This is a genomic window from Mesorhizobium sp. M0244 (assembly GCF_040321795.1).
GTDB lineage: Bacteria > Pseudomonadota > Alphaproteobacteria > Rhizobiales > Rhizobiaceae > Mesorhizobium.
Map to the genome: position 1 here is coordinate 1 of NZ_JAMYSE010000048.1, position 51,979 is coordinate 51,979.

Below are 51,979 nucleotides of genomic sequence, written 5' to 3' on the forward strand. Positions count from 1 at the left end.
TCCGCCGGCAGGTAGAGATCGCCGCCCTCGCGGTATTTCGCCGCCATCGCCGCCATGCCCTCTTTCTGCGCCTCGGCACGGATGTCGTGGGAGATACGCATCGAGCAGAATTTCGGCCCACACATCGAGCAGAAATGTGCCAGCTTGTGCGCCTCCTTGGGCAAGGTCTGGTCGTGGAAGGACCGCGCGGTTTCGGGATCGAGCGACAGATTGAACTGGTCCTCCCAGCGGAACTCGAAGCGCGCTCGGGAAAGGGCATCATCCCTGACTTTCGCCGCCGGATGGCCCTTTGCCAGATCGGCGGCATGGGCGGCGATCTTGTAGGTGATCACGCCAATCTTGACATCGTTGCGATCGGGAAGGCCGAGATGCTCCTTGGGCGTGACATAGCAGAGCATGGCGGTGCCGAACCAGCCGATCATGGCAGCACCGATGCCTGAGGTGATGTGGTCGTAGCCCGGCGCGATGTCGGTCGTCAGCGGTCCAAGCGTATAGAACGGCGCCTCGCCGCAAACGGCGAGCTGCTTGTCCATGTTCTGCTTGATCTTGTGCATCGGCACGTGGCCAGGCCCCTCGATCATCACCTGGCAATCCTTCTCCCAGGCGATCTTCGTCAGCTCGCCAAGCGTTTCCAGCTCGGCGAACTGCGGCGCATCGTTGGCATCGGCGATCGAGCCGGGACGAAGGCCGTCGCCGAGCGAAAAGGAGACGTCATAGGCGCGGCAGATGTCGCAGATCTCCGCGAAGTGCTCGTAGAGGAAGCTTTCCCGGTGATGGTGCAGGCACCATTTTGCCATGATCGAGCCGCCGCGCGAGACGATACCCGTGACCCGGTCAACGGTCAGCGGGATGTAATGCAGCCGCACGCCGGCATGGATGGTGAAATAGTCGACGCCCTGTTCGGCCTGTTCGATCAGCGTGTCGCGGTACACCTCCCAGGTCAGGTCCTCGGCGATGCCGCCGACCTTTTCGAGCGCCTGGTAAAGCGGCACCGTGCCGATCGGCACCGGCGAGTTGCGCACGATCCAGTCGCGGATGTTGTGGATGTTGCGGCCGGTCGACAGGTCCATCACCGTATCGGCGCCCCAGCGGATCGCCCAGACCATCTTTTCGACCTCTTCGGCCATCGAGGAGGTGACAGCGGAGTTGCCGATATTGGCATTGATCTTGACCAGGAAATTGCGGCCGATGATCATCGGCTCACTTTCGGGATGATTGATGTTGGCGGGAATGATTGCCCGCCCGCGCGCCACTTCGTCACGCACGAATTCCGGCGTCACGAAATCGGGAAGCGCCGCGCCGAAGGCTTCGCCGTCGCGCTCAAGCTTGCCGTGCAGGATCTCGCGGCCGAGGTTCTCACGGATGGCGACGAACTCCATTTCTGGCGTGATGATGCCGGCGCGCGCATAGGCAAGCTGTGTCACCGCCTTGCCGGCCTTGGCTCTCAGCGGCCGGTTACGGACTGGAAACTCCGGCGTTAGGCGTTCGCCCGTGAGAAATCCATTGTCTTCGGGCCGGACATGGCGGCCGTCATAGGCCTCGACATCGCCGCGCGCCAAGATCCATTCCTGGCGAAGTCGGGCGAGACCTCTTTCGATGCTGGTTTCGACAGTCGGGTCGGTATAGGGGCCGGACGGATCGTAGACGATGACGGGCGGCTCGCCGGCCGTCGGATGGACGGCAATTTCGCGCATCGGCACTTTGATGTGCGGATAGAGGACGCCGGACTTGTGGATCTTGCGTGAGGCGGGCAGCGGTCCCGTCGACACGGCGGGGGTGAGGGCATTCATCTTGAGGCTCCTTTGCTCATGCATTGGAGACCCAGTTCTGTGCCGGAAGGATGAAAAGACGCTTCTAGCGATCTGCCGAAACAGGACCTCGGGCGTAAACTCCCGCAAAGCGCTTGCACCGTCCCTACGCCAGTATGAACTGGATCAGGTTCAACGGGTCACTGCGCCGCGAAAGCCAGCAGTATCTCAGCCCCTTGCCGGGACTCCCCTGGTGAATACCTCAAATTGAGCGGGCCGGAACTATCTTGTCAAGTGCGTTCGAGCTGCGGCGGTGATCGGCGGGCAATCAAAGCGGGCGGAAAGTCGCGACCGATGACTCTGACGAGGCCGCGGCGGTCGCGCATAAGGTCGGACCGATTGCGGGTCCACGAACAGATCAGCCACGTTCGACCGTTTCGCCCAGCCTGTAGGCCAGCAGCAATCCTTGGAGTACGTTTCCCAAAATGACGCAAAAAAAGGCCCGCTCCGTTTCTGGAGCGAGCCTTTTGGCTTGCGCGGTACTCAGAACCTTGCCGCTACGCGAAAGTTAGCAGCCAATGGTAAAGACCGACTGAATGTCAGGGACCACATCGGTTTGATTCAAATCGGACCACGCACGGTTCCTTTTCAATTCAGGCGTGCGAAATATATAGGCGTGCACAAGTTCGATTGCGCGTTTGAGCAGGTTCCGCCCCCTGTCTTATTCGGCATAGGAGACCGAGGCGGCTAATGACCTCGGTCGACGCGGGCTTCGTGCACATCCCAACAATGCTGCTCCCACGGCCGCGTCGACCACCCCACAACTAATGTTAGCCAGCCGCGGCAAGATACCCAACCGGGATCCGTCAGCAGTGCTGCAAGCCTTCGCGATTGCCTGTGAAACCCGGCTGTTTTGCAACGGAAGGCGGGGCTGACCCCGCCTTTCATATTCCGGGCAGATTATGCCGATGGCTGCTCCGCGCCATAAGGAACCTCGAGCGATTAACTCAGGCTCCGGCCTTCTTGCGGGACTACTTTGCCGCCGCCGGCTTTTCCGGCTCGTTCGGTTTGCGGCCGAGACCCATTGTCTTGGCCAAGGCCGAGCGGGTGGCGGCGTAGTTCGGCGCGACCATGGCATAATCCGAAGGCAGACCCCATTTGGCGCGATAGTCGTCCGGCGTCAGCCCGTAGTGGGTCGACAGATGGCGCTTCAGCGATTTGAATTTCTTCCCGTCGTCAAGACAGATGAGGTAGTTCGGTGTCACCGACTTCCTGATCGACACAGCAGGCTTGAGAGCGTCCGGCATTTCTGCGGAAACGTTGCCGATCGTGCCTTTCAGGGCTGCGTGCACTTGGCCGATCAGGGCAGGGAGCTCGCCTACCGGCACCCGGATTGTTGGAGACATATGCTGAGACGACATCAGCGGTGAACTCGATGAGGGCGTCAATGTTGTTGCCGGCTTCTTCTGTCAGAGGCGGTTTCGCCTAAGCAGTGGTGCCACTTGCTGTGCGCTGTAGTGTGCTGAACTGATCGGGTCTCAATTACGATTGACGTGATTTCTCCAAATGCAGGGGTGACGCAGGGCCACCCTAGCACTGCGCGGGCTAGACGCCCCTTTTGTTGCCCCAGAGCAGAACATGAAGTTGCGGCAGGACGCGCGCGTCAAACCATCTATCACAGGTCACTGTTTCTATTAGCCATTCCATGCGTTTCATTATGCCGTCCATATCAACTTCTTCGCCATAAGGGCGTGGCGGCGTGTGATTGCCAGGCTGCAGATAAACGGGCAGTTGCGGATAGCGCGCGGCGGCATCCTTGGCATAGCCGTAGTCTGTTTCGTCGAACACGACGAGCTTGAGCACGATTTGCGGCTTATCCCGCGCCGCCTCGACGCACGCCTCGAACGCAGTCCAATCGGTCGTCATTTCGCTCGATGGCGGCTTTGGGCTTAGAACCAGGACATCAAGCTCGGCGAACCAGTCTCTGGCCACGGAGCCTTGGGTTTCCAATGCAAAGCGGTAGCCTTCACGATGCCCGCGTTCGATCAGCGCGCCGAGCGGCTGGATAGCCGGATTGCCTCCTGAGAGCGACACCATCACTGGTCGGCCACCCGAAAGCAAATTGACCTCTTGCCAGATCGCGTCTGTGGACATGGTCTTCCATTCATGGCGGAAGCGATTGTCCACCGCATGCAGGCTGTCGCACCAGGAACAGCGATAATCGCACCCGCCCGTTCTTACGAACACCGTGGGCAAGCCGATCAGCATGCCTTCGCCCTGGATGGTCGGCCCAAAAATCTCGCTCACGCGAATTCCGGGATCCAACACGCACGTCATGGCCGGTATTCCGCCCAAGTTTTCGGCGTCTCGCTCACCCGCAGGGCGGAGGTTTGTGGCAGCCGCACCTTGCACCAGTCGTAGAGGTGTTTGGCGAGATATTCCGCCGTGACCTGGTCATGCCCCAGCACGTCGTTCAGGTGACGATGGTCGAGCGTCTCGTCGATGTAATGCTTCAGTGCGGCGAGGTCATGATAGTCGCGCACAAAGCCATGTTCGTTCAATTCGCCACCTGAAAGCTCCACCACGACGATATAGTTGTGGCCATGCAGACGCGCGCACTGATGATCTGGCGGCAAGGAGGTGAGCTGATGCGAGGCCGAGAAGTGGAATTCTTTGGTAATGCGGAACATCACGCGCTCCTTGTCTGGATGGCGTGGAGCCAGAAGTCTGCGTCCTCATAATCTGTCGGGTCGGCAATGCCGGCCAGATCGAATGCTTCGCGCCGTTCGACGCATGTCCCGCAGCGACCGCAATGACGTGCGCCGCCCTTGTAGCAGGACCAAGTCGCCTCGAACGGCGTACCGTACTTTGCCCCCTCGCTGACGATGTCAGCCTTCGACATATTCACATAGGGAGCGTAAAGGCGGATATCGGCATAGCCTGCGAGCGCATGGTTCTGCATCGTCTGAAAGGCATCGACAAATGCGGGCCGGCAATCGGGATAGATGAAATGATCTCCGCCATGGACGGCAGTGGCCACCACATCGGCCTTCTGCGCGGCGGCAACCCCGAAGGCGATAGCCAGCATGATGGCGTTCCTATTCGGCACCACCGTGATCCTCATGGAGTCTTCGGCATAATGCCCGTCGGGCACGTCCACATTATCAGTCAGCGCCGAGCCGCTCAGCTTGCGGCCGACATCGCGGATTTCGACGATCTGGTGCGGAACACCCAGCCGTTTGGCGCAGATAGAGGCAAAACCGAGTTCCTTTTTGTGCCTTTGGCCGTAATCGAACGAAAGCAGGCCAATAAGTTTCTGCTCGGTCGCCACCTTGTGAGCGAGCGAAACAGAGTCCAATCCGCCGGAGCAGATGATGAGGGCATTCATGGTTTGAGTCCTTGTTTTGACCGGGTAAGGCTGCGACCGGAGATTTCTCTGCGCTCCCAGTACTCCAAGGGGGCGGTTTTGTGAATGCGTAAGGTGCAATTTAACGCAACGATTCTGCGGCTCGTGGCGCCCAAAGGGAATACTGCGCAAGTTGTCCTTTATGCGCGATTGGGTGACCAACAGGCAGAAGCAGCTAGTGTTGACTGTGTCGCCGTCGACCGTCGATAGCGCGGCGCCCTCTGGCCGCGGACCTTGAAGCTGCGATGAGAGGCGAAAGAAACGCCCGGGTCAGGTAGCCATCGGCGCTGGCCAAGGGCCGCTTGCAGGCGCTGACGGTCACCTCGATCACACCTGGGCTTGCTTTCAGTTCTGCTTCGCTGTCCCGGCCGCCGTGATCCGACGCGTAGAGTTTATCCGGAGGTCAATTGGGGATTTGTGGCGGAATAACTCGGCGTGGATTGTCAGTATGGGTGCGATCCGAACTACAATGTTGTTCGGCCGGAATCCTCCATGCGCAGCCCGTCATCTGACGGCTCGACAAAGGGCAGCTTTCAATCCTAACGCAGTCGGCCCTACCGCCCACGCCGGCTTTGGCGCAGCACCCATGGTAGGCGCCGCTTCCATCGTCCCCTCGTCGCAAAGGCACATGTTCCTGCCCGCCGCTTCCTTCTAGCGGTCCATCTGACTGCAGCCGATGGGTGCGATGCCTCCGGATCCCACGCTTCCTCGACCACCGCGAGGTGTCGAGACGGTCTTTCGTCGGCGCCGTGCGGCGTATGCGGCGCGCATAATCAGGGCCATGTTTTCGGCACCATCGGCGGATGCTCTCGTAGGAACGACGATCCCGCGATCGCAGCATTTCCTCGACATCGCGCAGGCCAGATTGAAGCGGAACTAGGGCCAGACAGAACGGGTCACGATTTCGCTCGGATAGCGAACATGGACCACGTTAGGTCGGCGGTTTCGCAAGGGAGCGTTGCGGTTTTCGGTATCTTCGAATTTCGCCGCAGACGGGCACCGCAGGAGTTGGTGGGCATCCAAACCGTCAGAGGGCGCCCACTCACTTACCTTCGCAAACTGCCTCTTTCGCGGCTCAAGATCGACCGATCTTTTGTCCAGGATATGCTGACTGATGCCGACTGCGCAGCGATTGTAAGATCATTGATTAAGCTGGCGCATGAGCTTCGAATTGAGGTAACAGCTGAAGGCGTAGAAACTTCCGAACAGCTCGACTATCTGCGTCGCGTCGGCTGCGATGAAGCTCAAGGCTATTTAATCGGGAAGCCTGTCCGGATAGACGACATTCCTAGCATTGCCGCGGAGCCGTCTAGTCCGGACCTAAATACTTGAATTGCAGGCCCGTTGCCCTTCGAACGCTTCACCATGGACGAGGGTCTGTCGAAGGCCGTTCTGGAAGTCTTCGTCACGGTCTACAGGCAAGGCTTGATCTATCGCGATACACGACTGGTCAACTGGGATCCGATGATGCTGACCGCGATTTCGGATATCGAAGTGTTCTCGGCGCGTCCTGCTACTGGTCGCGCGAGCGCTTGTACGCGGCATGCCCAACCGGCCCATCGCCGCCCTGTGGTCGCCGCCGAACGTGAGCGTCTCAGCGAGCCGGAGGGACAAAATGCCAACCACAAGATTGCGTCGGCCCGGATCTGCGAAGCAGCCTAAGGAAGATTTCAAACCCAGGCTCGGCACGCGGCGATAGTCGCGTGCCGTTGCGGTCTCAGGCTCCGCCAGCAGAAAACAAGCGATTTCCTACGTTTGTGGACAGTTCGGCAGAGCAGCTTCAATCCTGGCGCTGTCGACCTACCGCTCAGGCCGGCTCTGGCGCAGCATCCATGGCAGGCGCCGCTTCCATCGTTCACCTCGCGGCAAAGGAACATCTTTCTGCCATCGCTTCCTGCTGCGTGTTCGTCGATTTCCATGCGGTGCGTGCGATGCATCCGGAACCGGTGCTTCCTCAACGGTTGGCGGCTCAGAAAGCGATACGTCAGGCATGCTCAAGCGCCGGGCGTCGGATATTACTTCAGCGGTGGTGAACACGGGCAGAGAACGAACATCTTCGCTTGGAACAATCGGCTGCCGCACCGCGTCATCGGCCGCATCTTTCGTGGTCGCTTTCGCGACATCGTTCGCGACGGCGGCCAGGTCAATGCCGGCCCAGATCGACTCTGGCCGCTTCACCAGGCCACGCTTCTGTTTTATCTCGACGACAAAAGGTCGCTGCTGCTTCATCGCGCTCTCGACTGATTTGGGGGATTTGCGAACGTCGTCTAATCCTATCGTACGCCTTCGTCCACCCGTCCCCACGCATTTATCTAGTCCGCCCCTTTGTCCGCTTCCGGCACGCTCTAGAGAAGCCAGGTCCTGCCGGATAGAATTGCTCGTCGCCTTCTGAAGGGCGGACACAGGATATTGCGTAACTGCTCGTGCGAGATTGATGGTGTTGGCGCAGCCCCAAGCTCGACTGCCGATCATTGGCGTTCGCCTCACCGCTCTGTGCGGTGAGGTAAGTCGCTCGTTGCAACCCGCAGCGGAGCGAAACCCGAGTATATACAAGGGGGGCGGCGAAAAGCCTCTCGCACCGAAACGTGGCTGGCCCGCAACTCCTCGACGAGATGGTCCTGCCGGAAAGGCGCGACCGGCTCCGCCCGACCAGAAACGATCCATGCCGCGAGTGCTGAGCGATGCGGACGGGGAGTGTGTCCACTGCAGTCCTGTTTCATAGACAACTCGCGGCGGCTTGGCAGTCGAGGCTCTTCACGGCGGGGCTGATCGATCGCGCTCGCAGTCAACAATTGCTGAGCCCCAGATTTGTGCCGGCCAGGCTTCAATGACGGGGATGGCGAAAAGCTGAGTGCTCGGGCTTGCGGGCCGAGCTTGTCGGCCGCTCGATGGAAAGTGTCATTTGAGGTGGGGTCTCGGCCGCGTGCAGCTGAAAGACACGCTCGTCCAGTTCCTTGTCCACTTCCGTCAGACGATGATTGATGCGAAGGTAGTCCGTCCAGGTCGGCGTGCGAAACGTTTCTATCCAATGCATAGGCTTCTGCAGGTTCCGCTGGAGCGTCCAGTTCCGAGCACCGACGCGGCTGTGTACATGGCGCCGCTGCCGCATAAGGTCGAGGAAGGCCTCGAGATTTCTCTCGGCTATCAGATATTCGACCTTGACCACGATCGGGCCGCTCCTCGGCTTCAGATTGAGAGAGACAGCTGGGGCATCGAATTCCTCCAGAGGATCGGGCTCGGAGTCGCGGCGCTCGCGAAGAGGAAAGAGAACGCCGGCTGCAGCGACGAACAGCAGGGAGGCAGCGGAACCCTCCAGCGCCCAGGTCAGCGAATGGTTTTCGGCCACCGTGCCCCACACCCAGCTGCCGAGCGCGATGCCGCCGTCTATCAAAGCATAGTAGATCGAGATGGTGCGCCCCACGACCCAGCGCGGGCTCGCCAGCTGCACGCTCACACCAACCCCGGACCAGGCGGTGACCCAGCCCGCGCCGCCCAAGGCGAGTGCAATTGCCGCCACCCCAATCGAAGATGTCAGTGCCAGGGAGAGAGAACACGCCGCACAGGCCACGCATGAGAGCCTCATCAGCCTTTCTTGCGACAAGCTCCGTCTGAACAGGCTGTTGGAGAGGCCGGCGAAGACGGCACCGGTCCCGAAGCCGGCCATGAGGGCGCCATAGGCAAGCGGGCCTCCTCCCAGCTGGTCGCGGACAACCACCGGCAGCAGCGCGAGTATGGCGATGCTCGCCAGGCCAAAGAGGGTTCCGCGCGCAATCGCCGCTTTGATTTCCGATGACATCGCCGTGAAGCGCAGCCCGTCATAGATCGCCGTCCTCATCGACTCGCGTGGAAGAGGGGACGAGCGAACCTTCCACTTGCAGCGCCAAATAGTGGCCAAGGGTACGAAATAGGTGAGCGTGGTCACGGCGAATGCCGCCATAAGGCCAAATGAGGCAACCACAATGCCACCGAGCGCCGGGCCCACAGTCCGGACGGTGTTGAAGCCAACAGAAAGCAGGGTGACGGCAGCGGGAACATCGCGTCGATCCACGATATCGCCAACCGACGCTTGCCAGGCCGGATCATTGAGAGCACCGCCGCTTGCGATCAAGAAGCTGAAGCCGAGGATCATCCACGGACTGACAAAGCCCAGCGCCACGGACCCGGTCAGCATCGCGGACGCAATCACCATAAGGCACCGACCGGCGAACATGACCCGGCGCCGGCTGAAATTGTCGGCGAGAGCCCCGGCAAAGACGGACAGGACGAAAGCGGGCAGGTTCGATGAAGCCTGCACCAACGCAACCATCAGATCGGAAGGCGAGATCGTTGCCATCAGCCAGCTGATGGCAACAGTCTGCATCAACCAGCCGAGGCTTGAAACCTGCGTCGCGAGCCAGATCGAACGAAAGGTGGGCTGCAAAAGTGGCCCAAAGGTCGTTGGTGCAGCCAAATCTTCGTTTGATCCAGCCACCCTACTCATTTTGCGAACCTTTGCTTTCCGTTATTGTCGTTTCCCATGTAATCTAGGCTGAACCGTGGCGGCTGGAAGAATAGAGAGGAACTGTTTGCCTCCGACGAGTGCAGCACAGTTTCCTCGGCATCAGGGTCGCGGCACGCGGGCGTGGGCCGGCTCACTCGCCTTCGAAGATTTCTTGTTAAGGTCGGATTCACTTGTCGCTTAACGCACCAGGCTTCATCAACGCGCACTTTGCCGAGCGATGCCTTTTCGCGAAACGCGACCCTGTTCTTTGTTGAAGACTCATTCATCAGCGGCGTTCGATGCGCTGCGTGTGGCTTAGGGAGAGTGAGGACGCTTGCAGATCTTCGACAGGATCGATTCACTGATAGGCGCAGACGATTGCCGGGCCGCGATCGAAGAGGCGCGCGCCTTGCTACTTCGATTCGAACAAAGGTCTGATGCGCTCACGCATGCGATAGACGACTTTCTGCTCGACCTGATAACGCTGGCTTTCATTGTTGAATGTTACGGACGCGGCTTTGAACTTTTGGCGCGAACGCTGGCCCGTAGAAGACTGGCAAAGGTCAGGCTTTTGTCGGAAGGGGTCGATTCCGCCAGAGAGAAATGACGCCCAAAGCTTGTTGCTAACCGGCTATCGCGCCGCGTTCCGCCACAGTGACGAAGGCAATTGACGACGTTCGACCACCAAAAAATAGGCGGAAAACCGGGGCCCTTTATGAGGCAGACTGGGTGTGGATTGTTCCGCCAATCTGAAAACTGCGGGTCCATTTCGTGGCGTCCGGCCGTCCGCTGGCCTTCATCGCGGCAATCGCCGCCCGCCGCCTCAGATGCCGCCCATGCAGAGGTACTTCATTTCAAGATAGTCTTCGAGGCCGTGGCGGGAACCTTCCCGCCCGATGCCGGACTGTTTGATGCCACCGAAAGGCGCGGCTTCTGAGGACATGCGTCCTGTGTTGATCCCCACCATGCCATATTCCAGCGCCTCGGCCACACGCCAGACACGCTTCAGGTTCGAAGCATAGAAGTAGGCGGCGAGGCCGTATATCGTATCGTTGGCCTCACGCACGGCCTGATCAGCATCCTCAAAGCGGATAATCGGCGCCAAGGGTCCGAAGGTCTCTTCTTGCGCCAGGATCATTTCCCTTGAGACGTTGCTGAGGATCGTCGGCTGGAAAAAGTTGCCATTGCTGCCGATCCGGCCGCCGCCACATCGGATCGCGCCACCTTTGGCCAAGGCATCGGCAATGTGAAGTTCGATCTTGGCCAGTGCATGCCCGTCGATCAGCGGACCGATGGCGACACCTGGATCGAAGCCGTCGCCGACCTGAAGCTCACGGACACGCTCCACGAATTTGGCGACGAATTCGTCATGAACGCCCGACTGGACGTAAAGCCGGTTGGCGGAAACGCAGGTCTGGCCGGCATTGCGAAACTTGGCCTGGATCGCACCGTCGACGGCAGCATCGATGTCGGCATCATCAAAGACGATGAAAGGCGCATTGCCACCCAACTCTAGACCGACTTTCTTGATCTGGTCCGAGCACTGGCGCATGAGCAATCGGCCGACTTCGGTGGAGCCCGTGAAACTGATCTTGCGGACCTTGGGGTTGGAGCAGAGTTCGCGGCCGACCGTATCGCCTTCGGAGGCGTAGATGAGGTTGACGACGCCTTCGGGAAAGCCGGCAAGATGGGCCAGAGCAAACATTGCACCTGCCACCAGGGGCGTCTGTTCAGCAGGTTTGAGCACAATGGTGCAGCCGGCGGCGAGAGCCGGCGAAATCTTGCGCGCAACCATTGAAGCCGGAAAGTTCCAGGGCGTAATCGTACCAACAACGCCGATCGGCTGTTTGATAACCAGCATGCGGCGGTCTGCAGAGGGCGCCGAGATCGTCTCGCCATAGATGCGATTAGCCTCTTCGGCGTACCATTGCAGATACGCGGCCGCATGCGCCACCTCAGACTTCGCTTCGGCTAGTGGCTTGCCCATCTCCGCAGTGAGAATCGCAGCGAGATCGTCGGTGTGGTCGACGATCAGTTGATGCCAGCGCCAGAGAATGTCGCTGCGTTCGCGTGTCAGTGCAGCCCATTCAGGTTGCGCCACGTAGGCTTTGTCGATCGCCGCGCGCGTCTCCTCAACACCCATGTCGGGCAATTCCGCCAGCACCTCGCCGGTCGAAGGGTTTGATACCTCGAAGGTCCGCTCACTTGCTGGGGTGCCAAGAGCCGGCACCTGGTCAATGGCTCCGAACAGCTCGCGCGATTTCAGGTGGCGAAGCAGTGGCTCGTACAGGGGCAACGCGTATCCTCCTCGATGCGTGTTTAAACACGACGTATTTTGGATTTAGCCGCGCGCCTCAGCTATCGCATAGGGCCTCGGTGAAGGGCCACTAGGCCCACTCGGTTCCACTCTGGGCATCGACCCATATCGTTTGAGCTCGCGCAGACGAAGTCACCTGCCGCGCTGTCAAATACTCCAACTGATCGTTGCGGCCAACCGCTCAAGGTTGGATCGTGTGAGCTGAAGCTGCACAGGGCTAATAGCAGCGCGGCGCTATCCCTGATCTACGATCTTGATTTGACGATAAGAGCGCTCCTTGCGCACCATCTCGTACGATTCGATGTAGGCCATCCCAAGAAGGTATCCCAGCAAGTGCAGTTTGTGAGAGGCTGCCACCAGATGCAGTTCTTTGAGATTGGCACTGATGAAGGCAAGTGCCTCGCCACGGTTGGTAACCAGTCCCTTCTTTTTCATAGCACGAACCCTGCTGCCACAATTGACCCCACCTTGATTGAACGCGCTCTCATCAATTCAGATGCTTCTGGACGCATGCTTCGACCGGCACATCCATGCCGATGTCGAGGATTGGCGCGCTATGCGTAAGCCAGCCAACAGAAATGAGGTCGACTCCCGTTGCCGCGATGGCCGGTGCCGTTGCCGGGGTTATGCGCCCCGAGGCCTCGGTGGTCGCGCGGCCGTCGACCATTGCGACCGCCCGGGTGAGTTGCCTGACGGACATATTGTCCAGCAGGATCGCGTCGACCCCGGCGCTTAGCGCGATTTCCAATTGGTCCAGGGTGTCGACCTCAACTTCGACCTTGACCATATGCCCAACGGCGGCGCGCGCGCGCTCAATGGCCGTGCGGATGTCGCCGGCAATGGCGATGTGATTGTCCTTGATGAGCACCGCATCATCGAGCCCGAAGCGATGGTTGGCGCCGCCGCCGGCGCGCACGGCGTATTTTTCCAGCGCGCGCAGGCCGGGCGTTGTCTTTCGCGTGCACACGATCCTTGCTTTCTGTCCACGCACCGCCTCGACGATCTCGGCCGTTGCCGTAGCAATGCCGCTGAGATGGCAGAGAAAATTGAGCGCTGTACGCTCGGCCGCAAGCATCCCACGCGCCGGTCCACTCACCGTTGCAATGGTCTCACCCGCCGCGACCCTGCTGCCGTCCAGGCGTCCAAAACGTATGTCGATCGACGGATCAACAAGCATGAAAGCGTAGGCTACCAGATCAAGCCCAGCGAGAACGCCAGACTGCCGTGCTCTGAACGCAAAGGTGGCCCTGCAGTCAAAAGGCACAATCGCGTCGCTGGTAAGATCGCCGGCTTTGCCGAGATCCTCAAGAAGAGCGCTACGCACGATCGGTTCGATTACGATACCGGGAAGAGGTGGAGGTGACGTCATCAGGCACTCCTTTCCGCGGGCCGCAGACTAAGTTCGGCCGCAACCGTCATTGCTGAGGCGAGGGTCAAGCGCGAAGACCGGGCCTGCGCGCTGCGTGCGGGGAAGTCCGACCTGTAGTGCGAACCGCGGCTTTCCTCGCGCCGAAGCGCTGCAATAGCGATCATCAGCGCGATCAAGGCGGGATCGGAAGCGGCAGTGTTGCGAACCGCGATCGGCAGCAGCGTTTCCACGGTGTCGGATAGAGCTTGCCCGTCCCGTATAACACCGAGCCCATTCGAGACCACGTGGCGAACGGAGGAGGGGTCGGGCCGCGGGGGTGCCGTCGCGACAAGCCTTGGCCACTGCCAGCCTGCAGGAGCGGCAGCTACGCTTTGGGCGACCCATAACGAGGTCGTCACGGCCTCGGTCAGCGAGTTGCTGGCAAGCCGGTTGGCGCCGTGCAGACCGGTGCAGGCAACCTCACCGCAAGCCCACAAGCCCGGCACCGTGCTGCGGCCCGCGGCATCCACGGCCACGCCGCCCATTTGATAATGTGCCGCCGGGCGAACCGGGATCGGCTCGAGGGCAGGATCGATCCCGACGCCCAGGCAATGCCGGGCAACAGCCGGGAAGCGCTTGGCGAATCTGGGGCCAAGGGACTGCCGGGCGTCAAGGTAGACACGATGTCCTGTGGCAAGCTGCTGCCATACGACCCGGGCGACCACATCGCGGGATGCGAGTTCGCCGCCAGGCGTGTTGGACAGAAAGCGGTGCCCACGCTCATTGATCAGGACTGCGCCTTCGCCGCGGACCGCTTCGCTCACCAACGGCATGGGCCGCTGCGAAACGTCGAGCGCGGTCGGGTGGAACTGGATGAATTCCAGATCGGCGAGTTCGGCACCAGCGCAGGCGGCGAGCGCCAGGCCGTGCCCGAATGAGCCGGGCGGGTTAGTCGTGTCTCTGAACAGCGCGCCGATACCGCCGGTTGCAAGAACGACGCGGCGGGTCGGAAAGACAATCGCCTGTGCACTTTTTGCCGCCAGCACGCCGCTGACCGCACCATTTTCCACAATGAGCCGGCGGGCTTCCATGCCTTCCAGAATTGTGATCGAAGGCGTTCGCCTCACAGCGATGATGAGCGCGCGTACAAGCTCGCGGCCCGTAGAGTCTCCCCCGGCATGGACGATCCGGCGACGGGAATGCGCTGCCTCGAGCCCGAGCCGCAGTGTCCCGTCCCACGAGCAGTCGAAGGCGACGCCCAGGTCCATCAAATTCTCAATGGCTCGGTCCGCCGCATTCAAAATACGTCTGACCACACTTTCATCGCAGAGGCCATCACCTGCAGCAAGCGTGTCTGCAAGATGGAGGTCTGGACTGTCGTCAGCGCCGAGGCTTGCCGCCAGCCCGCCTTGCGCGAGTGTGCTGGAGGTTTCGGTCCCGAGCCGCGTCGGGGACAGAAGGTAAACGGGATGCGGCGCCAGATGAAGCGCGGTCATCAGCCCGGCAACGCCAGCGCCGATGATCACGGGCGCTCCCCTGATGTCGCCGACCTCTGGCGTCATACGGCAAGCATCCGCTCGACCGCACGCCGAGCACCATCAACCACTCGAGCATCGATGGTCACGATGTGGCGGGTTTCTTGCAGCGCCGTGCGAATGTTGGCGAGCGTGATACGCTTCATATGCGGACAGAGATTGCAGGGGCGCACGAACTCGACGTCGGGGTGCTCGATGGCCACGTTGTCGCTCATTGAGCATTCGGTCATCAACACGACGCGCGCAGGCTTGTGCCGTCCGACGAAATCCGACATCGCCGCAGTCGAGCCGGCGAAATCGGCAACCGCGACAACTTCCGGCGGGCATTCAGGATGGGCAAGCACGGTAACGCCAGGGTAGGCATCCCGCAGCTCGCCAATGTCGGCTGGCGTGAAGCGCTCATGCACTTCGCAATGGCCGTTCCAGGCGATGATCTCGACCGAAGTCTGTGCCGCGATATTCCTTGCCAGGTACTCGTCGGGCAGCATGATCACCCGCCCCACGCCGAGCGACTCAATGACCGCCAACGCATTGCCCGAAGTGCAGCAGATGTCCGACTCGGCCTTTACGGCGGCGGACGTGTTGACGTAGGTCACGACCGGCACGCCAGGATAGCGTTGCCGCATCAGCCGCACATCGTTCGCCGTGATCGAGTCAGCCAGCGAGCAGCCCGCGCCGAGATCCGGAATGAGCACCGTCTTGTCCGGATTGAGGAGCTTTGCCGTCTCAGCCATAAAATGCACGCCGGCCAGCACGATGATGTCCGCATCGACCGTCATTGCCTTGCGAGCCAGCGCCAGGCTGTCTCCGACGATATCGGCCACGCAGTGGAAGATCTCGGGTGTTTGATAGTTGTGGGCTAGAATGACGGCCTTGCGATCACGCTTGAGCGCCAGAATGGCCTCGACGTCATCGCTGAAAGCTGCCCATTCCACTGGGGGGATGATGCGCTGGACACGCTGATACAGGGACGCGGCCGAAGGTAGCGTGCCACTCACCGGCGCCTCCCGATTATAATCTGTTCGACTATAAGGGGAATATATCTACGTTGACTATAAGCGTGTCAACCCCGGGCCAGCGGCAATTTTGTCCCCGCGACGGCTGTTTCGTCCAGCACGGCATGGCGGAACTGATAGAGCTTGGCCGGCCGGCCGCCCGTATCCAGGGACGTCTCGCCAGTCTCTTCGACCAGCTCTTGCTGCTCGATCAATCGGCGAAAGTTGGGCTTGTTGATCAGCCGGCCTGCCAGGGCTTCCACGGTCCGTTGCAGCTGCAGCAGCGTGAACACAGGAGACATCAGCTCGAAGACAACTGGCCGGTATTTGATCTTCGAGCGCAAGCGCGCAAGGCCGGTCGCCAGGATGCGGCGATGGTCGGCAACCATCGTTGTCCCGGCTGTTGAGTCGGATGCGATCGACCGTTCGTCGCGAGTGGCCTCTGCCACCAGACCCGCCTCGTAAAGCAGCTCATAGCGCTGGAGCGCCAACTCTTCATTCCAGGGCCGGTCCTCGAACGCGAAAGCAATGGCAGCCCGCCGCCGCCGCTCACTGCGCGTCGCATTTTGCTCGGCATCGGCCGCCCAGGCAAGCAGACGCGGCTTCAGAACATCCGCAATCAGTTTCGGCACTCCGAGGCGGTGGTCCTCCCACGGAAAATAATCGTACCAGCTCCGCCAGGCGCAGGTGGATGCGCCGGTGGCATGTTCCTTCCGAGTCAAAGCGAGATAGCTGATGGAAATGACGCGCTGCTGACGCCCGTCATCTGCGCGGTCCCGATCAGCGAACGTATAGAGCTGCTCAATATAGCCAAGGGGATGACCGGTCTGCTGCTCGACCCACGTCCTTAAACCTGACTGCAGCGATCGATGCTCCAGCGCGAACGGCCCCGAGGGCAGGCAATCCCCCTGCCCGATGGTGAGGACCGCTGGCTCACCGTCATTGACGGACACGACAACGGCAATCAGCTCCGCTTCGACTTGCTTGGCCTTGGCGGCGGCCCTACCGTTGCGTGTTGCTTTTGGGCGATCGTCCATGGTTGCCTGGGTTGGGCAGAGTTCCCTGAGAAGCTTCTCAATCGATTTAACCAGCGTGTCGCAGCCCCATTAGCCTGTCAACACCACACTCTCCGTAAAGGCCTAGACCTTCGGTCTACACAAGAGTGTCGCAAACGCGAAGCCGCTCAGCAGTGACGCAAGGGAACTGGACTGGGCGCGAGACAAGAGCCCCGCTTTCGCACTCCTGCTCATTCGAAGCGGCGTCGCAGCTTGCGGAATAAATAGTCAGCAAATTATTGTGCACTGCAATTTCTTCTTCGCATCTGCACAAATTTGTGGCAGATGGCTTCGGGTTGACGTTACGTGAGGGAAGTCGGTGAGCGCAACGCGAGCAATCAGGGCCTTGACCCCACCGGACATTGCGGCACGCAAGGGTGGGACGCCGCTGGTCTGTCTGACTGCCTATACAACGCCCATTGCACAACTGGTCGATGCTCACTGCGATGTCGTGCTTGTCGGTGACAGCGTCGGCATGGTGCTTCACGGCCTGCCTTCGACGCTCGGCGTCACGCTCGAAATTATGATCCTGCACGGCCAGGCGGTGCGGCGGGGCCTCGAACGGGCGCTGATGGTCGTCGACATGCCCTTCGGCTCCTATGAGGAAAGTCCTGAACAGGCTTTTGGCAATGCTGCTCGCGTGATGGCGCAAACTGGCTGCGCGGCGGTCAAGCTTGAAGGCGGCGAAAGCATGGCCGCGACGATACGCTTCCTTGCTGCGCGTGGCGTGCCGGTGATGGCTCATGTGGGGCTGACGCCGCAGGCGGTGAATGCACTCGGCGGCTATCGCGTCCAGGGGCGGGGCGACGATGGTGACCGCATCCAGCGTGATGCGGTCGCGGTGGCCGAAGCTGGCGCCTTCGCGGTCGTGCTGGAGAAGACACCTGAAGCCCTGGCGCGGCGGATCACGCAGGAGATCGCGATCCCGACCATCGGCATTGGCGCCTCGCCGGCCTGCGACGGCCAGATCCTGGTCGTTGACGATATGCTGGGCCTGTTCGGCGCCTTTCGTCCAAAATTCGTCAAGCGATACGCCGAGCTGGGCGAGGCGGCTTCCGCGGCAGTCTCGGCCTACTCCCAGGACGTTCGTGAGCGCCGCTTTCCAGCGGCAGAACACGTGTTCGGGGACGAGCCGAAGACCTGAAAAGAGGAGATCCAACGTGGGCATTCCCATTATTCGGACAGTTGCTGAACTGCGCAGCATAGTAGCCGTGTGGCGCCGGGATGGTTTGAAGGTGGCGGTCGTGCCGACCATGGGCGCTCTCCACGAGGGTCATCTCAGCCTTGTGCGGGCCGCGCTCGCAAAGGCCGATCGGGTGATCGTCACGCTCTTTGTCAATCCGAAGCAGTTCAACAGTCCTGCGGATCTCATTGCCTATCCGCGCACCGAATATGACGATGCCGTCAAACTGGCGCCGCTCGGCGCCCACATCCTTTACGCGCCCGACGCGGCGGATGTGTATCCGCGAGGCTTTGCCACGACGGTTTCGGTGAGCGCGCTGAGCGAAGGCCTTTGCGGCGCATTCCGGCCCGGTCATTTCGACGGGGTGGCGACCGTCGTCACCAAGCTTTTTCTCCAGACCGGTGCCGATATGGCCTTCTTTGGCGAAAAGGATTTCCAGCAACTGCATGTGGTGCGCCGGCTTGTTCGCGATCTCGACATCCCGATCGACATCATCGCGAGCCCGACGGTACGCGAAGAGAATGGACTGGCGATGTCGTCGCGCAACGCGCGGCTGTCTGCCGCCGAACGAAAAGCAGCACCCCGCCTGGCCGGTATCCTGTTCGAGACAGCGCGACGGCTGGACCGCGACCGCTGCATCGATCGTGTGCTCGATGAAGCACGCCAGGCCATTCTCTCTGCAGGCTTTTCGCAGGTCGAGTATCTTGAGCTGCGTGCGGACGAGGACCTCGCCATGGTGGCCGCCCCGGACCGACCGGCGCGACTGCTCGTCGCCGCCTGGCTTGGCCAGACGCGGCTGATCGACAATGTCGAAGTGTGGTCACCACGAGGCAGGGTCAAAGGTTTCGTGGAGGCCGCGGCCGCCGCGTAAGCATCCTTTTTTGCTCGAGGCACAATAGGAGCGCCTGCAAGCTGGTCACGAACAGATGCCCTAGCAGCCACCTCGGAACGATCTTACGCACCACGCGGGGTCTGACTAGCTGCGCCCTTGAAGTAGGCGCCCACCACCAGAGCGTCTCGCTGCAAAACAGGCCGCACCGTTGATTGGTTGGTGTAATCCCGAAAGCCGACTACATGCGGCAATCAGTGACCGCCGCGGGGCTTCCCTGATCCGAATTGCCCGTGAGTTTTTTTGGGATCGCGGCCAAGTCGATCAGGGTGTCCCAGCGGCGAACCGTGAAAAGTCAAAGGCATTCACATAATCGCGAAATGCCACTTGCGCCTTGGAATGGTTCTTCAGGTGCGGGAAAATTAGCATCATTTCATAGGGTGGGATTTCCCAGCCCGGGAATAATTCTACGAGGCGGCCGACGGCCACAGACGGCTGGCACACATAAGCGGGCAGGAGTGCAACCCCGTCTCCGGCGATGCAGGATTGCAATAGGAATCCCATTGAATCCGAGGTCGCGGCAGGCGGTGGCCGTAGAACGAGCGGTGTGTCGTCCGACGAGAATACCCATTCGGGCTGCGCATCATGCACCAGACAGCGCCGCCGGAGCAGATCGGTCGGTTCCCGAAGAGGAATGGCACTTGCCAGAAATGCTGGCGCGGCCACAAGCACCCGTTTTATGGAGGAGATACGCCGAATGATTATGTCCTGACCTGTGGTTGTGCCAACGCGAAAGGCGAAATCAACCCGCTCGCGGATGATGTTGAGATGCCGGTTTGTGGCGATCAACTCGATGGCGATGCCGGGAAACTGGGTAGTAAATCCGTGTAGAAAGCTCGGCATGAAATACGTGGCGGTCACCTCCGGGCAGGTGATCTTCAGCTTCCCGACAGGCTGTTCCCTCAGATTGGTCATCGCCATATTCGCGGCCAAAACCTCTGCACGAACGCGGCGGCAGTATTCGAGATAGACTTGACCGCTGCCGGTGAGGCTTACGTGCCGGGTGGAACGATTGAGGAGCCGCAGTCCCAAACGTGCCTCCAGCTGGGCGATACGCTGGCTGACCGTAGACTTAGGCATCCCAATCCGCTCCCCGGCGCGCGTAAAGCTGCCCGTTTCAGCGACTTCGGCCAGAAGTATCATGTCGTCCACGCTATCCAAGCGACGCATCCCCGTTGGTGTTCTTGCCGATTGTACAATGACACGGACAGTATGTCCGTACGATCGGAATTGTTGGAACGCTCTCGGCTGGGTAGCGTGGAAGTGGTAGCGAAAAGGGAATGTGGACATGTCGATCCGTCAGACGACCATCGGGACCGACAGAGTAGGCATGGCCGTGGCGGCGATGATCTTGACTGATCTGGCGCTTTCGATCGCAGATGCGATCATCAAGATCACGATCTCGGACATGCCACTGTCGCAATTCATCTTCTTGCGGTCCTGCGTCACCGTCCCCTTGTTGATCTTTATGATGAAATGGAGGTTGCCTCGGGTATCGCTGAGCCCAGCTCGACCTGGCTGGGCCACGGTTCGAAGCAGCCTGCTTCTGTCCAGTCTGCTGATCTACTACGCTTCGCTTTCGCGCCTCGATTTCTCGATAGCGGCCGCGGTCTACTATACGATCCCGCTGTTCATTACCCTATTTTCGGCCCTCTGGGTCCGCGAGCCTGTCGGCCTGCAAGGTTGGCTCGGAGTTGCGCTCGGGTTTGTAGGGGTACTGCTCATGCTGAAGCCGCAGGCCGGCGACATCAGTACCCACACCCTCATGCCCCTGGCTGCTGCCATTCTCTATGCCCTGGCGATGGTGCTGACGCGGACCAGGACCCGTGCTGAAAACCCGTTCGTTCTGGCGCTCACATTCAATCTGATCGCGATCATTGTGGCAGGTGGGGCAAGCCTGGCGGCAATAATTGCGGGCAGCGATGGCGGGCAGAGTCTGATGATAGGCGAGTGGGTACCGATGGGCTGGAGCCAATGGGGGCTGATGGTGCTGCTAAGTATCACAATGTTGATCGGCAGCGTCGGCACTGCTGTCGCGTACCAGTGGGCACCGTCGGCCATAATCTCAACCTGCGACTTTTCCTATCTGGCATTTGCGGTGTTGTGGGGCGTCCTGCTGTTCTCGGAACGTCTGGACGGCGCTTCCATGCTCGGCATAGGTCTCATCGCACTCGCCGGCATCATCGTCATTCGACATTAGCCGGACTGGAGCACCCAGTTCAGCGATCTTCGGTTGGAACGGTCGCTGCTGGCACCGCTGCACCTGCACCGACGACGGTGCAACGAACGCGGCCGGGGTGCGCCCAAGCCAGACTCACAGTTGATTGCAGGCATCCCGCGAAAATCGCCTGAAGCAGGGTTTGAAGCACCGCGATTTCTTGACGCTAATCGCAAGCGCGTGTTCGGCATACGAGGCGGCAGATTGTCTAGCGCGTTCTTAAGCAGGCTCGGCCGCGCCCCACCTTCCCGGCAAATGTGCGGCTGGTTCGAAACGATCGTCGAGGAACAATTTCCATGAGTCTGGAACAGCATTCTGCCAAATGAAAAGATCTCATCGGCCACACACCGAATGCCCAAGAAATAGCCTTGCGCTGCATGACTTGAATGCGCTTATGGTGCCAGTCCTCCAATGGCCTTCCGGGCCGAGGCGTTACTAACACAAGACAGATTGAGGGAGGCTCAGCCTCATGAGCAGGGTGGCGCGCGAAGATGCGACTTCGACTTCGTCGCCGACGTTTGCGCCGCTCGAGAACCCAACCTTCCGGTCGATCTGGCTAGTCACGCAGGTCTCAAGCCTTGGATGGCTGATGCAAACCGTTGCCGTCAGTTGGCTGATGGCGACGATCTCGAACTCGGACGTGATGGTCGCCTTGGTGCAGGCGTCGACGACGTTTCCGATATTCATCCTGTCGATCTTCGCTGGCGCCCTTGCGGACAATTTCAGCCGCCGCAGCCTGATGTTTGCCGGCTGGTCGGTAATAGCTTTGTCCTCAGCGATGCTGGCCATTCTTGCAGGTCTTGGAATTCTCGACCCGTGGACGGTTCTTGCATTCAGCTGCCTGGCCGGCGTCGGCGCCGCTTTTACCGATCCGGCATGGCATGCTTCGGTCGGTGACATTTTGCGAAAGCGCGAGGTCCCAGCGGCGGTGACGCTCATCTCAGTTGGATACAACGCAGTTAGAAGCGTCGGCCCAGCATTTGGCGGCATCGTCGTCGCTACATTTGGGCCTCTGACCGCCTTTGTTGTGGCGACTCTGACCTACTTGGCGCTGCTGTGGACCATCGGACGCAGGAAGTGGGATGTTCGCGCCTCACCGCTCCCGCGCGAGCCGTTGACCACGGCCATCCATGACGGTGCGCGCTTCACGGCCCTTTCCACAGAGATCAAAGCGGCGATTGCGCGTGGCACGCTCTTCGGCCTGACCAGCATTTCCATACTCGCGCTGCTGCCTCTTGTTGCTCGCGACCAGCTAGGCGGTGGGCCGATCGCTTACGGCGTCCTGATGGCGGGCTTTGGAACAGGCGCCTTAGGCGTCGGCATCTGTAACAATATGTTGAGACGATCGCTGTCCCAGGAACGGCTGACCACTCTTGCATCGATTGCCTGTGCGGCGTGTTGCCTCTCTCTCGCCTTCACTTCTTCAGTGACCGTCGCGGCCATCGCGTTGGCACTCGGGGGCGCAGGTTGGGTAGTCACCTGGACAGGGCTTGACGTCAGCGTTCAGTTGTCAAGCCCCAGGTGGGTCGTTGGCCGCACGCTCTCGATCTACTATGCCTTGTCGTCAGGCGGCATGACAGCCGGCAGCTGGCTGTGGGGCACGGTAGCGGAGAATTATTCGCTGGCCACAGCGTTGGAAATATCCGCGGCTGCCTTGGTGGTGGTCGCTGCTTCCGGCCTTCTGCTGCCGATCCGGCAATGGCAAGACGCCGATCATGATCCCTTTGGCTTCGAAACCCCGAAGCTCGCACTCGAATTGAAACCGAGAAGCGGGCCAATTGTCGTCAAGATCGAGTACGCAATAGCGGAGACAAATGTCGAGGCGTTCTTGGGCTGGATGCAGGAACGACGACGGGTACAAAGCCGTGCCGGCGCCCGGCATTGGCATCTGCAGCGCGATCTTCAAGATCCATCGCTTTGGACCGAGACTTTCCGCACGCCGACGTGGATGGACTATTTGCGCCTAAACCACCGGCTCACGACTGCCGACCAGGCGTTGGACCGGCAACTGCTTGAATTGAACATGGGCGGTGCTCCGCCTCATGCCAAGCTTTCGATTGAGAGACCGACGGGGGCGGCCCGCAGGCGAGATCAAGCCACGGGCTTCTTCTCGCGGTTATGATCACAGGCTCGTCAATGGTCGAAAAAGGAAGCGCCGCATGACTGGCCTGGTGAAATTTGCGAGGCCGGTCATCATCCAAATTAGCCGCCATGGCAAAGAGCGTATTGTGGTCGATGTCACTGACGCAGCCTCCATCTTGATGCGAGACTTTGGAACTCAGACGATTAAGCGCAGGGCAGCTATGGACGTTTGCCTGAAGGTACTGCGGGGTGAAGCTCATTCCACCGCCGCCCGAGGCGCGTTTGTGACGGCCGCGCGCGAAGCAAACATTTTGCGAGGCGATTGATGGATGCCGGGAGCCCGCGCCAGACTGTTCCAGGCGCCGAGGAGTATCTTCCGACCGACATTCGCTATTCCTTATGGTGCAGGATGACAGCTGACCGCTCTCTTCCTACTAGGCAAACATCAACGCCCAGAGAGCCGTTCGCCGTCACTCCTTGCAAGCGCACTGGTCATTGCCCCTAGACGCCGATCACGAGTGCGCCGCCGGTAAGCCCGGCGCCGGCCGCGGCAAGCAGAAGCCTTTCGCCCGCCAAAAACGGCTTGGCCTGATGGGAGAGGGACAGCGACAGAGCAATTGTCGCGGCAGAGGAATTGCCGAACTCCGCAATGCTTCTCACCACCTTCTCAGGGCCAATATCGAGCTTGTCGGCGACGGCGTCGAGAATGCGGGCGTTGGCCTGGTGTGGAACAAACCGATCCACGGACTGAGCTGAAACGTTCGCTACTTCAAGTGCCTCGACCGAACAGCGCGTCATCATCTCGACTGCCTTGGCGAACACGGCGCGTCCATCGGCGATTGTCATGCGGGTTTCGGCTATGTCGAAATCTCCGGCAAACGGCCGGCTGCTGCCGCCCGCAGGGATCTGGATGAGGCCGTAACCGGATCCGTCGGAATCCAGCGAGGCGCCGAGGACGCCGTGACGGGGGTCGGGTGACGGGGCCAGGACCAGGGCGCCCGCGGCGTCGGCGAACAGCACCGCGCTGGCGCGTTCGGCCGGGTTGATGCGGCGGCTCAGGATATTGGCGGCAATGACCAGCGCCGGCTTGCCGTGCGTGCGCACGAAGGCGTCGGCGAAGGTAAGCGCATAGACGAAACCGGCGCAGGCGCCGGCAAGATCGACGGCTCCGGAATGAGCAAGGCCGAGACGGTGCGCGACCAGCGGCGCGCTTGGCGGCAGCAGATGATCGGGCGTCGATGTTGCCAGCAGCAGCAGGCCGACCGCGGTACGGTCGATGCCGGCCATCTCCAACGCCATATCTCCCGCCTGCCCGGCCAGCCCCGACAAGGTGTCGGAAGGCTCCGCCCAGCGGCGTGACCGGATGCCGGTCCGCCTCTCGATCCAGCCGGCTTCCAGGTCAAGCGAGGCCTCGATCTCGGCATTCGGCACGGTCCGCGCCGGCGCGTGGTGGCCGAACCCAACGATTTTCGCGCCTCGGATCATCCGGCTTGCCCAACAAGGTCGGCGGCCTCGTCGATCGCATCATGCAGGCGACCAAGCTCGCTGGCGCTTACGCAATAGGGCGGCAGGAGATAAATCACATTGCCGAGCGGGCGTACCAGGAGATCGCGCTCAAGGAAGAAAGCGCGCAGCTTCGGGCCGACCTCAGCCAGATAGCCGGAGTTGGCCACCGCCAGTTCGAAGGCGGCAATCGTGCCAGTCACCCGGACATCGGCGAAGCGAGAATCTTCGGCAAAGCGGCGAGCCCCTTCGTCTTGCAGTCGCGTCAGTGTTGTGACGCGATCGATGACCGGCTCATCGCGCCAGATAGCGATGTTGGCCAGCGCCGCCGCGCAGGCGATCGGATTGGCGGTGTAGGAGCTCGAATGAAAGAAGGTGCGACTGCGGTCCGGCGAATAATACGCCCGAAAGATGGCGTCAGTGGCGAGCGTGGCGGCAAGCGGGATCGCGCCACCGGTCAGCCCTTTGGAGGTGCACAATATGTCGGGCGCAATAGCTGCCTGCTCACAGGCAAACAGGGTACCGGTCCGGCCCCAGCCGGTCATCACCTCATCTGCGATGAACAGCGTCCCGGAGGCCTCGGCGATACGTTTCAATTCGGCCAGGATTTTTGGCGAATACATCCGCATGCCGCCTGCGCCCAGGACCAGCGGTTCGACGATCAGCGCCGCCGCCTTGCGATCACGGCTGAACGCTTCGAAGGCGTCGAGCGTTTCCTGTTCGCATCCCTCGGCAGGGAAAGGGATGGTGTCGACGTCGAAGAGCAGCGGTTCGTAGGCTGCGTTGAAGACGCCGCGGGCGCCGACGCTCATCGCCCCGATCGTGTCGCCGTGATAGCTCGATTCCATCACAACGATACGCGAGCGCGGCGCGCCGATGTTGCGGAAATAGCCAAGCGCCATTTTGAGCGCCACTTCGACACTGGTCGAGCCGCTGTCGGAATAAAAGACCCAGTCCAGACCATTCGGCGCCAGGCCGATGAGCGCGCTAGCCAGTTCCTCGGCCGGCGCGTGGGTGAGACCGGCGAATATGATCTGGTCGAGCGTTTCGGCAGTTGAGCGGATCGCCTCGACGATCGCGGGATGGCGATGGCCGTGGGTCACCACCCACCATGAGGATATTGCGTCGAGAATGCGCCGTCCGTCATCCGTCTGCAGGTAAGCCCCTTCGGTCCGGACGACCTTCGGCAGGGCCGCTTCGACGGCGTGCTGGGTGAAGGGGTGCCAGACGGCTGAGCGGCTCATATGCTGGCCTGCTGAAAAGGCGCCATGTCGAAATGCGCTGCCATGGCCGACAGGAGAGTGTCGGGCGCCAGCGGATCGAGGAAAGGCAAGCGGCCAAGCACACGCACCTTGCCGATCGCGGCGATCGTGCATTCGGTGTCGGGCATGGGGTCACCAATGAACGCTATGCCCAAAAGCGGGATATCGCGGCGGCGCAGCGCCTCGATCGATAGAAGCGTGTGGTTGATCGTGCCGAGCGCGGTGCGCGCACAAAGCACGACCGGCGCGCGCCAGCGGGCGAACATATCAATAAACAGGATTTTGCGGGTGAGCGGCACCATAAGGCCCCCGGCTGCCTCGACGATCAGCGGGCGCGCCGTTATGGGCAGAACGAGGCGGTCGGGATCGATCAAAACGCCATCGAGTTCGGCGGCACGATGGGGCGACAGCGGTCGGACCAGCCGCCAGGCTTCCGGGGCGATCCGATCTGGGGGCAGCTCCGCGAGCCTGGCTACCGTCTGGGTGTCGGTTTCGCCGTCTAGCCCCGACTGCACCGGTTTCCAGTAGGCGCCATTGAGCAGCCTGACCAGACCAGCCGCGAGAACCGTCTTGCCGATGCCGGTGTCGGTGCCGGTGATGACGAAGGTTTGGCTCATGCCGCCATTCGCTCCCATTCCTCTGCCAGTGCCTTGACCATCGCAGCGACGTCGGCCTGCTCGACATTGAGCGTCAGCGAAATCCTGAGCCGAGCCGTGCCCTCGGGCACCGTTGGCGGGCGGATGCCGCGCACATCGAAACCGCGCGCCTGCAGCGCGCTGGCGAGCGCCATGGCGCGGGCGTTGTCGCCGACGATGACCGGCAGGATCTGCGAGCCGCTCGGCGCCACCCCGCAGCAGGCTTTGAGTTCCCGGCCGGCGAAGGCGACGAGTGCTGCAAGCCGCTCGCGGCGCTCGGGTTCGTCATGCAGGACGGCGAGCGCCTCGGTTGCAGCCACCGCCATTAGCGGCGAAGGGGCGGTGGCATAGATGAAAGGCCGGCAACGATTGATGAGGTAGTCGCCGATGACCTTGGGTCCGGTCACCAGCGCGCCGGAGGCGCCAAGCGCCTTGCCGCAAGTGTGCAACACGACGACATTGTCGCGGCCTTCGAGATCGTGCGCTAGGCCGCGTCCATCAGGTCCATAGACGCCGGTGGCATGCGCCTCGTCGATCAGCAGAAAAGCGTGGTGACGGTCGGCAAGTGCCGCCAGATCGGCAAGGGGCGCGCGGTCGCCGTCCATGGAATAGAGGCTCTCGACCACGATCCAGGGGCGACCCGTGCCGCCCAAACGCCGCCACGCCAAAATGGCGTCTTCGAAGGCGTCGACGTCGTTGTGGGATGCCTCCACGGATGAAGCGCGGCCGGCCCGCGCGCCCTCATGGGCACTGGCATGGATGAGTGCGTCTAGGACGACGAGGTCGCCCTTTTGCGGAAGTGTGGTCAGGACGGCGAAATTGGCGAGGTAGCCCCCGCTGAAGAAAAGCGCACGTTCGGCGCCGAAGAAGCGCGCCGCTTCGGCTTCTAGCGTCTCGTGCTCGGGTCCATTGCCGCGCAACAGGCGAGACCCCGTAGCGCCGATCGGCGTGCCGGCTGCAAGTGCTGCTGCGACAGCTTTGGCCAGGCGCGGCGAGGCTGCCAGTCCCAGATAATCATTGGAGGCGAAATCGAGACCGGCACGCGGCGACAACGTGCGCAAACGGTTCTTGCGCGCGAGCCCGCTCAGCGTCGTCTCATAGCGGTCGAGCAAGCCCCCTGCGCTCACCGGGCGGAAAGCTCCATTGGTTCAATACCGAGCTTGCGAAAGAGCGCAGTGTCCTTATCCTCACTCGGGTTGTCCGCCGTCAGCAGCGTATCGCCGACAAAGACGGAATTGGCGCCGGCAAAGAAGCACAGTGCCTGCATTTCCTCGCTCATTGCCGTGCGGCCGGCCGACAAGCGAACATGGGATTGCGGCATCAGGATACGGGCAAGCGCAATGGTGCGCACGAATTCGATCGGCTCTGTTGGCCGCTCATGACCAAGCGGTGTGCCTTCAATCGGGATCAGCATGTTGATCGGGACGCTGTCGGGCGGCTCGGGGAGATTGGCGAGCGTCACCAGCATGTCCACGCGGTCGACCGGTTCCTCGCCCATGCCGACAATGCCGCCGCAGCAGACTTTGATGCCGCTATTGCGAACATTGTCCAATGTTTCGAGCCGGTCGGCGAACGAGCGCGTCGTGATGACTTCGCCGTAATAGCGCTCGGACGTATCGATGTTGTGATTGTAGTAGTCGAGCCCCGCTGTCTTTAGCTGCTGCGCCTGCTCAACATCGAGCATCCCTAATGTCATGCAGGTTTCCATGCCGAGCGCCTTGACGCCTTCGACCATGGCGACCACGACCTCCATGTCGCGCGCCTTGGGGCTGCGCCACGCCGCGCCCATGCAATAGCGCGTCGCACCCGCATCGCGCGCCTTGCGGGCTTCCTCGATGACGCGTTCGACCGCCATCAGCTTGGAGGCCTTCAGTCCGGAATTGTGGTGCGCGGACTGGCTGCAATAACCACAATCCTCGGGGCAGCCGCCGGTCTTGATGCTCAGCAGCCGGCTGAGCTGAACGCGGTTGGGATCAAAGTTCGCACGATGGACGCAATGTGCGCGAAACAGCAGTTCGTTGAAGGGAGACTCGTAGAGGGCGCGGGCTTCGGCTTGGCTCCACAGGCGGCGGCTTCTGGCAGCTCCCCTATCTGCGGCCGATCCTTGCATGGGCGAAACAAGCGTCATGATTTCCCCTATCCGTGAGCAGGCCCGCGCTGTTTACAGGACGCGACGGGTTTTTCCAGCCGAAATCTGAAATTCACTGCGGGTCAAAATGTCATTTCCCTCGCAGCCAGCATAATGGGCCCAAGAACCGACCGAGGCGTGCTGTCGGCAGGACGCGGGCGCATTTGCTCGACCTGGCCTTGAGGACCGCGCCGGTTCGGCTCCTCGCCGGTGTCCAGAACAATCCTAATCAAGCTGGTAACATGTCATTCAGCCGGATTGTCTATAGCAACAATATGACCCCGCGCGGTAAACGTATTCTGGGCAAATCTACAGTCGTGACGATAATTGCAGTCGTCGCGACTTTCGGCCTGTCGTTCACGGCAAGACTTGGCTTGCAGATGCCGATCGACTGGCTGAGTTGGGTGGAATGCACCTTCATCCCGATTCTGATCGGATTGCCCGTCAGCGCCTTCATTTTCACCCAGGCGGAAACGATCCAGGAAACATGTGACAAGTTGGAGAAATCATACACAGCCCTGAGGGACGCACATGATAGGCTGACCTTCGTGACCAGTCACGACCCGATGACGGGCCTTCTCAGTCGCGGTGAATTTATCGCAAGGATGGACAGAAAGCGTGACGAAGGTGAATGCGACACACTGCTCCTGATCGATCCGGATCACTTTTCCATGATAAACGACCAACACGGCCATTCCAAAGGTGACGAGGCTTTGGTTCGAATTGCAAAGGCGCTCGTTTATCTGACACGCCCGGGAGACTCGATCGGTCGTCTTGGCGGAGAAGAGTTTGGGGTGTTGTTACGCAGCGCGCGTAAAGAGCAGGCAGGTACCATTGCGGAAAACATGCGCCGTCTTATCGAGGCGGGCCCGATGGCGAAAGGCCAACAGGACGGCGTGAAAGTGACTGTCAGCATCGGCGGCGCGGAAATCTCTCCCGATGCAGATGCTCAAGACGTCCTTCGCACCGCCGGACGATGCCTTTTTGAAGCGAAACAGCGTGGACGAAATCGTGTTTCGTTCGACTATGAATCGGGCAAATTGCGGGCCGTGACGCCATAACCCAGCTTAGGCCCAGCCTGACGCGGGCAGAATATTGCCCGAGATGGCCTGCCTTCCGCCCTGCCCATCCGCGCGAACAGCCCGAGCCACATTAGAACCGCGTTGCACAGCCTTGGGGACTGTTTTCCGGTAGACGGCATTATTGGAGTCCATCTCCCAAGTGACACAAGAAAGCCCGCCCCATTGTCTGGAGCAGGCCTTTGTGTGCGCGGTACTCAGAACCTTGCCGCTACGCGAAAGATAGTAGCCAATGGTAAACACCGACTGAAGATTAGTGCCGTTTTGATGGCCTTTGAGCTTCCGGCCCCTGCCAGCCGACAATTGCTCGCGAGTTGACAGCTTGCTCATGCAGGCCGAACTCGCGCAATCCCTCCCCCCGCGATAGCGCACAAGTCTTTCGCTGCGCACGCGACCGCGGCAAGTCAACGGTGATGAGCCGCGCCGCGCCCGCCCTTCTCCCAGCACCCTGTCGGCGAGATAGATCGCTTAACTCGAGTTCATCGGTAACCATGACCATCGATCGGCAGCCACTCCCTGCTTTAAATCCAGCTCCGCCACGCAGGAAGCCGGATTGATCGTAGGTTCGGTTCACAGCCGCTCATTGGCCGACGCACCCGGCGCACGGCTGGTGCAGCAATTGCGCAGGGTGCGATATTTATCTTAAGCTGAAAAATCGGTCGTGACGTCATCCGAAAATGCCGGGTCTTGCAATTTTTTCTTTGCTGCGTCTAAGTTCCAAGGAACCGGCCTGGCAGAACGGCCGGGCCCCACTGCAATTGTTACGAAGGAATACGTAGATATGGCCACCGGAACCGTGAAGTGGTTCAACAGCACCAAGGGATTTGGATTCATCCAGCCCGACAACGGAGGTCAGGACGTTTTCGTCCACATTTCCGCTGTCGAACGAGCGGGCCTCTCGACCCTCGCTGATGGGCAGAAGATCAACTACGAGATTGAACAGGACCGCCGGACTGGCAAGTCCTCCGCGGGCAATCTCAGCAAAGCTGGTTGATTTCAGCTGACTCCCTTAAGAGCCGGACGGACGCGGCAGGCCGGGATGGCCGGCCGACCGTTCGATACGAGCGATAGCACATGGCTGACCTCACCCTTTGGCAACAGATGGCTGCCAAGGGATGCGAGTTGGCTTAGCAACCCAGGCTTTTGGACATGCGTTGGCCCGAATATCTGGCCTTGCTCTCTGTCTTGAGTCCGAAACGCACAGACTTACGTCGACGGCGAAGCTCGATCGGCGATCAGGCTGAGACCTTCTTGCGGCTCCGCTTCGTCGGCCAGGCACTTCCGGCTCTTTTGGTTTGCGGCCGAGCCCCATCGTCTTGCCAACACCGAGCGCGTGGCGGCGTAGTTCGGCGCGACCATGGGATAATCCGCCGGCAGACCCCATCTGGCGCGATATTCATCCGGCGTCAGCCCGTGCTGGGTCGACAGACGGCGCTTCAGGGCCTGATCGAGCGGCCGCTGCTCTCCGCTCGATGAGGAGGGGATAATCGTAAACAATTTCCAAGCCCCACCGCCGGGTACCACAGCCGTATCCGATTTGGCCAGTTCATGCACCGGCCAAGGCGCGAGATCCTCGGTCTCATCGAGAAGCCGACTCTCCTCCTGACCGTTGTCGAGTCGAAGCAGATGAACGGCGGGTGTTCCCCAGGGCGGCAGGACTCGTTGCTTGCTGCCAGCTGCACAAATCCTGGTCACCCCTGCGATGGCTGAAGCTCTGCCTCCCCCAGTCACTTTGCAAGCCATCGAGGGCTACGATCAATTTGGACCTCAGTCGCTGCGTAGAATTTTCGCTTCTAACGCCGCTGCAACGAAAGCCCGTCTCGCTACCGGCGTCCGGGCTTCTCCACGCAGAACCTGAAGACATGCATCCATAGCCATATTTCGCTTCTTCGTCTGATGAGGGAAACTCCGCAGCAGGATCGAGGCTGCGTCGTTCACATCGAATATGACGCGCTCACGGTCATGCCGGCCAACTTGCACCACCACGGGCCGGGCGAACCTGCTCGACATGCAATTACACTCTCAGTTCCGACCATGACATGATTTTCGCGTATCATGACGTTCGGAGAATTTATACATTTCTGACTAGGGCCAGAACAGAACTGGCAGTTGCCCAATCTCAAGACAAGCAGGCCGCTATCTGTTCCGGCCTTGATGCGCAAGAAAGCACAGCGGAATTCTGTCGCGTCCGGGGTGAAGCGGCGGCCTTCTACGACGCCGGCGCCAAGGTTGCCGTGGTGACCCCCAATGACAAGCTGCGCGCTTTGTTCTCCCAGCCTCGGGATTTCCTGAAGCCCGAGCCTTCCTTTCTGGGTGCCAGCTTCTAACGCCGATAGCGTCCGTCAATTCAAAATTTCGCGAGTGCCGATCCTTTTCCGACCGGATCCGGGCGAAGGAAGGGCTGGCATTACGGGCCGGCGCGAAAGGTTCGGCGGGCGTTCGGGGCTTTCGAACTTGGTTGTCAAAATTTGCGGTTGAAATTTACTTTCGCCGAATTGTTCGGTAGGGGATCAACACGCAGCGACTACTCTAGAGGGGGGGTGAAAGAGGGATGCAGCGTCTGTCTCCCGCAAGGCTCGGGGACGTTCTGGCCGGCGACCTGCGGGCTTTTGGCGGGCCCTCGACGATTGAACCACTTGCCGGCCGCATTAGAGCGGAGCAGGTCAGTATCGTGCTCCGCAACACGCCTCTTGGCATGGTTGCGAACATACTCAATGCGGCCACTCTCGTTATGGCGGTTTGGGGCTCGCCCGACCAAACGAAAGCCATCCTTTGGGCTAGTGTCCTCATCGGCGCCGCTGGTTTCGTAGGCCTAAGAGCGAGATCATCGTTTCAGTCAGTCAAACCTAGATCAGTGTCTCGCCGGACAACGCGAAACCTAGTGCGGAACGCCCTGCTGTTCGGCACTTGGTGGGGCGCACTTCCCATTCTGTTCTTCGGCGGGGCAACAAGTGCAGCCCAGGTCGTCATCACCTGCCTGAGCGCAGGGATGATCGCAGGCGGTGCCGCCTCGTTTTACACGATTCCCATTGCGGCCATCGCGTATACGCTGCCGATCTTCGTCGGTTCGGCGGTTGCGATTGTGTGGATGGAAGGCGCCGTCAATCTGCCCGTCGCAATCCTGATATTAAGCTACGCCACCACGCTGTTTCGGGCAGTGCTTGCTCACGCGTCTGAATTTACCCAACGCTTCATTCTGCAAGCGGAAAGCGAAAATGCCATTCGCAGGGATGTTCTAACCAGTTTGCCAAACCGGTTCAGCTTCAACGAGCGGCTGGAGAGCGCGTTGGCGGACGCAAAGCAGTTTGACCAACACTTTGCCTTGCTTTTATTCGACATTAACAATTTTGACGAGGTGAATGCTTACTTTGGTCGAGCAATGGCGGATGCCCTTTTGGTCGAAGTGGCTGCGAGAATTCGGAAATTAACGCGGGAGACCGATGACATTGCCAGGTTTGAGGGCGGCGAATTTGCAATAATCGCTGCACGCGATATCAGGCCAGATCAAATCAGGTTCTTGGCCAAACAGATCATAGATGTCATGCGCGCGCCGTTCTTGATCGGAGGGCGCGAAATATATTGCAGGGCTTCTATCGGCATCGCTCTGGCGCCCACTGACGGTTTGGATGCCAACCAGCTCCTGCGGTGCGTCGATACCGCGCTACACAGGGCCAAGACGCGCGGGGCGAGCTCCATCCAGTTTTTCAGCGCAAATGATGATGAGGCTGCTGCAAGGCGCCATGCCCTTGAACGCGATCTGGCATCCGCGCTCGCCAACGACCAGCTCTGGCTCGCATTTCAACCCTTTCTCGACCTCGGGAGTGATCGCATCCGAGGTTTTGAAGCGCTGCTGCGGTGGCAGCATCCGACCCTCGGCGCGATCCCTCCATCGGAGTTCATTCCTATCGCTGAAGAAACCGGATTGATTCACAGCATCGGACACTGGGTCATCAAAACGGCTTGTTTGGCAGCTGCGCGCTGGCCGCGCGACGTGCGGGTCTCCGTCAACTTGTCGGTAGTGCAGCTCAAGGACAAGGCCTTGCTGGATGGAATTGTAGCGACCTTGGCTGAAGCCGGTTTGGAGCCGCGAAGACTGGAGGTCGAGATCACGGAATCGGTGCTGATTTCCGATTTTGAAGACGCTATTTCATTGTTGCAATCGTTGAATTTTTTATCCGTCACAGTTGCCCTTGACGACTTCGGCACTGGCTTTTCATCGCTGACGTATCTTCGTAAATTGCCTCTTTCGCGGCTCAAGATCGACCGATCTTTTGTCCAGGATATGCTCACCGATGCGGACTGCGCCGCGATTGTGAGATCACTGATTGAATTGGCGCACGAGCTTCGAATTGGGGTCACGGCCGAAGGCGTCGAAACCCCCGAACAGCTCGACTATCTTCGCCGCGTCGGTTGTGACGAAGCTCAAGGCTATTTAATCGGGAAACCTGTCCGGATAGACGACATTCTTTGCATTGCTGCGAAGCCGTTTGGTCAGCAGCTAAATACATGAACGGCACGACCCGTACTTTGCCGGCGATGGTCTGGTTTTTTCTCGTACGCCAACGGTGATGAGGTGAGGTAACGGACGCCACCCGGCAACAATTTTTCCTGAGGCAATGCGGTCTGCTTTCATCTTGATAGCAGACGATGCCACTCGGCGAACTCATCGGAATTTCCAAGAGTTTTCTTGGCCAGGGCAGGCGTCGGTTCCGGGGCAGCATCATGGGATCTAACCTTCAGGAAGTCCCACGGCAAAGAACTGTTTTCGATATTCTCGATTATAGATCCAGTGGCGAATGATGCAGCAAGATCGACAGCTTTGCGGCGGCGTGCGATCCGGATTGCCGACGAAAGAGCTTGGGCGGTTGTCCTGTAGCGGACCGGGCTCTTGCCGGAAATTGGGCGGATGGGGAGCAGGACGTCGAGAATCTGTCTGATCGGATTCATGGAAGCTCCCTTCTGACTGTCGGCGGCAACCATATAACCAGCCGCGGCAACGAATGACAATTGGACGACGTGGTTTCATCCTTCGTGCGCGACCACAGGAGAGCCCACGTGACGAAACTGACAAAACATCTCGGCACCGTGATCGTGACGTCGGATGGCACAGGCCTGTCGGCTCCCGGGCGTATCAGGACTTTTCCAATGACGCTGACGGCGACGGTGGACCCCGACGGCAAGCAACGAGGACGGGTCCGTTGAATTGGACCCTAGCGAATTTGCCGACTGGAACGGTGAAGCGGTTCAACAGCACCAAGGGGTTTGGATATCCAGCCCGACAATGGCGGTCAGGATGTTTTCGTCCACATTTCCGCTGTCGAACGCGCGGCGCCTCTCGAACCCTCGCTGACGGCCAGAAGATCAATTTTAAGATCGGGCAGGACCGCCCACCGGCAAGTCCTCTGCTGGCAATCTCTGCCGGCTGACTTTCTGCTCCGTCCTGGCAGGCCAAACCGCAAAGCCGGAAGCACATTGCTGCAAGGCGTTGCGAATTCCTTGTGAATAGCTTTTTTGAAGGGAAGGCAGGGTTTTGCCCCCACCTTTCATACTCCGGGCAGATGCAGATTATGCCGATGGCAGCTGCGCGCCCCAGATCGAACCTCGATTTCTGAGATCAAGCTGTGACCTCCTTGCTGGTCCGCTTCGCCGGCGTCGGCGTTTCGGCTCTTTACGTTTGCGGCCGAGCCCCATGGTCTTGGCCAACGCCGAGCGCGCAGCGGCGTAATTCGGCGCAACCATAGGGTAATCCGCTGGCAGACGCCATTTGACGCGATTTTCTTTCGCTATAGGGCTGCCCCTCCCGCCGTCGTGCACAAGTTGGGCGGCCCGCCGGTGGCGGTCACGTGACCGGGTCAGAATTGGCAACGCGCTCCTCGAACTCTCCGGCGCGCGTCTCAAAGCACAGTTACCGAGCGGGGCGTGACTTGATCGGGATACAGGCACCTGGAAAGGCGACTTCTGCAGCGCCTTCACCTCCCGAGCCTCGGCGACAACGACATCGGCGGTCAGCCAGATCAGGCTCGATGTTGCCTCTCGTATTCCCTTAGGATGGTGTGCCCGGATGGAATTCTTTGTGCGGACGCCACTATCGTGGCGGCGCCGTCGGTACAGGAGACGGCTTTTTCGCCCAGACCTTGATGAAGCCGGCGTAAGTCAGCCGCAAGTACTGCCGTCATGAATCCGCGAGGTTTCGTGGCGAGTGACTTGGCTCTGTGCAGAGCCCATTTCCCGCTCTTTCGGCTAATTCCCTTGTTCCAGCCGGACCTGCCGATCAACCCGCTGCGGGGTCGGACTACGCAAAGCGTGCCGTCGCTCACGGCTTCGCCATCGCGATGATCGCGGTCCCGGCTGGACCCGACGGGCGCCTGTCGAGCGGGGAATGGTCTCCGCGACCAAGGAGCCAAACAAATGTCGCACGAACTCAGCCTCGCTCAGAGCCACGCCTGGAACCTCGCTCGCACCCTGATGACGCCGGTCATCCTGTTCAAGGTCAATGACAACGAGTACGGCGTTCTCCCTGCCGAAGACCTCGACGGCGACGAGGTCGAGGCGATCTGCGAATACTGTCCATACACAGGCGGCCGGCCGGTTCATTGAACTGGCCTCTATGCCACGGCGTCCCGCTTGCGAGCGGCAGGCCGCAAGGGAGGCTGCGCCGCGGCGAAAGCCGCGCCCTTGCGCCCTTTGCTCTTCGCGGCGGTTGCGGAGTGTTCCGCGAATTGTGTGGAAGAAGTTGACTTGAAGAAAAACCGGCCGGAAGGGCTCTCGGGAGAGAAAAATGGAAAAGACGGATATAGAAGCGCTGCGCGGCCGGGTCGGCTGTGCCGCGGTGCTGGAGACCGGCGGCTTCACGGTCGACTTCAAGGAAAGCACTCGCAAAGCGGTTAAATACCGTCGTGGAAACGATATCATCATCGTCATCCATGATGGCAAGGGATGGTTCGACCCGTTGTCGGATCGAAAGGGCGATGTTTATTCGCTGGTACAGCATCTGGATGGCGGCGATTTCCTGGAAGCCCTCTTGCAGGTAGCCTCGCTTGCGGGGTTCGTGCCGAGCGAGCCGGAATGGAAACGACAGTCTCGGGAGACCGAACCCGACCAGTCAGTTCCGAAGCGATGGGCGGCCCGACGCAAGCCGTGGCGCGGGTCGGCGACCTGGCGCTATCTGCGCGATGAGCGGCACATTCCCGAACAGGTCATTGCGACTGCGATCGCTCAGAACGTTCTGAGGGAAGGCCCGCGCGGCAGCATGTGGGCCGCCCACAGCGACGCGGCCGGTCTCGTCACCGGCTGGGAGGAGCGCGGACCGCAATGGCGTGGCTTTGCGGCCGGAGGCGGCAAGGTGTTGTTCCGGTTGGGGACGGTAAAGGCCACCCGGATCTGCGTTAGCGAAGCGGCGATTGACGCCATGAGCCTGGCCGCGATCGAACGGATCCGGCGCGATACGCTGTATGCCAGCACCGGCGGCGGCTGGTCCCCGGCGACGGACACAGCGCTTCGCATGTTGGCGGGGAGCCCGAACAGGCGGCTTGTAGCGGCCACCGACGCCAACCCGCAGGGCGAGGCATTCGTGTCGAGGCTGCGTGAGCTTGCCTGCGACGTGGCCTGTGACTTCGAGCGGCTGAAGCCGCTCGCCGAAGACTGGAACGCGATGCTGCAGGACGCGGCATCCGCCTGACGGCGCCGATCACTCAACCGCAGCGCAGAAGCGAAGATCGCCGGCCTGGGCTTTGCCATGGCCATGTCAACTCGAAACGGTGCGGCCACGAAGCCATGACAGCCGGTTCGCACCGCCAAGTTATGGAGGGCAGGGAGAAAAGAAAACCAAACCCGGCTGCCGCATGCCCGCCGGTCGCGTGCAAGGGTGAAGCTTCGCCCGGCTGCGCCGGCCCTTGACCCGCCCGGGCGGAGAGGCGGCCGCAGGGGAGGGGTCATGAAGGGCTGAAGATGATGGGCATCCACGAGGATGCTGCGCGCTCAGGCCCGACGAAGGCTGAAGGAGCCCAAGGATGAACCCCTTTTTTCCCAATCGTAAAGTCTACCAGGGCATCGCCGACCGCCGGCAGATGTTTCGCATGTTCGATCGCCATGCGCAGCGCCCGGAACGAGATCACGTCGATGCCGGATCTCTTTATAGCGGGGAGTGGTTCGAAGTCGGCCCCGTCGAGCACGACTACATGCTGGAGATCCTGCCACCGCTCTGGATGCGAGGCGAGATGTTCGGGCTGCGCGAGTTCCTTACCGACAGCATAACCAGCGTTTTCTACACGCTGCGCATCGACGGCAAAACGCGTTATTTCCATGCCTATTGCGATCTGAATGTGCCGCGATCGCCTGCCGAAATGCGCGATGCCATCGTCGAGCGCGAGTCCTGGCCGGTGAAGGCGATGACGCGCGAAGAGCGGCTGGAGCATATCTGGAGCGCCACGCACGACGAGTACCGTGGCTATGCCGGGGACCGCTGGCTGCCGGAGCATTGCGGCAAGCGCACGGTGCTCTGTTATGGCGGCCGGCAGGGCGCCATGCCGAAGCTGCTCGACGAGCTCACCGATGATGAGATCGCGGCGAAGCTGCCGGTGCATCTGCGCCACCTTCCCCTGGCCGTTGCCGCGTGAGGGGATGCGATGTTCACTTTTCCCATTCTTGCCGTTCGCAAGGTCATCGAGCGCGGAAAAACCGATGCCGCCAACAACGGCGGTTTTCGCAATCCTTATTATGGCCTCAAGCCCGGTCAGGGCGAGATCCCCGGCCTGTGGCTGGTTGGAGACCAAGGTGTCTACCTATTGTCGAACGGAAAACTCGCAGACGGCGAGCGCCCGCTCGTCCTCTATTCCGAAGAATGCCACCCGATCGGCAACCCCGACTGGTTTCACTACAAGCAGCGCCATTTCGGTGGCGACGACGGCATCGAATTCATCGACGCCGAGCAATTGATCCCGCTGTTCGATCGCAACCTTCGCTGCACGCATCTGCGCTTGCAACTCACCGAGACCGAAGTCTCGCTGTCGCTGATCGCCCGCTAACCCCAGCAAATCTGCCAGCCCTTTCACGCGGACGCCAACGCTGTCCGCGCGATCGTGCTCGCCCTCAAATCCAAGGAGATTTTCCATGGCTCATGACGACCCCTTTACCATCGACCTGTTCGGCAGCACGGCCATTTCGTCCGGACTTGGCCTCGGCGTCACGGCCTTCGCGGCTGACTTCGGGCCGGGCGATGAAGATGATCCCGATTCTGCCGCGCCTTCGCCGGTCACGCCGGCGGTTGCAGCCATGCAACCGACGTCGAAGCCTCGACGGGTTCATGGACTGAACTTTCATCTTGCCGGCGATCGTGGGCTGACCCGTGGCTGGAAGGATCGGGCCCGCGACAACATCGCTTCGATCAGGCTCGCCGCCGAGATCGAGTCTGACCAGCGCCCTGCCACGCGCGAGGAGCAGGAGCGGCTGATCCGGTTCACCGGCTTTGGCGCGTCCGACCTTGCCAATGGTGTCTTCCGCCGTCCCGGCGACCTCGGATTCCGTAAGGGCTGGGACGACATCGGCTCGGATCTGGAAGATGCCGTCGGCGAGATCGACTACGCCTCGCTCGCGCGCTGCACCCAATATGCCCACTTCACGCCTGAGTTCATCATTCGGGCGATCTGGTCAGGTCTCCAGCGTCTCGGATGGCGCGGCGGTCGGGTTCTTGAACCAGGCGTCGGAACCGGCCTGTTTCCGGCGCTGATGCCGCAGTCCCTGCGCGGCGTCTCCCACGTCACCGGGATCGAACTCGATCCCGTCACCGCGCGCATCGCCCGGCTGTTGCAGCCGCAAGCGCGGATCATAGCCGGCGATTTCGCCCGCACCGACCTGCCGGCGAGCTTCGATCTCGCCATCGGCAATCCGCCGTTTTCGGACCGAACTGTGCGCTCAGATCGGGCGTATCGGTCGATGGCATTGCGGCTGCATGACTATTTTATCGCGCGCTCCGTCGACCTGTTGAAGCCGGCGGCATTCGCCGCCTTTGTGACCAGCTGCGGCACGCTTGATAAGGCCGACACGACCGCGCGCCAGCATATTGCGAAGACCGCCGACTTGATCGCCGCCATCCGCCTGCCCCAGGGCAGTTTCCGCGCCGACGCCGGGACGGATGTCGTGGTCGACATCCTGTTCTTCCGCAAGCGCAAGATCGGCGAGCCAGAGGGCGACCTGTCATGGCTCGACACCGAAGAAGTTTGGGCCGCGACCGCAGATGAGGGCGCGATCCGCGTGAACCGCTGGTTCGCGCGCCACCCGGATTTCGTGCTCGGCACGCATGCCTCGATCTCGGGGCCTTACGGCGAGGCCTATTCCTGTCTGCCCCATCCCGGCGTCGATCTAGAGCGAGCACTCACCGCAGCGATCTCCCTCCTTCCGGAAGCCATTTACAACGGCGAGCCGGACGAGATTGATCATGACGCCGAGGACAGCGACGATGCCGTCGATGCCCTGCCGCAAGGCGACGGCGTGCGCGAGGGCAGTTTCTTTGTCGCGAAAAATGCCGCCCTGGCGCAGATGATCGACGGTGCTGCCGTCACCATCACTGTGCGCAACGGCCGGGCGAGCGAAGGCGTGCCCGAAAAGCACGCGCGTATCATCCGCAAATTGATCCCCATCCGTGATGCCGTGCGTGAAGTCCTGAAGGCGCAGGAGTTCGACCGGCCATGGAAGCCGGCCCAAATCAAGCTGCGCATCGCCTGGTCGAATTTTGTGCGCGCATTCGGCCCCATCAACACGACCGTCGTTTCCACAAGCGAGGACACCGAGACCGGCGAGGTCCGCGAAGTGCATCGCCGGCCTAACCTCCAGCCCTTCCTCGACGATCCGGATTGCTGGCTGGTGGCTTCCATCGAAGACTACGATCTTGAGACCAATACCGCCCGGCCGGGTGCGATTTTCACCGAGCGCGTCATCGCGCCGCCAGCAGCACCCATCATCACAAGTGCTCCCGATGCGCTTGCTGTCGTGCTCAACGAACGCGGCCATGTCGATATCGATCACATCGCCGAGCTGCTGCACGCCGATGCCGAAGCAGTCATCGCCGAACTCGGCGGCGCCATCTACCGCGATCCTGAGACCGGTTCCTGGCAAGCGGCCGACGCCTATCTCTCCGGCCAGGTCCGCGACAAGCTCAAGGCCGCACAAGCCGCCGCCGCCCTCGCCCCCGTCTTCAAGCGCAATGTCCATGCCTTGGTCGAGGTTCAGCCGGCCAATCTTCGCCCTTCCGACATTATTGCCCGTCTTGGCGCACCATGGATCCCCGCCGCCGATGTTGCCGCCTTCGTCAAGGAGACGATGGGCGCCGAGATCAGGATCCATCATATGCCGGAGCTGGCATCGTGGACGGTAGAGGCGCGGCAATTGGGATGGATGGCGGTCGGCACGTCCGAATGGGGCACCGATCGCCGTCATGCCGGCGAGCTCATAGCCGACGCGCTGAACAGCCGGGTGCCGCAGATCTTCGACACGGTGAAGGAGGGCCAGGCTGAAAAGCGCGTGCTCAATGTCGTGGATACGGAAGCCGCCAAGGAAAAGCTGCAGAAGATCAAGACCGCTTTCCAGAACTGGATCTGGTCCGATGCCGACCGGACCGATCGGCTGGCGCGGGTCTATAACGACCGCTTTAACAACATCGCCCCCCGACGATTCAACGGGGATCACCTGAAACTTCCAGGCGCCTCCGGCGCCTTTTCTCTATATGGGCATCAAAAGCGCGGCATCTGGCGCATCGTCTCGGCCGGCTCGACTTACCTCGCCCATGCCGTCGGCGCCGGCAAGACCATGACGATTGCCGCGGCCGTCATGGAGCAGCGCCGGCTTGGCCTGATCGCCAAGGCCATGTTGGTCGTTCCCGGCCATTGCCTGGCACAGGCGGCCCGCGAATTTCTGGCGCTCTATCCGACCGCGCGAATCCTGGTGGCCGACGAGACGAATTTTTCCAAGGACAAGCGACATCGCTTCCTGTCACGGGCGGCGACCGCTGCTTGGGACGCGATCATCATCACGCACAGCGCCTTCCGCTTCATCGGCGTGCCGTCGGCATTCGAGCAACAGATGATCCACGACGAACTGGAACTCTACGAGACGTTGCTGACCAAGGTCGAGAGCGACGACCGCGTCTCGCGCAAGCGCCTCGAGCGGCTCAAGGAGGGGCTCAAGGAACGGCTGGAGGCGCTGGCGACCCGCAAGGACGACCTGCTCACCATCTCCGAGATCGGCGTCGACCAGATCATCGTCGATGAAGCCCAGGAGTTCAGGAAGCTCAGCTTCGCCACCAACATGTCGACGCTCAAGGGCGTCGATCCGAACGGCTCGCAGCGGGCCTGGGACCTTTATGTCAAATCCCGGTTCGTGGAGACGAAGAATACGGGCCGGTCGCTCGTGCTGGCCTCGGGCACACCGATCACCAACACGCTTGGCGAGATGTTCTCGGTGCAGCGCTATCTTGGTTACGAGGCGCTGCTTCAGCGCGGCCTGCACGAATTCGACGCCTGGGCTTCGACCTTCGGCGACGTCACGACTGAACTCGAATTGCAGCCATCCGGCAAATACAAGCCGGTGACGCGCTTCGCCACCTTCGTCAACGTGCCGGAGCTGATCGCGATGTTCCGCTCCTTCGCGGATGTGGTGATGCCGCAAGACCTTCGCGACTATGTGAAGGTGCCGGCGCTTTCGACCGGCGCGCGTCAGATCATCACCGCCAAGCCGTCCGCGGCCTTCAGGCGCTACCAGATGGTGCTCGACGCCCGCATCAAGGCGATCGAGGAACGCGACGGTCCGGCAGAAGCTGGTGACGACATCCTGCTGTCGGTTATCACCGATGGCCGGCACGCTGCTATCGACCTGCGCCTGGTTGATCCCGACAATGACAATGAGCCGGACAACAAGCTCAACGATCTGATCGGCAATGCCTTCCGTATCTGGCAAGAAACAGCGCAAAGCAGCTATGTCCGCGCCGATGGCAAGCCGTTCGAGCTTCCTGGCGCGGCGCAGATGATTTTTTCCGATCTCGGCACGATCAGCGTCGAGAAAACCAGAGGCTTTTCGGCCTATCGCTGGATCAGGGACGAGTTGGTCCGCAGGGGCGTTCCGGCATCGGAAATTGCGTTCATGCAGGATTTCAAGAAGTCGGAGGCCAAGCAGCGCCTGTTCGGCGATGTGCGGGCCGGAAAAATCCGGTTCCTGATCGGCTCCTCCGAAACGATGGGCACCGGCGTCAACGCGCAGCTCCGCCTCAAGGCGCTGCATCATCTCGACGTACCGTGGCTTCCTTCCCAGATCGAGCAGCGCGAAGGTCGTATCCTGCGGCAGGGCAACCAGCACGATGTCATCGATATCTTCGCCTACGCCACAGAAGGATCGATGGACGCCCAGATGTGGCAGAACAACGAGCGCAAGGCCCGGTTCATCGCGGCAGCCCTCTCCGGAGACACGTCCATTCGGCGGCTGGAGGATATGGGCGAGGGGCAGGCCAACCAGTTCGCTTTTGCCAAGGCGATCGCCTCAGGCGATCCGCGTCTGATGCAGAAGGCAGGTCTGGAGGCAGACATTGCCCGCCTGGAGCGCCTTCGCGCGGCCCACATTGATGATGAGCACGCCGTTCGACGGCAAATCCGCGACGCCGAGCGCGATATCGAATACGCGACCCGGCGCATCGGCGAGGTTGGCAAGGATATCGAGCGCCTCATGCCGACGACCGGCGATGGGTTCGGCATGGTGGTCGGGGGCGACGCGTTCACGCAGCGCAGACTCGCCGGTCGTGCGCTGATGAGGGAAATCCTGACTCTCGTGCAGCTTCAGCAGAATGGGAAAACCACCATCGCCTCCATCGGCGGGTTCGATTTCGAATATTCCGGCGAGCGCTTCGGCAAGGACGGCTACCGCTATGCCACCATGTTGATGCGCACCGGCGCCGAATATGAAATCGAGCTGCCGGTGACCACTACGCCGCTTGGTGCGATTTCTCGCCTCGAGCATGCCTTGGCCGGCTTCGAGGGCGAGCAGGTACAATACCGCCAGCGTCTTGAGGATGCCGAGCTCAGGCTCACCTCCTATCGCTCGCGTCAGGGCGGCGAGTTCGGATTCTCTGGTGAACTGGCTGAGAAGCGCCGGCAGCTTGCGGAAATCGAAAACGATCTTGCGTCTTCGATTGATGGCCAGGATCCGCGTGCAGCCGCATAGCAGGCTCGAACAGGCTGCCGCTCATGTCAGTCATTGATCGGCGGCAAAGGTTCAAGGTGGCTCGGGTGCAGGCGATGCAGGAGGCGCGCCGAACTGCTTACCCATGTTGATGCCACGTTTCTGTCATGCTCGGCTCCGGCCAGCCAGACCACATGACGTAACGTCAAGAATCAGCTAACTGGATCATCGCGGCGGACCTGATTGGACCGTCCGGCCGGCGCCTGCCAGAGCCCCCCGCAAAAGCAGGCGCCGGCCTTTTAGCGCTTGAAAGGCGAGCACTCATATTGTTCGTCTTGTCCCCATCCAGACACGAGGCAGTTGCGATGGACGACACCAAAGGCGGCGCAAACCACACGTCCGTTGAGATAGTCGAGGCGATGGGCGAGTGGTTCGTCCGTGTTGTTGGGAACGGCGAAGAACTTACCCGATCATTCGACTTAGAATCGGTCGCCCTTGCGTTCGCGGAACGCCAACGGATACGCCTAGGGCTTAAGGACTTCGGATCTGACCCGACTTCGCGTTCACACCATAGCCGCCTAAATTCAGTTTGCTATTGATCCGTTGCGGGACGGCCCTATGTCGTGCCGATCAACTTCCGTTCTTCACCATAAGACGGCAGGACCAAAGTCTTGCGCCACGCGAGCAAAGGTCTGACGTAACCGCTTTGGTTCCGTACTTGTCCGTTGGACGTTCCGTTATTTTAGCTAATCGGCATATAAGCGGCCCGTCACTGGCTGACGGGCCGCCTGTTTTTTTGGTCTACAGCCGAACCGGCCAAAAAGAACGCATCAATATTGGCGTCGCTCTTGCCCAGCGCCGCAAAGCCGGTCGCTATCATTGGCTTAGAATAGATCAGGCCCGGTTGCGTACTGGACATTGCTCAAATAGAGATGGGACAAATCAGACAAAAGGACCGACACATTGACAGAAGAATCCGACCGCCGCGCCGCCGAACTAGCCGAGCTTACTGCGGAGATTGTGTCCGCCTACGTAAGTAAGAACCCTGTACCGGCTACCGGCCTGCCTGAACTAATCGCATCCGTGCACATGTCTCTGTCCGGGCTTGGTACGCCGATCGCGCCTGTCGTTGAGCCGCACTCCCGCGGTCAACCCGAAGAAGTCGGTGACGCCAGATTTCATTATCTGCCTCGAAGACGGCAAAAAATTCAAATCCCTGAAGCGGCACCTTAGCACGGACTTCGGTCTGACGCCGGACGCCTATCGCGAGAAGTGGGGCTTGCCGCGCGACTATCCGATGACGGCTCCGAATTACGCCGCTCAGCGCTCGCAACTGGCGAAGTCCATCGGGCTTGGACGCAAGGCTGAACCCGTCGCACCAGCCAAGAAGGCACCCGCGAAGCGGAAAGCCAAAGTGTCCGCCACCACCTGACGCTACGTAACGACTCAGCTATGTCAAGGCGCGGCGGATCCCAATCCCGCCCGTGGCCGGCGCCATTCGGATAAGCTCCAGCGAGGGCGCCGGCCTTTGTTCTTAGCGTGGCGGAACTCGCCGGGCGAAGAAACCCCAACCACCTCAAGCCCGGCGAGCCTAGACCTGATCAAAGTACGCGATCAGGACCGGGATCCACCGGCACCACGACCGAAGCAAGCGCAATGCCAACACTTTGGTCCCGAAATGGGACAATGCCGGGTTCCCTCGCTAGCACCCGGGTTTCTCTTCAGAAAAACCAACGTAGAACAAAAACCCCGTGAGCTTAGGAATAAAACCCGCTCGCAGATCGGGCGGGCCGCTGACGCTGGCGCTCAACCGCGCCGCTCGCGATCCCGGCCGCGTCGTCCTGCGCAGGGCTGTTAGCCCCGCTCGGCCAGCCGGGCAGGGATGCTCGGCCGCAGGTGCACCGGCCCGCCCGCTCCGCGGGCCGGGGGGATGTCTTCGGGAAGAAGACGAGGAAGGACGCAGCGATCAGCGGTGTCCGCAAAACCCTTGAAGGAGCATCTCCATGGAACTGAAGTTTGTCGACCCGCGCGCGCTGAAGGATAACCCTGACAAGGCGCGACGCTCGAAGTCGAATCCGCAGGCCGACGCGCTGCTGCTGGCTACGATCCGTGCCGTCGGCATCGTGCAGCCGCCTGTCGTCGCGCTGGAGACCGATGGCGGCAATGGCTACGTCATCGATGCCGGCCATCGTCGGGTGAAGCAGGCGATCGCGGCCGGTCTCGAAGAGATCGCCGTGCTGGTGATCGAGAGGGCCGAGGATGGCGGCGCCATGCGCTCGCTAGCGGAAACGCTCGCTCACGAGCAGCTCAATCCCGTCGACCAATGGCGCGCCATTGAGCGGCTGGTCGCCCTCGGCTGGACCGAGGAAGCGATCGCCGTCGCTTTGGCGCTGCCCGTCCGCCAGATCAGGAAGCTGCGCCTGCTCGCCAACGTTCTGCCGGCCATGTTGGAGCAGATGGCCAAGGGCGACATGCCCAACGAGCAGCAGTTGCGCACCATCGCCTCGGCTTCGCTTGATGAACAGAAGGAGGTCTGGAAGAAGCACAAGCCCTCCAAGGCCGATCCCCAGGTGTCGTGGTGGAGCGTGGCGCAGGGCCTGACGAAGCGCCGCATGTACGCGCGCGACGCCAGCTTCGGTGACGATCTCGCCCAGGCCTACGGCATTGCCTGGGTCGAGGACCTGTTCGCTCCGGCCGACGAGGACAGCCGCTACACGACGGATGTCGAGGCCTTTCTTGGCGCCCAGCAGGAGTGGATGGCAAACGCTGTGCCCAAGCGTGGCGTGATCGTGGAAGCCGGTCAGTGGGGCGAGCCGAAGCTGCCGGCCAAGGCCGAGCGTCTGCACGGTAAGCCGTCCAAGTCCGATCACACCGCCATGTATCTCGACCGCGACGGCAAGGTGCAGTCGGTCGCGTACCGCATGCCGGCGGCCAAAAAGCCAAAGGGCAAGAATGGCGCTTATGTCGAGGCCGATGGCGATGGTATCGTCGTTACGGCAAAGCCGCGTCCGGACCTCACGCGCAAAGGCATCGAGATGATCGGCGACCTTCGTACCGACGCACTGCATGAGGCGCTGTCGCGCGCACCGATCGAGGACGACACGCTGATGGCGCTGCTCGTTCTCGCCTTCGCCGGCCAAAATGTGACAGTGGCATCTGGCGCCCGCGACATCTCCTGTTACGGGGCGGCAGGTCTCGGCGAACATGCCGCGCGCTTGTTCGACCAGGAGGGCAAGCTCGCGTTCGACATGGACACGCTGCGCTTCGCCGTGCGGTCCTTGCTGATCGACGTTCTGTCCTGCAGGGAGAATCGTTCGGACAGCGGCGTTGTCGCCCGTGTCGCCGGCGACGTCATCGCCGCCGACAGCTTCTTAGCCAACATGGGGACGGAGGATTTCCTGTCATGCCTGTCGCGGCAGGCATTGGAAAGTGCCTGCGCGGATACATCCGTCCTGCCCCGTCAGAAGGTCAAGGATACCCGTGCGGCCCTGGTCGAGCACTTCAAGGAAGGCCGCTTCGTCCACCCGTCGGCGCGGTTTGGGCCCACTCCGGAAGGGCTGACCTCCTGGCTGAAGAAGAACGAGGCTAGGGAACAGCCTGACGACGGCACGCCGGAGGACCAGGACGAGCTCGAAGGCGATGCGGTTGTCGAGCCCGCGCATGACGACGTTGGCGAGCACCCCGCTCCGCAGGAGGAGGACCTCACTGACGAACAGATCGAGCCTTACAAGGTGGCCGCCGAGTAGGCGGCTGCGCCTTACCTTTCCCTTCGAACGATCATTCCGCCGCCGGCACATCACCGGCGGCGGTTCTGTTTCCACCATGAGCACCACGGAGAAAACTATGTCCGCCCAATTAATCTATGACCTTGTTCCACTCGCATCCATCCTGACTTATTCCGACGGATCCCCACGCCCGCCAGAGCGGCATCGCAAGAAGCTCGCAGCCTGGGAAAATCGCAACGGCGGCGGTCGCCTGATCCGCAAACAGGCCGAGGCCCGCATCGGCAGTACGACGCTGCCCGCCTCGATCACCCTGCAAAAGGGCGACTATGGCAGTCAGGGAACCATTGTGCTGGGCGTCCACCAGACGTTTTCGGTGAACAGCGACCTGAAGTTTTCGGTCAAGCAGCGGCCCGCCATCGGCTCCGTCCTGGTGCTCGACCGCGCCGGCGCCGATGCCGAGCTTGTCCATCTTGCCGCCAATCGCAGGGCCGCCGAGGAATGGCTTACCCGCCACGACTATCCCAACGCCGTGTTGCAGCAAGCCACGGCCGACACCGTTTCAGGGTCTGGCCGGCACCCTTGACCTTGAGGTCCTTGACGAGGACGACGGAGTCGCCATCGGCGAGCACGTTGCCGGCGGCATCGCGCACTTCAATTTTCCCGGCAGAAGCTGCAATGGCAGCCATCTCCGATGCTGGTCGCCATTCCCCTGTCGTGTCGTCATAGACGTAGTCGTCATTCTGATCGGTCATTGCTGCCCTCGTTTCGGAGTTGAACACGCTACGCTGCCAGCCCGACATGGGAGCAGGCCAAAGAGTTGATCCACAGCGGCGGACCGGCGCAGCTCATCTATACCGGCAGGAGCCGACGTTTAACGACTGACGTCCCTCGCGCAGCTTGGCGGGCAGGCGGATTGGCGGCGGGAATGAACACTGCATTTCCTCGCGCATGCCGATGTCCGAATTTCATCCCTTGCCGGTCTTCCCGGCGGGTTTGCTGCGGTCTGAACCGGCGGCTGTCCGCTTCAAGGCCGCTATCGCGCCGCGGGGCGGCCGGATCCCGCCGATCTCGGCAAGGCTGGCCCGCGTCCCGCGCAGGGCCAGTGAAGAACTGACCCCGCTTGTCCGCAAGCCAACCTCGCTCGCCTGGCAGGCTCCGGACCCTGAAGCGTCCAGCTTCCGCCGGTTCCTTTTGACCGCACCCGCAGGAAAGACCGGCAAGGGCCGGAACACCTGAAGGGCATCGCTAGAAAGGAAAGCTCAATGTCCAGTTCAACCCGCTCCACCAAGGCCAAGGCCCGCGTCGTCCAGCTCCGCAAGGGCACAACCCTCGAAATGGTCCGGCTCTGCTGCCCGGATGGCCGCCAGGCCACCCTCATTTCCGAAAGCTTCGGCCTCTCCATCCTCGACAGTGACGGCATCCGTGAATTCCACGAGCGCAGTCTGATCGAAAGCGCCGATACGCTCTCCGAGGGCCTTTCCGAAAAGGCCATGCAGATCCACCTGCAAAGGATCGTCGGCTCGCATGTCGGTTCGGCCTATGGGGCAGGCCAGTTCTACTCGAAGGCCGTAACCGAGGCGAAGGATGCCACGGCCAAGCTCGCCAATGACACCCGCGACGAGGACATTGACGGTCCGGTCGGCTTCGACAGCAAGGCCCAGCGCAAGCGCGAATTCGCCGCCGAAATGGGCCTTCAGGCACATGCGCTGCGCATGGCGGCCGAGGGCGCCGTTGCCGCCTACGAGCACATCGTCGGCGAGAGCTGGAAGCCCTACGAACGCCAGACCGAGAACCCCGGCCAGACAGTCAACCGGCAGGCAGCCGATCTCCAGATGGCAGCCCTTGGCTAATCCCAATGGGCGGAGCTTCGGCTCCGCCCGATCCTCCCATACTGAGGCTGGTGTCCCTCGGGGTCGCCGCCCTCTTTGCATGTGCCAAAGGCACCGAACTCAAAGAATGGAGATGGGCTGGTCGTCGGGACCGCGCCAATCGCGGCCGTCACGAATGATGGTCCTGCTCCGGTCCTCGTGCCGCGAAACGGCTGCGCCGTCCTCCACTGACGTTGCGGCCCGCAAGCGACGGTACTCAGCTTCCCCATCGATCGTCCGCGGGTTCGCGGACCTGCGGTCCTGCGCGTGCGGACCTCGTGACGGCCGCGATTGGCGCGGCCTCGAATGGAGGTTTGAAATGGACAGGAAGAGCAACAAGCCCCGCGTCGACATCTACGCGAAAATCACCGATCGTATCGTCGCGGATCTGGAGAAGGGCGTGCGTCCCTGGGTCAAACCGTGGAGCGTTGCGAATACGACCGGTCGCATCACACGGCCGCTCCGTCACAACGGCCTGCCGTATCAAGGGATCAATACACTGCTTTTGTGGTCGGAGGCGGTCACGAGAGGCTTTGTCTCTCCGGTCTGGATGACGTTCAAGCAGAGTGCGGAGCTCGGGGGTCATGTTCGCAAGGGCGAGACCGGCTCCATGGTTGTTTACGCCAGCCGGTTCACTACGACGGAAACCGACGCGCATGGCGAGGAAGTCGAGCGGGGTATTCCGTTCCTCAAGGCCTACACGGTGTTTTGCGCCGACCAGATTGAAGGTCTGCCGCCGCACTATCATGCGGCACCAGAGCCTGCCGCCGATCCTGTCCAGCGCATCGAGCATGCCGACCGTTTTTTCGACAACACCGGAGCGGTTGTGCGGTATGGCGGAGACAAGGCCTATTATTCTCCCTCTTCCGACCATGTGCAGTTGCCTTCACCGGAATTTTTCCGGGATATGGCTTCATTTGTCGCCACGAGAGCACACGAGACCCTGCATTGGACATCGGCTCCTCAGCGGCTGAACAGGGACCTCAGCCGCTACCACAAGGATCGCACGGATCGGGCGCGCGAAGAATTGCTCGTCGAGCTTGGTGCTGCGATGCTCTGCGCAGACCTCGACATCGTCCCCGAGCTCGAGCCGAGGCCCGATCATGCCGCCTATATTCAAGGCTGGGCCAGCCTGCTGGGCAGCGACAAGCGGGCGATCTTTCAGGCGGCCGCCCACGCACAACGCGCGGTCAATTATCTCCACGAATTCCAGCCGCAGGCGGAAGAATTGGCGAGTGCGGCCTGATGTTACGCGCTCAACTGTTACAAGGGGGGCCGAGCCCCCCTCGATCCGCTTTCGCGTCATCAGTTTGGGCGCGGGAGTGCAATCGACCCCCTCGTCCTGATGGCGGCACACGGTTATTTTAGCGCTATATTCGCCGATACTTGCTGGGAAGCGGCCGTTGTCTGTGACCATCTTCGCTGGTTGCCTCGCCGAATGTGCTGCCCTTGCGCGAAATCTCCCCAACGTCGCTGAGGGCAAGCATCGGGCATGATTCCCGCTTTACCCCGGCACCGTCGACCGGGATTTCCATGCGGATAAGCCGAGCCGCGAGACCATAGAGAAGCGCATAACTCGGCGGGATTGCCTCAACTAGGTCGACATCTTGACGTGGCCGGCTAAGGCCAGCTCGACCTTTGGCCAAATGAAGGATGTGCGGCGTGTGATGGTCCAGTTTGGCAAGCGTCGTTCGCTCGGCAGAGCACATCAGGGTGAGGCCCCGCCTTGCGGCTGGCCCCGTTCGGGCGGTAACCCGGAGCCGAACCCTGATCAGCCCGCTGGTGCCGGCGTCCAGCCCAAAGATGGCTATCGATGTCCGCTATGCGGCCGCTCCTGCTTGAACAGCAGATTATCGGGCTCCTGGGACTCGCCTCGCGGCCCGTCATCGTTCGACCGATATCAGGAGGCGGGTGCGTCTCTTTCCGAGCTATCCGTCGTTCTACAATGACGCGTGACGGGGACGGCCAGGCTTGATGATGCCTGACGTTAGTCGAAGTTGCGGTGATCATTCCGATGGGAGCTCGACCGTCGTCTGGCCGGCGGTTTCATGGAAAGGCCCACCACCTGCGTCCTCGATGGGGCTGGTCTGACCGAAGGCCGTCTTCGCTTCGCTGCGCCTCGTTCTTAAACCCGCAACAGCCGGTCGCGACTTTCTTCCCCTGGCGACTGCGCCGCCATTCCGCGCGGAACAAGAAAGCCTCCCCCTGGCTGCCCTTCACTGTCGTTGCGGCCCTAAGGACCACCCCCAAGGACCGGCGCCCAATGGGCCCCCGGCGGGGGGCGGCGGGCGCCCCCCGGCCCGCCACCCCCCAACCAGGCCCGGGGGGCACCGCCCCCGCCACTGGCGAAATAAAACAAATCAACG

At 61.2% G+C, this 51,979-nt stretch carries 42 protein-coding genes, 7 pseudogenes and 1 riboswitch; of the genes and pseudogenes, 25 read left to right on the forward strand and 24 right to left on the reverse strand.

Annotation, left to right across the window (positions count from 1 at the left end):
• From thiC to queC, 5 genes and pseudogenes are all read right to left on the reverse strand, one after another.
• A partial coding sequence (thiC, locus tag NKJ08_RS24145; protein ID WP_352783646.1) for a phosphomethylpyrimidine synthase ThiC occupies positions 1–1,790 on the reverse strand: 1,790 nt, incomplete at its 3' end.
• A gap of 103 nt (positions 1,791–1,893) precedes the next feature.
• Positions 1,894–2,010: riboswitch (TPP riboswitch) on the reverse strand.
• 769 nt (positions 2,011–2,779) lie between these two features.
• A pseudogene (locus NKJ08_RS24150) lies at positions 2,780–3,221 on the reverse strand (Ros/MucR family transcriptional regulator).
• Between the two features lie 132 nt (positions 3,222–3,353).
• On the reverse strand, positions 3,354–4,085 hold the full coding sequence (queE, locus tag NKJ08_RS24155) for a 7-carboxy-7-deazaguanine synthase QueE (RefSeq protein ID WP_352783707.1): 732 nt from the start codon (positions 4,083–4,085) through the stop codon (positions 3,354–3,356).
• Positions 4,082–4,438 carry a 6-carboxytetrahydropterin synthase QueD gene (gene queD / locus NKJ08_RS24160; protein WP_352783649.1) on the reverse strand — a complete coding sequence of 119 codons (357 nt, stop codon included), beginning with the start codon at positions 4,436–4,438 and terminating at the stop codon, positions 4,082–4,084. The genes queE and queD overlap by 4 nt, the downstream gene beginning before the upstream one ends.
• Positions 4,438–5,136, reverse strand: coding sequence for a 7-cyano-7-deazaguanine synthase QueC (gene queC, locus NKJ08_RS24165; protein ID WP_352783709.1), 699 nt, complete (start codon positions 5,134–5,136; stop codon positions 4,438–4,440). Before queC ends, queD begins: the two co-directional genes overlap by 1 nt.
• 939 nt (positions 5,137–6,075) lie before the next feature.
• Between queC and NKJ08_RS24170 the strand changes: the two genes are divergently transcribed.
• The gene (locus tag NKJ08_RS24170) at positions 6,076–6,486 is read left to right on the forward strand and encodes an EAL domain-containing protein (protein WP_502906351.1); all 411 of its coding nucleotides are present in this window, start codon (positions 6,076–6,078) and stop codon (positions 6,484–6,486) included.
• A 21-nt stretch (positions 6,487–6,507) separates the two neighbouring features.
• Positions 6,508–6,657, forward strand: a pseudogene (locus NKJ08_RS24175) (class I tRNA ligase family protein); the annotation flags it as partial.
• Between the two features lie 297 nt (positions 6,658–6,954).
• On the opposite strand, the gene NKJ08_RS24180 reads toward NKJ08_RS24175, so the two are convergent.
• Both NKJ08_RS24180 and NKJ08_RS24190 read right to left on the reverse strand, forming a co-directional pair.
• On the reverse strand, positions 6,955–7,383 hold the full coding sequence (locus NKJ08_RS24180; protein ID WP_352783652.1) for a hypothetical protein: 429 nt from the start codon (positions 7,381–7,383) through the stop codon (positions 6,955–6,957).
• 595 nt (positions 7,384–7,978) lie between these two features.
• Complete coding sequence (locus tag NKJ08_RS24190) at positions 7,979–9,634, reverse strand: MFS transporter (RefSeq protein ID WP_352783653.1); 1,656 nt, start codon at positions 9,632–9,634, stop codon at positions 7,979–7,981.
• A 334-nt stretch (positions 9,635–9,968) separates the two neighbouring features.
• On the opposite strand from NKJ08_RS24190, the gene NKJ08_RS24195 reads away from it, so the two are divergent.
• Positions 9,969–10,241, forward strand: coding sequence for a hypothetical protein (locus tag NKJ08_RS24195; RefSeq protein WP_023762395.1), 273 nt, complete (start codon positions 9,969–9,971; stop codon positions 10,239–10,241).
• Between the two features lie 216 nt (positions 10,242–10,457).
• Here NKJ08_RS24195 and NKJ08_RS24200 read toward each other — a convergent pair whose 3' ends face one another.
• From NKJ08_RS24200 to NKJ08_RS24225, 6 genes are all read right to left on the reverse strand, one after another.
• The gene (locus NKJ08_RS24200; protein WP_352783655.1) at positions 10,458–11,930 is read right to left on the reverse strand and encodes an NAD-dependent succinate-semialdehyde dehydrogenase; all 1,473 of its coding nucleotides are present in this window, start codon (positions 11,928–11,930) and stop codon (positions 10,458–10,460) included.
• 255 nt (positions 11,931–12,185) lie between these two features.
• Complete coding sequence (locus NKJ08_RS24205) at positions 12,186–12,386, reverse strand: hypothetical protein (RefSeq protein ID WP_352783658.1); 201 nt, start codon at positions 12,384–12,386, stop codon at positions 12,186–12,188.
• 52 nt (positions 12,387–12,438) lie between these two features.
• A complete protein-coding gene (gene nadC, locus NKJ08_RS24210; protein WP_352783660.1) occupies positions 12,439–13,320 on the reverse strand; it encodes a carboxylating nicotinate-nucleotide diphosphorylase in 882 nt (293 codons plus the stop codon).
• Entirely contained in the window at positions 13,320–14,861 is a 1,542-nt protein-coding gene (locus NKJ08_RS24215) for an L-aspartate oxidase (protein WP_352783662.1), read from the reverse strand. Before NKJ08_RS24215 ends, nadC begins: the two co-directional genes overlap by 1 nt.
• On the reverse strand, positions 14,858–15,832 hold the full coding sequence (nadA, locus tag NKJ08_RS24220) for a quinolinate synthase NadA (protein WP_352783664.1): 975 nt from the start codon (positions 15,830–15,832) through the stop codon (positions 14,858–14,860). The genes NKJ08_RS24215 and nadA overlap by 4 nt, the downstream gene beginning before the upstream one ends.
• A gap of 65 nt (positions 15,833–15,897) precedes the next feature.
• Positions 15,898–16,866 carry an NUDIX hydrolase gene (locus tag NKJ08_RS24225; protein ID WP_352783666.1) on the reverse strand — a complete coding sequence of 323 codons (969 nt, stop codon included), beginning with the start codon at positions 16,864–16,866 and terminating at the stop codon, positions 15,898–15,900.
• Between the two features lie 337 nt (positions 16,867–17,203).
• On the opposite strand from NKJ08_RS24225, the gene panB reads away from it, so the two are divergent.
• Both panB and panC read left to right on the forward strand, forming a co-directional pair.
• Entirely contained in the window at positions 17,204–18,028 is an 825-nt protein-coding gene (gene panB / locus NKJ08_RS24230; RefSeq protein ID WP_352783668.1) for a 3-methyl-2-oxobutanoate hydroxymethyltransferase, read from the forward strand.
• Between the two features lie 16 nt (positions 18,029–18,044).
• Positions 18,045–18,938, forward strand: coding sequence for a pantoate--beta-alanine ligase (gene panC / locus NKJ08_RS24235; protein ID WP_352783670.1), 894 nt, complete (start codon positions 18,045–18,047; stop codon positions 18,936–18,938).
• A gap of 282 nt (positions 18,939–19,220) precedes the next feature.
• Here panC and NKJ08_RS24240 read toward each other — a convergent pair whose 3' ends face one another.
• Entirely contained in the window at positions 19,221–20,108 is an 888-nt protein-coding gene (locus tag NKJ08_RS24240; RefSeq protein WP_352783711.1) for a LysR family transcriptional regulator, read from the reverse strand.
• Positions 20,109–20,244: 136 nt separating this feature from the next.
• Between NKJ08_RS24240 and NKJ08_RS24245 the strand changes: the two genes are divergently transcribed.
• The 3 genes from NKJ08_RS24245 to NKJ08_RS24255 all read left to right on the forward strand — a co-directional run bounded on the left by NKJ08_RS24245 (position 20,245) and on the right by NKJ08_RS24255 (position 23,582).
• The gene (locus NKJ08_RS24245; RefSeq protein ID WP_352783672.1) at positions 20,245–21,156 is read left to right on the forward strand and encodes a DMT family transporter; all 912 of its coding nucleotides are present in this window, start codon (positions 20,245–20,247) and stop codon (positions 21,154–21,156) included.
• A gap of 487 nt (positions 21,157–21,643) precedes the next feature.
• Positions 21,644–23,296 carry an MFS transporter gene (locus NKJ08_RS24250; protein WP_352603770.1) on the forward strand — a complete coding sequence of 551 codons (1,653 nt, stop codon included), beginning with the start codon at positions 21,644–21,646 and terminating at the stop codon, positions 23,294–23,296.
• A gap of 37 nt (positions 23,297–23,333) precedes the next feature.
• Positions 23,334–23,582, forward strand: coding sequence for a DUF982 domain-containing protein (locus NKJ08_RS24255; RefSeq protein ID WP_352603772.1), 249 nt, complete (start codon positions 23,334–23,336; stop codon positions 23,580–23,582).
• A 175-nt stretch (positions 23,583–23,757) separates the two neighbouring features.
• On the opposite strand, the gene bioZ is transcribed toward NKJ08_RS24255, so the two are convergent.
• The 5 genes from bioZ to bioB are packed head-to-tail and all read right to left on the reverse strand — an operon-like array spanning position 23,758 to position 28,766.
• Complete coding sequence (bioZ, locus tag NKJ08_RS24260; protein ID WP_352783675.1) at positions 23,758–24,741, reverse strand: 3-oxopimeloyl-[acyl-carrier-protein] synthase BioZ; 984 nt, start codon at positions 24,739–24,741, stop codon at positions 23,758–23,760.
• Entirely contained in the window at positions 24,738–26,003 is a 1,266-nt protein-coding gene (locus tag NKJ08_RS24265) for an adenosylmethionine--8-amino-7-oxononanoate transaminase (RefSeq protein ID WP_352783677.1), read from the reverse strand. Before NKJ08_RS24265 ends, bioZ begins: the two co-directional genes overlap by 4 nt.
• Complete coding sequence (bioD, locus tag NKJ08_RS24270; protein WP_352783679.1) at positions 26,000–26,638, reverse strand: dethiobiotin synthase; 639 nt, start codon at positions 26,636–26,638, stop codon at positions 26,000–26,002. The genes NKJ08_RS24265 and bioD overlap by 4 nt, the downstream gene beginning before the upstream one ends.
• Positions 26,635–27,783: an 8-amino-7-oxononanoate synthase gene (locus tag NKJ08_RS24275; RefSeq protein ID WP_352783681.1), complete on the reverse strand. Its 1,149-nt coding sequence runs from the start codon at positions 27,781–27,783 to the stop codon at positions 26,635–26,637. Before NKJ08_RS24275 ends, bioD begins: the two co-directional genes overlap by 4 nt.
• Positions 27,780–28,766, reverse strand: a complete 987-nt coding sequence (gene bioB, locus NKJ08_RS24280; protein ID WP_352783714.1) for a biotin synthase BioB — start codon at positions 28,764–28,766, stop codon at positions 27,780–27,782. Before bioB ends, NKJ08_RS24275 begins: the two co-directional genes overlap by 4 nt.
• Before the next feature lie 182 nt (positions 28,767–28,948).
• Between bioB and NKJ08_RS24285 the strand changes: the two genes are divergently transcribed.
• Together NKJ08_RS24285 and NKJ08_RS24290 are read left to right on the forward strand one after the other, a co-directional pair.
• Positions 28,949–29,845, forward strand: a complete 897-nt coding sequence (locus NKJ08_RS24285; RefSeq protein WP_352783683.1) for a GGDEF domain-containing protein — start codon at positions 28,949–28,951, stop codon at positions 29,843–29,845.
• Positions 29,846–30,644: 799 nt separating this feature from the next.
• Complete coding sequence (locus tag NKJ08_RS24290; protein WP_027038889.1) at positions 30,645–30,857, forward strand: cold-shock protein; 213 nt, start codon at positions 30,645–30,647, stop codon at positions 30,855–30,857.
• A 241-nt stretch (positions 30,858–31,098) separates the two neighbouring features.
• Here the strand turns inward: NKJ08_RS24290 and NKJ08_RS24295 are convergent.
• Both NKJ08_RS24295 and NKJ08_RS24300 read right to left on the reverse strand, forming a co-directional pair.
• Positions 31,099–31,309 (reverse strand): annotated as a pseudogene (locus NKJ08_RS24295) (MucR family transcriptional regulator); the annotation flags it as partial.
• Positions 31,310–31,630: 321 nt separating this feature from the next.
• Entirely contained in the window at positions 31,631–31,873 is a 243-nt protein-coding gene (locus tag NKJ08_RS24300; protein WP_352603788.1) for a DUF982 domain-containing protein, read from the reverse strand.
• A 29-nt stretch (positions 31,874–31,902) separates the two neighbouring features.
• Between NKJ08_RS24300 and NKJ08_RS24305 the strand changes: the two genes are divergently transcribed.
• Entirely contained in the window at positions 31,903–32,190 is a 288-nt protein-coding gene (locus NKJ08_RS24305; RefSeq protein WP_352603790.1) for a hypothetical protein, read from the forward strand.
• A 224-nt stretch (positions 32,191–32,414) separates the two neighbouring features.
• Positions 32,415–34,373, forward strand: a complete 1,959-nt coding sequence (locus NKJ08_RS24310) for a putative bifunctional diguanylate cyclase/phosphodiesterase (RefSeq protein ID WP_352783686.1) — start codon at positions 32,415–32,417, stop codon at positions 34,371–34,373.
• Between the two features lie 119 nt (positions 34,374–34,492).
• Here NKJ08_RS24310 and NKJ08_RS24315 read toward each other — a convergent pair whose 3' ends face one another.
• The gene (locus tag NKJ08_RS24315) at positions 34,493–34,810 is read right to left on the reverse strand and encodes a hypothetical protein (RefSeq protein ID WP_352754214.1); all 318 of its coding nucleotides are present in this window, start codon (positions 34,808–34,810) and stop codon (positions 34,493–34,495) included.
• Between the two features lie 108 nt (positions 34,811–34,918).
• Here NKJ08_RS24315 and NKJ08_RS24320 point away from each other — a divergent pair, with 108 nt between their 5' ends.
• Positions 34,919–35,065 (forward strand): hypothetical protein, encoded by a 147-nt coding sequence (locus NKJ08_RS24320; RefSeq protein WP_352492056.1) that lies wholly within the window; start codon positions 34,919–34,921, stop codon positions 35,063–35,065.
• A gap of 17 nt (positions 35,066–35,082) precedes the next feature.
• Positions 35,083–35,279: pseudogene (locus NKJ08_RS24325) on the forward strand (cold-shock protein); the annotation flags it as partial.
• Positions 35,280–35,428: 149 nt separating this feature from the next.
• On the opposite strand, the pseudogene NKJ08_RS24330 reads toward NKJ08_RS24325, so the two are convergent.
• Positions 35,429–35,641, reverse strand: a pseudogene (locus NKJ08_RS24330) (MucR family transcriptional regulator); the annotation flags it as partial.
• 630 nt (positions 35,642–36,271) lie between these two features.
• Here NKJ08_RS24330 and NKJ08_RS24335 point away from each other — a divergent pair.
• The 8 genes and pseudogenes from NKJ08_RS24335 to NKJ08_RS24370 all read left to right on the forward strand — a co-directional run bounded on the left by NKJ08_RS24335 (position 36,272) and on the right by NKJ08_RS24370 (position 48,328).
• Complete coding sequence (locus NKJ08_RS24335) at positions 36,272–36,460, forward strand: hypothetical protein (protein WP_352603798.1); 189 nt, start codon at positions 36,272–36,274, stop codon at positions 36,458–36,460.
• Between the two features lie 181 nt (positions 36,461–36,641).
• Complete coding sequence (locus NKJ08_RS24340) at positions 36,642–37,541, forward strand: DUF3991 and toprim domain-containing protein (protein WP_352783690.1); 900 nt, start codon at positions 36,642–36,644, stop codon at positions 37,539–37,541.
• Positions 37,542–37,872: 331 nt separating this feature from the next.
• Positions 37,873–38,478 carry a DUF1419 domain-containing protein gene (locus tag NKJ08_RS24345; RefSeq protein WP_352783692.1) on the forward strand — a complete coding sequence of 202 codons (606 nt, stop codon included), beginning with the start codon at positions 37,873–37,875 and terminating at the stop codon, positions 38,476–38,478.
• Positions 38,479–38,487: 9 nt separating this feature from the next.
• Positions 38,488–38,886, forward strand: coding sequence for a DUF3085 domain-containing protein (locus tag NKJ08_RS24350; protein WP_352783695.1), 399 nt, complete (start codon positions 38,488–38,490; stop codon positions 38,884–38,886).
• An 85-nt stretch (positions 38,887–38,971) separates the two neighbouring features.
• Entirely contained in the window at positions 38,972–44,062 is a 5,091-nt protein-coding gene (locus tag NKJ08_RS24355; protein ID WP_352783697.1) for a helicase-like domain-containing protein, read from the forward strand.
• 921 nt (positions 44,063–44,983) lie between these two features.
• A pseudogene (locus NKJ08_RS24360) lies at positions 44,984–45,452 on the forward strand (Ros/MucR family transcriptional regulator).
• Between the two features lie 571 nt (positions 45,453–46,023).
• Positions 46,024–47,766, forward strand: coding sequence for a ParB N-terminal domain-containing protein (locus tag NKJ08_RS24365; RefSeq protein ID WP_352783699.1), 1,743 nt, complete (start codon positions 46,024–46,026; stop codon positions 47,764–47,766).
• Positions 47,767–47,863: 97 nt separating this feature from the next.
• A complete protein-coding gene (locus NKJ08_RS24370; protein ID WP_352783701.1) occupies positions 47,864–48,328 on the forward strand; it encodes a UCP036055 family protein in 465 nt (154 codons plus the stop codon).
• Here NKJ08_RS24370 and NKJ08_RS24375 read toward each other — a convergent pair.
• Positions 48,300–48,497 (reverse strand): annotated as a pseudogene (locus NKJ08_RS24375) (PhnA domain-containing protein); the annotation flags it as partial. The gene NKJ08_RS24370 and the pseudogene NKJ08_RS24375 overlap by 29 nt on opposite strands.
• Positions 48,498–48,699: 202 nt before the next feature.
• On the opposite strand from NKJ08_RS24375, the gene NKJ08_RS24380 reads away from it, so the two are divergent.
• From NKJ08_RS24380 to NKJ08_RS24390, 3 genes are all read left to right on the forward strand, one after another.
• Entirely contained in the window at positions 48,700–48,981 is a 282-nt protein-coding gene (locus NKJ08_RS24380; RefSeq protein WP_352783703.1) for a hypothetical protein, read from the forward strand.
• Positions 48,982–49,007: 26 nt separating this feature from the next.
• Positions 49,008–49,595, forward strand: a complete 588-nt coding sequence (locus NKJ08_RS24385; RefSeq protein WP_352783705.1) for a hypothetical protein — start codon at positions 49,008–49,010, stop codon at positions 49,593–49,595.
• A gap of 337 nt (positions 49,596–49,932) precedes the next feature.
• Complete coding sequence (locus NKJ08_RS24390; protein WP_352783716.1) at positions 49,933–50,859, forward strand: ArdC family protein; 927 nt, start codon at positions 49,933–49,935, stop codon at positions 50,857–50,859.
• Positions 50,860–51,979: the final 1,120 nt, after the last annotated feature.

Bases quoted from the DNA above. Each gene is read 5' to 3' on its own strand.
- NKJ08_RS24300 (WP_352603788.1), bottom strand. From the start codon at position 31,873: ATGTCGAGCAGGTTCGCCCGGCCCGTGGTGGTGCAAGTTGGCCGGCAT.
- NKJ08_RS24305 (WP_352603790.1), top strand. From the start codon at position 31,903: ATGATTTTCGCGTATCATGACGTTCGGAGAATTTATACATTTCTGACT.
- NKJ08_RS24350 (WP_352783695.1), top strand. From the start codon at position 38,488: ATGTTCACTTTTCCCATTCTTGCCGTTCGCAAGGTCATCGAGCGCGGA.
- NKJ08_RS24315 (WP_352754214.1), bottom strand. From the start codon at position 34,810: ATGAATCCGATCAGACAGATTCTCGACGTCCTGCTCCCCATCCGCCCA.
- NKJ08_RS24180 (WP_352783652.1), bottom strand. From the start codon at position 7,383: ATGAAGCAGCAGCGACCTTTTGTCGTCGAGATAAAACAGAAGCGTGGC.
- nadC (WP_352783660.1), bottom strand. From the start codon at position 13,320: ATGACGTCACCTCCACCTCTTCCCGGTATCGTAATCGAACCGATCGTG.
- NKJ08_RS24355 (WP_352783697.1), top strand. From the start codon at position 38,972: ATGGCTCATGACGACCCCTTTACCATCGACCTGTTCGGCAGCACGGCC.
- NKJ08_RS24265 (WP_352783677.1), bottom strand. From the start codon at position 26,003: ATGAGCCGCTCAGCCGTCTGGCACCCCTTCACCCAGCACGCCGTCGAA.
- NKJ08_RS24245 (WP_352783672.1), top strand. From the start codon at position 20,245: ATGTCGATCCGTCAGACGACCATCGGGACCGACAGAGTAGGCATGGCC.
- NKJ08_RS24335 (WP_352603798.1), top strand. From the start codon at position 36,272: ATGTCGCACGAACTCAGCCTCGCTCAGAGCCACGCCTGGAACCTCGCT.
- NKJ08_RS24340 (WP_352783690.1), top strand. From the start codon at position 36,642: ATGGAAAAGACGGATATAGAAGCGCTGCGCGGCCGGGTCGGCTGTGCC.
- NKJ08_RS24370 (WP_352783701.1), top strand. From the start codon at position 47,864: ATGTCCGCCCAATTAATCTATGACCTTGTTCCACTCGCATCCATCCTG.
- bioD (WP_352783679.1), bottom strand. From the start codon at position 26,638: ATGAGCCAAACCTTCGTCATCACCGGCACCGACACCGGCATCGGCAAG.
- NKJ08_RS24190 (WP_352783653.1), bottom strand. From the start codon at position 9,634: ATGAGTAGGGTGGCTGGATCAAACGAAGATTTGGCTGCACCAACGACC.
- NKJ08_RS24225 (WP_352783666.1), bottom strand. From the start codon at position 16,866: ATGGACGATCGCCCAAAAGCAACACGCAACGGTAGGGCCGCCGCCAAG.
- NKJ08_RS24365 (WP_352783699.1), top strand. From the start codon at position 46,024: ATGGAACTGAAGTTTGTCGACCCGCGCGCGCTGAAGGATAACCCTGAC.
- NKJ08_RS24250 (WP_352603770.1), top strand. From the start codon at position 21,644: ATGAGCAGGGTGGCGCGCGAAGATGCGACTTCGACTTCGTCGCCGACG.
- NKJ08_RS24170 (WP_502906351.1), top strand. From the start codon at position 6,076: ATGGACCACGTTAGGTCGGCGGTTTCGCAAGGGAGCGTTGCGGTTTTC.
- queE (WP_352783707.1), bottom strand. From the start codon at position 4,085: ATGACGTGCGTGTTGGATCCCGGAATTCGCGTGAGCGAGATTTTTGGG.
- NKJ08_RS24215 (WP_352783662.1), bottom strand. From the start codon at position 14,861: ATGACGCCAGAGGTCGGCGACATCAGGGGAGCGCCCGTGATCATCGGC.
- NKJ08_RS24290 (WP_027038889.1), top strand. From the start codon at position 30,645: ATGGCCACCGGAACCGTGAAGTGGTTCAACAGCACCAAGGGATTTGGA.
- NKJ08_RS24380 (WP_352783703.1), top strand. From the start codon at position 48,700: ATGTCCGAATTTCATCCCTTGCCGGTCTTCCCGGCGGGTTTGCTGCGG.
- NKJ08_RS24390 (WP_352783716.1), top strand. From the start codon at position 49,933: ATGGACAGGAAGAGCAACAAGCCCCGCGTCGACATCTACGCGAAAATC.
- queD (WP_352783649.1), bottom strand. From the start codon at position 4,438: ATGTTCCGCATTACCAAAGAATTCCACTTCTCGGCCTCGCATCAGCTC.
- bioZ (WP_352783675.1), bottom strand. From the start codon at position 24,741: ATGATCCGAGGCGCGAAAATCGTTGGGTTCGGCCACCACGCGCCGGCG.
- NKJ08_RS24205 (WP_352783658.1), bottom strand. From the start codon at position 12,386: ATGAAAAAGAAGGGACTGGTTACCAACCGTGGCGAGGCACTTGCCTTC.
- NKJ08_RS24255 (WP_352603772.1), top strand. From the start codon at position 23,334: ATGACTGGCCTGGTGAAATTTGCGAGGCCGGTCATCATCCAAATTAGC.
- NKJ08_RS24345 (WP_352783692.1), top strand. From the start codon at position 37,873: ATGAACCCCTTTTTTCCCAATCGTAAAGTCTACCAGGGCATCGCCGAC.
- bioB (WP_352783714.1), bottom strand. From the start codon at position 28,766: ATGCAAGGATCGGCCGCAGATAGGGGAGCTGCCAGAAGCCGCCGCCTG.
- NKJ08_RS24310 (WP_352783686.1), top strand. From the start codon at position 32,415: ATGCAGCGTCTGTCTCCCGCAAGGCTCGGGGACGTTCTGGCCGGCGAC.
- NKJ08_RS24385 (WP_352783705.1), top strand. From the start codon at position 49,008: ATGTCCAGTTCAACCCGCTCCACCAAGGCCAAGGCCCGCGTCGTCCAG.
- queC (WP_352783709.1), bottom strand. From the start codon at position 5,136: ATGAATGCCCTCATCATCTGCTCCGGCGGATTGGACTCTGTTTCGCTC.